The sequence below is a fragment of the Salinibaculum sp. SYNS191 genome (genome assembly GCF_037338445.1).
Taxonomy (GTDB): domain Archaea; phylum Halobacteriota; class Halobacteria; order Halobacteriales; family Haloarculaceae; genus Salinibaculum; species Salinibaculum marinum.
This window is the reverse complement of the sequence record NZ_CP147838.1, coordinates 875,091-931,120: the sequence shown is the minus strand read 5'-3', so window position 1 is coordinate 931,120 and position 56,030 is coordinate 875,091. Positions and strand designations below refer to the sequence as shown.

General features: G+C 62.8%; 54 protein-coding genes and 2 tRNA genes (1 of these 56 only partly in view). 31 read left to right on the top strand and 25 right to left on the bottom strand.

Translation table 11 applies throughout. The features are described from left to right. The first annotated feature begins 108 nt into the window (after window positions 1–108). Window positions 109–675, top strand: coding sequence for a DUF420 domain-containing protein (locus tag WDJ57_RS05030; RefSeq protein WP_338904453.1), 567 nt, complete (start codon window positions 109–111; stop codon window positions 673–675). Between the two features lie 34 nt (window positions 676–709). Continuing rightward, a complete protein-coding gene (locus tag WDJ57_RS05025) occupies window positions 710–1,804 on the top strand; it encodes a sensor histidine kinase (protein ID WP_338904451.1) in 1,095 nt (364 codons plus the stop codon). Here WDJ57_RS05025 and purF read toward each other — a convergent pair whose 3' ends face one another. The 3 genes from purF to WDJ57_RS05010 are packed head-to-tail and all read right to left on the bottom strand — an operon-like array spanning window position 1,805 to window position 3,604. Further along, window positions 1,805–3,244, bottom strand: a complete 1,440-nt coding sequence (gene purF, locus WDJ57_RS05020; protein ID WP_338904450.1) for an amidophosphoribosyltransferase — start codon at window positions 3,242–3,244, stop codon at window positions 1,805–1,807. It abuts the gene before it with no gap. 1 nt (window position 3,245) lies between these two features. Further along, window positions 3,246–3,413: a 50S ribosomal protein L37e gene (locus WDJ57_RS05015; protein WP_338904448.1), complete on the bottom strand. Its 168-nt coding sequence runs from the start codon at window positions 3,411–3,413 to the stop codon at window positions 3,246–3,248. Beyond that, on the bottom strand, window positions 3,410–3,604 hold the full coding sequence (locus WDJ57_RS05010; protein ID WP_338904447.1) for an LSM domain-containing protein: 195 nt from the start codon (window positions 3,602–3,604) through the stop codon (window positions 3,410–3,412). Before WDJ57_RS05010 ends, WDJ57_RS05015 begins: the two co-directional genes overlap by 4 nt. 334 nt (window positions 3,605–3,938) lie before the next feature. On the opposite strand from WDJ57_RS05010, the gene WDJ57_RS05005 reads away from it, so the two are divergent. Then, the gene (locus tag WDJ57_RS05005) at window positions 3,939–4,373 is read left to right on the top strand and encodes a COX15/CtaA family protein (RefSeq protein WP_338904445.1); all 435 of its coding nucleotides are present in this window, start codon (window positions 3,939–3,941) and stop codon (window positions 4,371–4,373) included. Window positions 4,374–4,385: 12 nt separating this feature from the next. Here the strand turns inward: WDJ57_RS05005 and WDJ57_RS05000 are convergent, their stop codons facing one another. Beyond that, the gene (locus tag WDJ57_RS05000; RefSeq protein WP_338904443.1) at window positions 4,386–4,772 is read right to left on the bottom strand and encodes a winged helix-turn-helix domain-containing protein; all 387 of its coding nucleotides are present in this window, start codon (window positions 4,770–4,772) and stop codon (window positions 4,386–4,388) included. A gap of 75 nt (window positions 4,773–4,847) precedes the next feature. Beyond that, window positions 4,848–5,903, bottom strand: a complete 1,056-nt coding sequence (locus WDJ57_RS04995; protein WP_338904441.1) for a M20/M25/M40 family metallo-hydrolase — start codon at window positions 5,901–5,903, stop codon at window positions 4,848–4,850. Window positions 5,904–6,002: 99 nt separating this feature from the next. Here WDJ57_RS04995 and WDJ57_RS04990 point away from each other — a divergent pair, with 99 nt between their 5' ends. The 5 genes from WDJ57_RS04990 (at window position 6,003) to WDJ57_RS04970 (ending at window position 11,527) form a co-directional block, all read left to right on the top strand. Continuing rightward, on the top strand, window positions 6,003–6,245 hold the full coding sequence (locus WDJ57_RS04990; protein WP_338904439.1) for a hypothetical protein: 243 nt from the start codon (window positions 6,003–6,005) through the stop codon (window positions 6,243–6,245). 49 nt (window positions 6,246–6,294) lie between these two features. Then, window positions 6,295–7,242, top strand: coding sequence for a zinc-dependent metalloprotease (locus tag WDJ57_RS04985; RefSeq protein ID WP_338904437.1), 948 nt, complete (start codon window positions 6,295–6,297; stop codon window positions 7,240–7,242). Next, window positions 7,242–7,928 (top strand): MBL fold metallo-hydrolase, encoded by a 687-nt coding sequence (locus WDJ57_RS04980; RefSeq protein ID WP_338904435.1) that lies wholly within the window; start codon window positions 7,242–7,244, stop codon window positions 7,926–7,928. The genes WDJ57_RS04985 and WDJ57_RS04980 overlap by 1 nt, the downstream gene beginning before the upstream one ends. Window positions 7,929–7,977: 49 nt before the next feature. Next, window positions 7,978–10,107 carry a ribosome rescue protein RqcH gene (gene rqcH / locus WDJ57_RS04975; RefSeq protein ID WP_338904434.1) on the top strand — a complete coding sequence of 710 codons (2,130 nt, stop codon included), beginning with the start codon at window positions 7,978–7,980 and terminating at the stop codon, window positions 10,105–10,107. 82 nt (window positions 10,108–10,189) lie between these two features. Continuing rightward, the gene (locus WDJ57_RS04970; protein ID WP_338904433.1) at window positions 10,190–11,527 is read left to right on the top strand and encodes a hypothetical protein; all 1,338 of its coding nucleotides are present in this window, start codon (window positions 10,190–10,192) and stop codon (window positions 11,525–11,527) included. 183 nt (window positions 11,528–11,710) lie between these two features. Here the strand turns inward: WDJ57_RS04970 and WDJ57_RS04965 are convergent, their stop codons facing one another. Beyond that, the gene (locus WDJ57_RS04965; protein ID WP_338904432.1) at window positions 11,711–12,868 is read right to left on the bottom strand and encodes an acyl-CoA dehydrogenase family protein; all 1,158 of its coding nucleotides are present in this window, start codon (window positions 12,866–12,868) and stop codon (window positions 11,711–11,713) included. 121 nt (window positions 12,869–12,989) lie between these two features. Here WDJ57_RS04965 and WDJ57_RS04960 point away from each other — a divergent pair, with 121 nt between their 5' ends. The 4 genes from WDJ57_RS04960 (at window position 12,990) to WDJ57_RS04945 (ending at window position 16,247) form a co-directional block, all read left to right on the top strand. Then, window positions 12,990–14,957: a 3-hydroxyacyl-CoA dehydrogenase/enoyl-CoA hydratase family protein gene (locus WDJ57_RS04960; protein WP_338904431.1), complete on the top strand. Its 1,968-nt coding sequence runs from the start codon at window positions 12,990–12,992 to the stop codon at window positions 14,955–14,957. Window positions 14,958–15,056: 99 nt separating this feature from the next. Next, entirely contained in the window at window positions 15,057–15,656 is a 600-nt protein-coding gene (locus tag WDJ57_RS04955; protein WP_338904429.1) for a class I SAM-dependent methyltransferase, read from the top strand. A gap of 148 nt (window positions 15,657–15,804) precedes the next feature. Next, window positions 15,805–15,879: transfer RNA gene (locus WDJ57_RS04950), tRNA-Glu, on the top strand. Between the two features lie 98 nt (window positions 15,880–15,977). Next, window positions 15,978–16,247 (top strand): hypothetical protein, encoded by a 270-nt coding sequence (locus tag WDJ57_RS04945; protein WP_338904426.1) that lies wholly within the window; start codon window positions 15,978–15,980, stop codon window positions 16,245–16,247. A 102-nt stretch (window positions 16,248–16,349) separates the two neighbouring features. Here the strand turns inward: WDJ57_RS04945 and WDJ57_RS04940 are convergent, their stop codons facing one another. Next, complete coding sequence (locus tag WDJ57_RS04940) at window positions 16,350–16,637, bottom strand: YgaP family membrane protein (protein ID WP_338906252.1); 288 nt, start codon at window positions 16,635–16,637, stop codon at window positions 16,350–16,352. A gap of 152 nt (window positions 16,638–16,789) precedes the next feature. Between WDJ57_RS04940 and purL the strand changes: the two genes are divergently transcribed. Continuing rightward, window positions 16,790–18,934, top strand: coding sequence for a phosphoribosylformylglycinamidine synthase subunit PurL (gene purL / locus WDJ57_RS04935; RefSeq protein WP_338904424.1), 2,145 nt, complete (start codon window positions 16,790–16,792; stop codon window positions 18,932–18,934). 60 nt (window positions 18,935–18,994) lie between these two features. On the opposite strand, the gene WDJ57_RS04930 is transcribed toward purL, so the two are convergent. After that, on the bottom strand, window positions 18,995–19,291 hold the full coding sequence (locus tag WDJ57_RS04930; protein WP_338904423.1) for an MTH865 family protein: 297 nt from the start codon (window positions 19,289–19,291) through the stop codon (window positions 18,995–18,997). A 149-nt stretch (window positions 19,292–19,440) separates the two neighbouring features. Between WDJ57_RS04930 and WDJ57_RS04925 the strand changes: the two genes are divergently transcribed. Further along, a complete protein-coding gene (locus WDJ57_RS04925) occupies window positions 19,441–20,538 on the top strand; it encodes a DUF7115 domain-containing protein (protein WP_338904422.1) in 1,098 nt (365 codons plus the stop codon). A gap of 5 nt (window positions 20,539–20,543) precedes the next feature. Here the strand turns inward: WDJ57_RS04925 and WDJ57_RS04920 are convergent, their stop codons facing one another. Next, the gene (locus WDJ57_RS04920; protein WP_338904421.1) at window positions 20,544–20,897 is read right to left on the bottom strand and encodes a DUF5830 family protein; all 354 of its coding nucleotides are present in this window, start codon (window positions 20,895–20,897) and stop codon (window positions 20,544–20,546) included. Between the two features lie 59 nt (window positions 20,898–20,956). Here WDJ57_RS04920 and WDJ57_RS04915 point away from each other — a divergent pair, with 59 nt between their 5' ends. After that, window positions 20,957–21,613, top strand: coding sequence for a TVP38/TMEM64 family protein (locus WDJ57_RS04915; protein WP_338904420.1), 657 nt, complete (start codon window positions 20,957–20,959; stop codon window positions 21,611–21,613). Here WDJ57_RS04915 and WDJ57_RS04910 read toward each other — a convergent pair. From WDJ57_RS04910 to WDJ57_RS04895, 4 genes are read right to left on the bottom strand one after another with little or no spacing between them, the layout of a single operon-like run. After that, window positions 21,610–23,379 carry a PAS domain S-box protein gene (locus WDJ57_RS04910; protein ID WP_338904419.1) on the bottom strand — a complete coding sequence of 590 codons (1,770 nt, stop codon included), beginning with the start codon at window positions 23,377–23,379 and terminating at the stop codon, window positions 21,610–21,612. The two genes, WDJ57_RS04915 and WDJ57_RS04910, sit on opposite strands and share 4 nt — an antisense overlap. Window positions 23,380–23,432: 53 nt before the next feature. Continuing rightward, entirely contained in the window at window positions 23,433–23,552 is a 120-nt protein-coding gene (locus tag WDJ57_RS04905; RefSeq protein WP_338904417.1) for an HVO_2523 family zinc finger protein, read from the bottom strand. Next, entirely contained in the window at window positions 23,549–24,217 is a 669-nt protein-coding gene (locus tag WDJ57_RS04900; RefSeq protein ID WP_338904415.1) for a rhomboid family intramembrane serine protease, read from the bottom strand. The genes WDJ57_RS04905 and WDJ57_RS04900 overlap by 4 nt, the downstream gene beginning before the upstream one ends. Window positions 24,218–24,224: 7 nt before the next feature. Then, window positions 24,225–27,416 carry an adenosylcobalamin-dependent ribonucleoside-diphosphate reductase gene (locus WDJ57_RS04895; protein WP_338904413.1) on the bottom strand — a complete coding sequence of 1,064 codons (3,192 nt, stop codon included), beginning with the start codon at window positions 27,414–27,416 and terminating at the stop codon, window positions 24,225–24,227. Between the two features lie 371 nt (window positions 27,417–27,787). Between WDJ57_RS04895 and WDJ57_RS04890 the strand changes: the two genes are divergently transcribed. Further along, complete coding sequence (locus tag WDJ57_RS04890; protein WP_338904412.1) at window positions 27,788–27,985, top strand: hypothetical protein; 198 nt, start codon at window positions 27,788–27,790, stop codon at window positions 27,983–27,985. An 8-nt stretch (window positions 27,986–27,993) separates the two neighbouring features. Here the strand turns inward: WDJ57_RS04890 and trpG are convergent, their stop codons facing one another. From trpG to trpD, 4 genes are all read right to left on the bottom strand, one after another. Continuing rightward, window positions 27,994–28,584, bottom strand: a complete 591-nt coding sequence (gene trpG, locus WDJ57_RS04885) for an anthranilate synthase component II (protein ID WP_338906251.1) — start codon at window positions 28,582–28,584, stop codon at window positions 27,994–27,996. A gap of 77 nt (window positions 28,585–28,661) precedes the next feature. Then, on the bottom strand, window positions 28,662–30,353 hold the full coding sequence (trpE, locus tag WDJ57_RS04880) for an anthranilate synthase component I (protein WP_338904411.1): 1,692 nt from the start codon (window positions 30,351–30,353) through the stop codon (window positions 28,662–28,664). Continuing rightward, complete coding sequence (locus WDJ57_RS04875; protein WP_338904409.1) at window positions 30,350–30,991, bottom strand: phosphoribosylanthranilate isomerase; 642 nt, start codon at window positions 30,989–30,991, stop codon at window positions 30,350–30,352. The genes trpE and WDJ57_RS04875 overlap by 4 nt, the downstream gene beginning before the upstream one ends. Further along, the gene (trpD, locus tag WDJ57_RS04870) at window positions 30,988–31,989 is read right to left on the bottom strand and encodes an anthranilate phosphoribosyltransferase (RefSeq protein ID WP_338904407.1); all 1,002 of its coding nucleotides are present in this window, start codon (window positions 31,987–31,989) and stop codon (window positions 30,988–30,990) included. Before trpD ends, WDJ57_RS04875 begins: the two co-directional genes overlap by 4 nt. 160 nt (window positions 31,990–32,149) lie before the next feature. Between trpD and WDJ57_RS04865 the strand changes: the two genes are divergently transcribed. The 10 genes from WDJ57_RS04865 to WDJ57_RS04820 all read left to right on the top strand — a co-directional run bounded on the left by WDJ57_RS04865 (window position 32,150) and on the right by WDJ57_RS04820 (window position 38,591). Continuing rightward, a tRNA-Val gene (locus WDJ57_RS04865) sits at window positions 32,150–32,224 on the top strand. Window positions 32,225–32,410: 186 nt separating this feature from the next. Next, the gene (locus tag WDJ57_RS04860; protein WP_338904405.1) at window positions 32,411–32,749 is read left to right on the top strand and encodes a hypothetical protein; all 339 of its coding nucleotides are present in this window, start codon (window positions 32,411–32,413) and stop codon (window positions 32,747–32,749) included. Next, window positions 32,749–33,696: a hypothetical protein gene (locus WDJ57_RS04855; RefSeq protein ID WP_338904403.1), complete on the top strand. Its 948-nt coding sequence runs from the start codon at window positions 32,749–32,751 to the stop codon at window positions 33,694–33,696. Before WDJ57_RS04860 ends, WDJ57_RS04855 begins: the two co-directional genes overlap by 1 nt. Continuing rightward, window positions 33,693–34,181: a hypothetical protein gene (locus WDJ57_RS04850; RefSeq protein ID WP_338904402.1), complete on the top strand. Its 489-nt coding sequence runs from the start codon at window positions 33,693–33,695 to the stop codon at window positions 34,179–34,181. Before WDJ57_RS04855 ends, WDJ57_RS04850 begins: the two co-directional genes overlap by 4 nt. Window positions 34,182–34,187: 6 nt before the next feature. Beyond that, on the top strand, window positions 34,188–34,658 hold the full coding sequence (locus WDJ57_RS04845; RefSeq protein WP_338904401.1) for a hypothetical protein: 471 nt from the start codon (window positions 34,188–34,190) through the stop codon (window positions 34,656–34,658). A gap of 553 nt (window positions 34,659–35,211) precedes the next feature. Beyond that, complete coding sequence (locus tag WDJ57_RS04840; protein WP_338904399.1) at window positions 35,212–35,340, top strand: hypothetical protein; 129 nt, start codon at window positions 35,212–35,214, stop codon at window positions 35,338–35,340. Beyond that, window positions 35,340–35,582 (top strand): hypothetical protein, encoded by a 243-nt coding sequence (locus WDJ57_RS04835; protein ID WP_338904397.1) that lies wholly within the window; start codon window positions 35,340–35,342, stop codon window positions 35,580–35,582. The genes WDJ57_RS04840 and WDJ57_RS04835 overlap by 1 nt, the downstream gene beginning before the upstream one ends. Then, on the top strand, window positions 35,579–36,487 hold the full coding sequence (locus tag WDJ57_RS04830) for a DUF6884 domain-containing protein (RefSeq protein WP_338904395.1): 909 nt from the start codon (window positions 35,579–35,581) through the stop codon (window positions 36,485–36,487). The genes WDJ57_RS04835 and WDJ57_RS04830 overlap by 4 nt, the downstream gene beginning before the upstream one ends. Beyond that, window positions 36,484–36,786, top strand: a complete 303-nt coding sequence (locus WDJ57_RS04825; protein WP_338904394.1) for a hypothetical protein — start codon at window positions 36,484–36,486, stop codon at window positions 36,784–36,786. Before WDJ57_RS04830 ends, WDJ57_RS04825 begins: the two co-directional genes overlap by 4 nt. Beyond that, complete coding sequence (locus tag WDJ57_RS04820) at window positions 36,783–38,591, top strand: winged helix-turn-helix domain-containing protein (RefSeq protein WP_338904392.1); 1,809 nt, start codon at window positions 36,783–36,785, stop codon at window positions 38,589–38,591. Before WDJ57_RS04825 ends, WDJ57_RS04820 begins: the two co-directional genes overlap by 4 nt. A 620-nt stretch (window positions 38,592–39,211) precedes the next feature. Here WDJ57_RS04820 and WDJ57_RS04815 read toward each other — a convergent pair. Beyond that, a complete protein-coding gene (locus WDJ57_RS04815) occupies window positions 39,212–39,373 on the bottom strand; it encodes a hypothetical protein (RefSeq protein ID WP_338904390.1) in 162 nt (53 codons plus the stop codon). Window positions 39,374–39,608: 235 nt separating this feature from the next. On the opposite strand from WDJ57_RS04815, the gene WDJ57_RS04810 reads away from it, so the two are divergent. Both WDJ57_RS04810 and WDJ57_RS04805 read left to right on the top strand, forming a co-directional pair. Then, window positions 39,609–42,152: a hypothetical protein gene (locus WDJ57_RS04810; RefSeq protein ID WP_338904388.1), complete on the top strand. Its 2,544-nt coding sequence runs from the start codon at window positions 39,609–39,611 to the stop codon at window positions 42,150–42,152. Window positions 42,153–42,462: 310 nt separating this feature from the next. Continuing rightward, complete coding sequence (locus WDJ57_RS04805) at window positions 42,463–44,424, top strand: hypothetical protein (RefSeq protein ID WP_338904387.1); 1,962 nt, start codon at window positions 42,463–42,465, stop codon at window positions 44,422–44,424. A gap of 24 nt (window positions 44,425–44,448) precedes the next feature. Here the strand turns inward: WDJ57_RS04805 and WDJ57_RS04800 are convergent, their stop codons facing one another. Beyond that, on the bottom strand, window positions 44,449–45,225 hold the full coding sequence (locus tag WDJ57_RS04800) for a hypothetical protein (RefSeq protein ID WP_338904385.1): 777 nt from the start codon (window positions 45,223–45,225) through the stop codon (window positions 44,449–44,451). A gap of 14 nt (window positions 45,226–45,239) precedes the next feature. Continuing rightward, complete coding sequence (locus tag WDJ57_RS04795; protein ID WP_338904384.1) at window positions 45,240–46,109, bottom strand: hypothetical protein; 870 nt, start codon at window positions 46,107–46,109, stop codon at window positions 45,240–45,242. Between the two features lie 166 nt (window positions 46,110–46,275). Between WDJ57_RS04795 and WDJ57_RS04790 the strand changes: the two genes are divergently transcribed. Next, the gene (locus WDJ57_RS04790; protein WP_338904382.1) at window positions 46,276–47,679 is read left to right on the top strand and encodes a hypothetical protein; all 1,404 of its coding nucleotides are present in this window, start codon (window positions 46,276–46,278) and stop codon (window positions 47,677–47,679) included. Next, window positions 47,660–49,078, top strand: a complete 1,419-nt coding sequence (locus WDJ57_RS04785) for an argonaute/piwi family protein (protein WP_338904381.1) — start codon at window positions 47,660–47,662, stop codon at window positions 49,076–49,078. The genes WDJ57_RS04790 and WDJ57_RS04785 overlap by 20 nt, the downstream gene beginning before the upstream one ends. Before the next feature lie 410 nt (window positions 49,079–49,488). Here the strand turns inward: WDJ57_RS04785 and WDJ57_RS04780 are convergent, their stop codons facing one another. The 3 genes from WDJ57_RS04780 to WDJ57_RS04770 are packed head-to-tail and all read right to left on the bottom strand — an operon-like array spanning window position 49,489 to window position 52,672. Then, window positions 49,489–50,025 (bottom strand): hypothetical protein, encoded by a 537-nt coding sequence (locus WDJ57_RS04780; protein WP_338904380.1) that lies wholly within the window; start codon window positions 50,023–50,025, stop codon window positions 49,489–49,491. Next, complete coding sequence (locus WDJ57_RS04775) at window positions 49,980–50,729, bottom strand: hypothetical protein (RefSeq protein ID WP_338904379.1); 750 nt, start codon at window positions 50,727–50,729, stop codon at window positions 49,980–49,982. Before WDJ57_RS04775 ends, WDJ57_RS04780 begins: the two co-directional genes overlap by 46 nt. Next, window positions 50,666–52,672, bottom strand: coding sequence for a PQQ-binding-like beta-propeller repeat protein (locus WDJ57_RS04770; RefSeq protein ID WP_338904377.1), 2,007 nt, complete (start codon window positions 52,670–52,672; stop codon window positions 50,666–50,668). The genes WDJ57_RS04775 and WDJ57_RS04770 overlap by 64 nt, the downstream gene beginning before the upstream one ends. A gap of 420 nt (window positions 52,673–53,092) precedes the next feature. Between WDJ57_RS04770 and WDJ57_RS04765 the strand changes: the two genes are divergently transcribed. Beyond that, a complete protein-coding gene (locus tag WDJ57_RS04765; RefSeq protein WP_338904375.1) occupies window positions 53,093–54,949 on the top strand; it encodes a DUF7282 domain-containing protein in 1,857 nt (618 codons plus the stop codon). A gap of 241 nt (window positions 54,950–55,190) precedes the next feature. Here the strand turns inward: WDJ57_RS04765 and WDJ57_RS04760 are convergent, their stop codons facing one another. Both WDJ57_RS04760 and WDJ57_RS04755 read right to left on the bottom strand, forming a co-directional pair. Continuing rightward, a complete protein-coding gene (locus tag WDJ57_RS04760) occupies window positions 55,191–55,457 on the bottom strand; it encodes a hypothetical protein (RefSeq protein WP_338904373.1) in 267 nt (88 codons plus the stop codon). Window positions 55,458–55,757: 300 nt separating this feature from the next. Further along, on the bottom strand, window positions 55,758–56,030 hold the 3' end of the coding sequence (locus WDJ57_RS04755) for a hypothetical protein (RefSeq protein ID WP_338904371.1). 318 nt of this gene lie beyond the right edge of the window; 273 of the gene's 591 nt are visible here — the last part of the coding sequence; the start codon falls outside the window, past its right edge — the gene reads right to left on this strand; it ends in the stop codon at window positions 55,758–55,760.

The following is a 56,030-nucleotide window of genomic DNA, read 5'->3' as shown; positions in this document are numbered from 1 at the left end:
CGCTTGGCCCACTTCCGTTTTCGCTGCCGCTCCCTTCGTGGACTGCCCGGTCGTTCCTGGTAACCGTCAAACGCAATCCCCTTGTCCGCTCCGTCCCTTCTCTCGCCCATGCAACTGCAGGCCCGCGACCGTGTGCGTGAACTGACAGTCGTTCTGTCGGTCGTCTCACTGGCGCTCGTGTTCGGGACCGCCGGCGGGTTCGTCCCCGAGACGCTCCTCCCCCGGGTCGGGCCGCTCGTCGCCGCGATTCCCCACCTCAACGCCGCCCTGAGCGCAACCGCCCTCGTGACCATCGCCGTCGGCGTCCGCGCTATCAAGGGCGGCGACATCTCCCGACATCGCGGGGCGATGGTCGCCACGACCGTCGTCTTCCTCGCCTTCCTGGTGCTCTATCTCTACCGCATCGCCCTGGAAGGCCCCAGCGACTTCCCGGGGCCGTCGACCATCTACCAGTTCGTCTACCTCCCGCTGCTGGCGATTCACATCCTGCTGGCGGTCGTCTCCATCCCGCTCGTCTACTACGTGTTGCTCGTCGCGGTGACCCGTCCCGTCGCCGCCATCCGGGAGTCGCCCCACTCCCGCGTCGGTCGCGTGGCGGCGACGCTGTGGGCCGTCTCCTTCGCGCTCGGCATCGTCGTGTACCTCATGCTGTACGTCGTCCCCTGGTCCCCGTAGGCTTTTCAGTACCCCCGGTGTAGCCGGGAGCCATATGTCCGGTGAGTCGGCGACACGCGCCCGGTGGCGGTACCTTGTCAGCGCACTGGGCGCGCTCCTGGCCGCGGTCGGCATCGGGACGGTGCTGCTCGACGGCCGGCTCACGGGGACTGAACTCCTCCAGGTCTCCTCGCTGGTCGTCCTCTGTGGCCTGCTCGTCGTCGCCGGGGGCCGCATCGCCGTCGACATCGACGACCCGGCCGACGCCGTCCGCGTGCTGGCCTGGATGAGCGCCGGTGTGCTCGCGCTGGGCGCGCTCGGGGCCTGGGCGCGCGTCGTCGTCCCGACCGTCGGGACCGCGTTCCAGACGGCACTCCTGTTCCTCTCGGTGCTCGCCGCGGGCGCGCTGTTCGGTGCCGTCGTCGGCGACTACGACGTCCGGAGCCGCCGGCTAGTCGAGCGCGCGAGCCGCGAGGCGGCCCGCCGGGAGTTCGTCGACGACCAGCGGGCGGCGCTGTCGACGCTCAACGACATCCTCCGCCACCAGATTCTCAACGACCTCAACGCCATCAGCGGCCGCGCGGAACTGCTCGAGGACGGGAAGATAGACCGGGACGTGGCCGTCGACTCCATCGTCGCCCACTGCGAGCACATGGACCAGACCGTCGACCGCCTGGAGACCGTCCTCGACGCGCTGACGTGGGTCACCGCGAGTGACCCCAGGCCCGTCGGCGCGGCAATCGACCGCGCCGCCGCGACACTGCACGAGCGCCATCCCGACGTCGCCGTCACCGTCGAGGGCGACACCGACGCGGCCGTCACCGCCGACGAACTGCTCTCTCTCGCTATCGCCGAGGTACTCGACAACGCCGTCGTTCACGGAACCCCACCCGTGACAGTCTCCGTCGACGCCCGCGTGGAAAGCGTCGTCGTCGCCGTCGCTGACACCGGTGGGGACGTCCCGCTCCGGTCCGACACCCTGTTCGAGCCCAACACCCGCGGGCCGGACAGCGACGGGGACGGCCTCGGGCTCTTCCTCGCGGACCTGATTCTCGACCGCTACGGCGGGGCCGTCCGGCTGGCTGGCGATGCGGGGACGACGTTCGAAATCGAGGTGCCGAGTGGGGACGGAGACGCAGACGTCGCGTAATCAGTCGTCGGCGCTGGCCGGGGAGCCGATGGTCGGCCGGGTGACGTCCCGGTCGCGTTCCTCCCCCTCGATGTCGTAGGGGTACTTCCCGGTGACACACCCGAGGCAGAGGTCGGTGTCGTCTTTCCCCAGCGCCTCGGTGATGGCCCCGATGGAGAGGTACGACAGCGAGTCGGCGCCGACGTGGTCCCGGATGTCCTCGACGCTGCGGTCGGACGCGATGAGTTCCTCCCGGGTCGCCATGTCGATGCCCAGATAACAGGGGGCGACGATGGGCGGCGCGCCGATGCGGACGTGGACCTCCTCCGCCCCGGCGTCCCGCAGCAACTCGATGAGTTGCGTCGAGGTGGTGCCGCGGACGATGGAGTCGTCGATGAGGGTGACGCTGCGACCCTCGATAGTTGACTTGATTGGGTTGAGCTTCAGCCGCACCGCGCGCTCGCGTTCGTCCTGCGTCGGCATGATGAACGTCCGGCCGACGTACCGGTTCTTCATCAGGCCCTCCGCGAACTCGACGTCAGCCCCGTCCTCGGCGGCGGCCTCGGCGTAGCCCGAGGCGAAGGAGCGCCCGGAGTCCGGGACCGGCATCACGACGTCGGTCTCGACGCCCGATTCGTTCCAGAGCGCCTCGCCGAGGTTGCGACGGACTTCGTAGACGAGTTCGTCGTTGATGACCGAGTCCGGGCGGGCGAAGTAGACGTGCTCGAAGAAGCAGTGAGCGGTGTTCTCGCGCTCGACCAGCTGGTAGGTGTCGTAGCCGGACCCGTCGGGCTTGAGGACGACCAGTTCGCCCGGCTTCACGTCGCGGATGAGTTCGCCGTCGAGCGTGTCGATGGCGGCGGACTCCGAGGCGATGACGTAGCCGTCCTCGAGTTCGCCGATGCAGAGCGGCCGGTTGCCCTGCGGGTCGCGCACGCCCAGCACCGTCTCGTCGTGCATGATGGTCAGCGAGTACGAGCCGTGGATGCGGGACATGGTGGACTTGACGGCACGCACCAGGTCCTCCTCCAGGAGGTTCCGCGCCAGGTCGTGGGCGATGACCTCCGTATCGCCGTTGGAGGTGAAGGCGTGACCGAGGTCGGCCAGTTCCTGGCGAACCTCGTCGGTGTTGACGAGGTTGCCGTTGTGCGACAGGCCAAGGGACCCGGACTTGAACGAGACGGAGAACGGTTGGGCACAGCAGGCACCCAGTCCGCCCTGGGTGGGGTAGCGGACGTGGCCGATGCCGTTGGGGCCGTTCAACTGGTCTAAGTCCTCCTGGTCGAAGACGTCGCCGACCATGCCGGTCCCGACGTGGTCGTGTTGCTGGAAGCCGTCGTGGGTGACGATGCCGGCGGCCTCCTGGCCGCGGTGCTGGAGGGCGTAGAGGGAATAGTAGAGCGGGCGGGCGGCGCCACGGTCGGAAAGAGAGATTCCGACGACGCCGCACTTCTCGTGCATGTTACTCTTTACTTTGCCACTCGTAGCCGCGGCGCTTTGCCGACTTCCCGAATCCGCACGACGAACAGACCTTCTTCTTCTTGTGATACGACTTCTCGCCACAGCGGCGACACTTGACGTGTGTCGTGGTGTTCTTCTTGCCCTGGCTCGGGGTTCCTGCACCAGTCATGGGTTGATGGAGACGACGTTATCGCCGCGTATAATCGTTGTGTCTTCGCCCTCTTCGACGACCAGATTCATGTGCTGGTCGTACCCCGCGAGGACGCCCTCGTATATCTCCCCGCCCTTCAGATGGACCGTGACGGCCTCTCCGACGGATGCCTCCAGCACGTCCAGCGGTCTGTTCCCGTGGTCGCTCATACCCCTACGGGGCGGTGTCGGGAGCATAAACGTACCGGCTCACCCTGACCCCGACGCCCCGTCTCTCCACACCTGGTCCCCGTTTCGTTCCCACCTACTGTCGGGGACCGCTCGATTCCTTTCGACAGTCGTACCAGGCTCTGAGGCGGCAGATTTCGAGGTTCGCACCAGAATCACTTTGTCCCGCGCCGGGCAAGCCGGACCCGGGTGAGCACACATCTCGACCCCAGACGCAACCGGGACTGCGGCCCGGACGACGCGACTCGACGGCGTTCGCTCGGCGGTATCGTTCCACCACCTCTCCGGCCTGACGGCGGCGGTCACGTACGTCGTCATGGTGCTGGGGGCGTACACCAGCGCCATCGGTGCGGGGCTGTCCTGCCCGGACTGGCCGACCTGCTACGGGACGTGGGTCCCATTCCTCCACTCCGGCGTCGTCGCCGACGCGCCCTACACCGCCGTACAGATATTCGCCGAGTGGGTCCACCGCGGGCTCGCCTTCGCGCTCGGCTTCCTCATTCTGGGAACGGTCATCGCCGCCTGGCGCTGGCAGCGCGACCGGCGGCTCGTCGTCGGCGCGGCCACGCTCGCCGTCGCTTTGCTCCCGCTACAGGTGTACCTCGGCCGACTGACGGTGACGGAACTACTCCAGCCGGTCGTCGTGACCGGCCACCTCAGCGTCGCCCTGCTCATCCTGCTGGCGCTCTCGACCGCGACGGTGGGAAGCTGGTTCGGCGAGCGAACTGACGCCGCTGTCGGTGGTGAGTGATTTCTGCGAGGGCTACCTGCCGTAGGCGTCCAGCAGGTCCCACTCCTCGCGCATCAGTTCGCGGACGCCGTGAGTGAGGATTCCCTCGCCCAGTGAGGTGGCTCGATAGTAGGAGTGCAGGCCATCGCTGTCGGGTTCGCTACGCTTGCGGTTCTCGACGAGCCCGACGTCGACGAGCGTGTCGAGGTAATAGTGAAGGGTGTTCGATTCGACGTCGAGTGCCTGTTTCAGTTCACTGGCACTCCGAGCCCCTTCGTCGACGAGGTGGTCGAGAACCCGGAACCGCGTCTCGTTCCCGATTGCTCGTTGCATGTCCAGATACTCCGAAAGCGACAGGATGCTGTGCTCGGGCAGGATGCCCTCGCCGTCGCCGGTCCCTGGTCCGCTCCGCTCTACCATGTCGTTTGTTTTGCTGCCAGGGGGAAAAACGTTCCATGACTCAGTAAGCGCTGAATAAGGGCGGTTATTAAGAGCTCAGATGTCGACCGAGAACTCCTGGTCGTGCGCCGAGAGCGCGAACTCGGCGAGCAGGTCCGCCGTCGCGTCCAGGTCCTCCAGGTCCAGCACCTCGACGGGGGTGTGCATGTAGCGGTTGGGGACGCCGAGGTTCAGCGACGGAATCCCGCCCCGCGAGGTGAAGAAGGCGTCGGCGTCGGTCCCGGTGCGGCTCCCGGTGGCCTGCAACTGCACGTCGATGTCGGCCTCGGCGGCGGCCTCGCGGACTGCCGAGACGACCTTCGGGTGGTTCGCGCTCCCGCGGGCGACGACCGGTCCCGCGCCGAGTTCGAGCCCGGTCTCCTTGCCGCTTGGCGTCCCCGGCGCGTCCGTCGCGTGGGTCACGTCCGTGGCGACGACGGCGTCCGGGGCGAGGTCGAACCCGACCATCTTCGCGCCCTGGAGGCCGAGTTCCTCCTGGACCGTCGAGACGGCGTAGACGGTCGCCTCGGGGCCGCGCTCGGCCGCGCGGCGGAGTCCCTCGGCGGCCGCCCAGATACCGATGCGGTTGTCCAGTCCCCGGGCGGCGACGCGTTCGCCCGCCAGGTCGGAGATGGTCTGGTCGAAGGTGATCGGGTCGCCGACCTCGACGAGTTCCTCGGCTGCCTCGCCGTCCTCGACACCGATGTCGACGTGTTGCTCCTCGATGTCGTCGACCTTGTCCTCCTCGGGGTCCCGGAGGTGGATGGCCGTCTGTCCGACCACACCGGGTACGGGACCGTCGTCCGTGTGAATCCGGACGTGCTGTCCCTTCGAGATCGTCCGGTCGGAGCCGCCGATGGGTGTCATCCGAATCATCCCGCTGTCCTCGACGTCCCGGACCATGAACCCGATCTCGTCGCCGTGGCCCGCCAGCGCCACTTCGGTGTCGCCGCCCTCCACGATGGCGACGGCGTTGCCGTAGTCGTCGGTCCGTACCTCGTCGGCGAACTCGGAGACGTACGCTACCCAGGTTCGCTGTCCGGCCGTCTCGAAGCCGGAGGGGGTCGCAGTCGAGAGCAGGTCGTCCAGGAACGCGCGACGGTTCTCGTCCATACTCGCCCTTGGGAGGCCGCCGGCCTGAAACCACCGGTCGCCGTTCGGGTTTGCGCTCGCGCCCAAACCGCTAAGGGTCGGCTCACCGAACGTATCACTATGGGAGAATTCACACTCCTGAAACTCCAGCTCGACGATGCATCGTTCAGCGCGAACGCGCCCTTCAGCAGCGGCGAGACAGAGGAAGCGGTCGAAATCGACGAGGAAACGGACGAGAGCGGGGGTGGCGTCGTCCCCTTCTTCGTCGGACTGTTCTTCCTCGTCGTCCTCGCCGCCGCCGCCCGGAAGTTCCTCGGCGAGTCGGAGGAACCGCTCGAACCACTGGAATCGCAAGAGGACTAGCGGGTCCCCGAGGGGAAGACATTTGCCGCGGGCTCCCCTGGAGACGGTAATGAGTCTCTATCGAAGCGTTCGCGCCGTCACGGGTGCCAGCGGCGACGGGCCCGTCGACTGGGACGCCGTCGCCGACGCCGCGAAGGCGGCGACAGAGCCCGGCGACCTCGACCTGGACGGCGCCGAGCGGGCGGCCTACGCTACCGACGTCCGCGACGCTCGCGACCGCATCCGGGCGGTGGCCGCGCTCGATTTCCACCTGCCGGACACCGTCGAGATACAGAACCGCCACCACTGGATGGACAGGAACGTCGCCACCTTCGAGCGGGTGATGGCACCCGTCGAGTCACAGGCCCAGTACATCCCCGGCGTCGCCCGGGTGCTCAACACCGGGTCGATGGCCGTCGCGCTCTCCTTTCTCGCGAACAACGTCCTCGGCCAGTACGACCCGCTGTTGCTCGCCGACGGCGACGACCACGCGCTGTACTTCGTCCGGCCGAACATCACGCGCGTCGCGGACTCTCTCGACGTGGACTATCCGCGCTTTCGCCGCTGGATAGCCTTCCACGAAGTCGCCCACGCCGCCGAGTTCGGCGCTGCCCCCTGGTTGCCGGAGTACCTCGAATCCTCGATGGAGGAGGCCATCGAACACCTCGCGGAGGGTTCCATCGACCGGGAACGCCTCGGCCGCCTCGACACGGCGATGACGGCCGTCGAGGGGTACGCGGAACTCGTGATGGACCGGGCGTTCGACGGCGAGTTCGCGGACCTCCGCGCGAAACTCGACGAGCGGCGACAGGGTCGCGGCCCGCTCCAGCGGCTCATCCGCCGCGTCCTGGGCCTGAGTATGAAACGCCGCCAGTACGAACGCGGCAAGGACTTCTTCGACACTGTCGTCGACGCGAGCGACATCGAGACCGCCGGACGGGTCTGGGAGTCGCCGGAGACGCTGCCGACCGACGAGGAACTCGACAATCCCCGGGCGTGGCTGGCCCGGGTTGCCTGATGGTCAGGGAACTCGCCGACGGCGTCTGGCTGCTGGAACTCGGCCTCGTCCCGCCGCTGGCCTCGAACGCCTACCTCGTCGAGTATCGTGATGCTCTCACCCTGGTCGACGCCGGCCTGTTCGTCAATCACCCCTCCATCGGGAGCGAACTCGCCGCCGCCGGCTACGACGCGAGCGACATCGACCGCGTGCTCGTCACTCACTACGACATCGACCACGTCGGCGGCCTGCGCTCGCTGACCGGCTTCGACGGGCCGGTCCACGTCGGCGCGGCCGACCTGGCACTCGCCGACGGCTCCGCGACGCCGCCGCTGACCCACAAGGGGCTGTTCCACCGCGCCGTCAGGCCCGTCTGGGACCTCGACGGCTTCGACGTGGTCCCGGTCGCGGACGGCGACCGCATCGGCGGGTTCACCGCCCACCACACGCCCGGGCACAACCCCGGACACACCGTCTACGTCCACGACGACCTGGGGCTGGCGTTGCTGGGCGACCTGGTCTGGGAGGACGGCGGCACCCTGACCACGCCGGAGTGGTACGACTCCTACGACATGGCACAGCTCCGGGCGAGCGTCCGGGCGCTGGTCGACCGGCTCCCCGCGTTCGAGGTGGCCGCGATGGGCCACGGCGACCCGATACTCACCGGCGGGCACGCGGCGCTCGCCGACCTCGCGACGCGGTGCTGACTGCTGGCCCGAACGACACCTCTTTCCATCCGCTTCCAGAACGACGGGTATGGAACCAAAGCGGGAACTGACGAGCGTCGACCTCGCGGCGCTCGCCGGCGAACTCGGTGCCTACGAGGGCGCTGGCGTCGACAAGGCCTACCTCTACGAGGACGGCCTGCTGCGGCTGAAACTCCGCCACTACGAGCGGGGTCGCGTCGAGGTGCTGATAGACGTCGGTGACACGAAACACGTCCGCGTCGCCGACGCCGACAACGTCCCGCCCGCCCCCGAGCGCCCGCCGAACTTCGCGATGATGCTGCGCAACCGGCTGGCGGGCGCGGAACTGGCCGGCGTCGAGCAGTTCGAGTTCGACCGCATCATGCAGTTTCACTTCGAGCGCGAGGACGACAGCACCACCGTCGTCGCGGAACTGTTCGGCGACGGCAACGTCGCGGTCCTCGACGGCACCGGCGACGTGGTCGACTGTCTCGACACCGTCCGGCTGAAGTCCCGGACCGTCGCGCCGGGCGCGCAGTACGAGTTCCCCGACGCGCGCTTCAACCCGCTGTCGGTCGACTACGACGGCTTCGCCGCCCGGATGCACCAGTCCGACACCGACGTCGTGCGGACGCTGGCGACGCAGTTCAACTTCGGCGGCCTCTGGGGCGAGGAACTGTGCACCCGTGCCGGCGTCGAGAAGACCCAGGCCATCGCCGACACCGACGAGGACGACGTCCGGCTTCTCTACGAGACGGTCGGCGACCTCGCGACCGCACTCAAGAGCGGGGACCTGGACCCGCGCGTCTACCACGAGCGGGAGGACGGCGAGAAGGGCCCGCGCGTCGACGTGACGCCGGTGCCGATGGAGGAACACGCCGACCTCTACCCGGAGCCGTTCGACCGCTTCACCGCCGCGCTGGACGACTACTTCACCAACTTCGAGGCGGACCACGCCGACCAGGGCCAGGAGTCGACCGGGCGCAACCGGCCCGACTTCGAGGCCCAGATAGAGAAACAGAAGCGCATCATCCAGCAACAGCAGGGCGCAATCGAGGACTTCGAGGACCAGGCCGAGGCCGAACGCGAGAAGGCCGAGGCGCTGTACGCTCACTACGACCTGGTCGACGACGTGCTGTCGACGGTGCGGGCGGCCCGCGAGGAGGGGCGTGCCTGGGAGGCCATCGAGGAGCGCTTCGCAGAGGGGGCCGAGCAGGGCATCGCCGCGGCGGAAGCGGTCCGGTCGCTGGACGGCAGCGAGGGAACGGTGACGATGGACGTGGGCGAGCACACGGTGACGCTGGTCGTCGCCGACGGCGTCGAGAAGAACGCCGACCGCCTCTACACCGAGGCCAAGCGCATCGAGGACAAGAAGGAGGGCGCAGAGCAGGCCATCGCCGAGACGCGCGCCGAACTGGAAGCCGTCGAGCAGCGCCGCGAGGAGTGGGAGGCCGGCGACGCGGACGAGGCGGACGCCGAGGAGGAATCGGACGAGGAGACCGAGGACGTCGACTGGCTCGGCCGGGCGTCCATTCCGGTCCGCAGCGACGAGCAGTGGTACGAGCGCTTTCGCTGGTTCCACACCAGCGACGGCTTCCTGGTCATCGGCGGCCGCGACGCCGAGGACAACGAGGCCATCGTCAAGAAGTACCTCGACCGGGGCGACCTGTTCTTCCACGCGCAGGCCCACGGCGGCCCCGCGACGGTGCTGAAGGCGACGGGACCGAGCGAACCCGCCGACGAGGACATCGAGATTCCCGACCGCTCGAAGCGGGAGGCCGCCCAGTTCGCCGTCTCCTACTCCTCGGTCTGGAAGGACGGCAAGTTCGCCGGCGACGTCTACATGGTCGGCCCGGACCAGGTCTCGAAGACGCCCGAGAGCGGCGAGTACCTGGAGAAGGGCGGGTTCGCCATCCGCGGCGACCGCACGTACTTCGAGGACACGCCGGTCGGCGTCGCCGTCGGCATCACCTGCGAACCCGAGACGCGGGTCATCGGCGGCCCAGCGGACCCCATCGTCGACCGCGCGGAGACGGCAATCGAGGTGGAACCAGGGAAGTTCGCACAGAACGACATCGCCAAGCGCCTCTACCGGGAGTTCCGCGACCGCTTCGCCGACGACTCCTTCGTCCGGAAGGTCGCCAGCCCGGACCGCATCCAGGAGTTCCTGCCGCCCGGTGGCAGTCGGATGGTGGAGTAGCTGTCGACCGGGCCACCAATAGTCGTATGGTACTCCGTCTCGAACACCCGGCCTGAAAGTGCTCTCGCGCCGTCGTCTCATCGTGGTCGGACTTCTCGCGCTCGCCGGAACCTATCTGGTAGCTGGCGGGCTGGGGCTCCCGACGGCCACCCCCGCAGACGGCGAGGTGCTGAACCGGTCTGTGCTCGTCCAGCCAGACCCCGGCGGGAGCTACCTCTGGCCGTACACCTCGCGCGAGCGGTCCCCGGAGGGACGGACGCTGGCGACGAACCTCGTCGTCCACGGTGACGACGAGCGCGTCCGGCGCGTGCTGACCGAGCGGTCGGCGCTGGACTGGGAACTGGCCGAGGAGACAAACGAGACGGCCGCGAACGCCTCGGTAGCGAACGCCAGCGCCGAGAACGCGAGCGCGCCGGCGGAGGCGACTGCTGACGCCCGGCAGGTGCGCGTCCAGCCGGTGGAGTTCGACCAGAGCCTCCTCTCGTGGAACGACGCCCACGGCTCGACGCGGTACTCCTACATCGACGCCCGGCCAGTCGGGGGCGAGGCACGGTGGGTCGACGAGACGTTCCAGGTCCACGCGGGCAACTACTTCGGCGGCCGGTACCACATCCGGGCGTACACGCTCCCCGAGACGTCCTGGACGGCCATCCAGGTCCACCGGGAGTACTGGGACTGGTTCCGACTGCGCCACACCGTCACCGACATCCGCGACTCACGGACCAGACTGGAGAAGGAGTTCATCGGCCAGCCCTACGTCCGCAGCGTCAGCCGCGAGTACTACGGCGTCGAGCGCGGCTGGAACGACGGCTGGCTCTCGACCGTCCGCATGGTCCCCGGACTCGCCGCGTTGCTCGTCGGCGGTCTGCTCTCCCTCGAGACCCGCCGGTCACTCGTCGACGAGAGCCGGCGCTTCCTGCGCTGGAGCGGCCGCAACGTCCGCGGTATCGTGCTCGCGACGGCGCTCGCGGCGGTCTATCTCGGCGTCCGCAGCGTCGCCGTCGTCATGGAACTGGCCGTCGCCGACGTGGACCCGCGGGTCTTCCTCGCGGTGCTGTACCCCGCCATCGCCGTCGGCCTGCCGGCGCTGGCCTTTGGCCTCGGCCAGCCGTTCGGTGCGACCTCACGGTTCGAGCGCATCCAGCGGGTCTCCCGGTGGCTCGGCCCTCGGCTGGACCCCTTGCCGGCCTTCGGCTTCGTCGTCGCCGGGCTCGGCGGCGCGTTCGTCCTGGACTTCGGTGGGCTGGGGGTCCGCTCGATTCCCATCCAGTTGGCTCTGCACCGCGTGGGACTGACCGTCGCGCTCGGCCTCGTCGCGGCCGGCGCGACGCGCATCGACGACCGTGGCGCCGGGCTCATCGTCGTCGGCGTCGTCGGCTGGCTCCTGGGGCTCGTGATGCCACTCCTGGGTTACGTCTGAAAAGCGGTGGGCGTCGGAAACGGCAGTCCGGTGTGAGTCCCCAGCGGCCGGGCATCAGGTCCCAAACTAGACTACCCGGCAACTCTACGTTGAGCGCGCGGATGCCTGTCCGTGTTGCCGTCGTCTTGAGGGGGTTTATGTACTCGCCGGGTCAACGGAGGAAATCCGGCAGCCGCCCCTCGGTTACACCATGCCCTTGCCGAGCAGTTCGCGGGCGATGATGTTCTTCTGTATCTCGGTGGTTCCCTCGTAAATCTGGGTTATCTTCGAGTCGCGATAGAGTCGCTCGACGTCGAAGTCGTCGACGTAGCCCGCGCCGCCGTGAATCTGGACGGCCTCGTCGGCCACGTCCGTCGCGACCCGGGAGGCGTACTCCTTGGCCATGGAGGCCAGCATCGTCAGCTGGTCCTCCGCGTTGTCGACGCTCCAGGCCGACTTGTAGGTGAGCTGTCGGGCGGCCTCCGTCCGGGTGTGCATGTCAGCGAGCTTGTGCTGGATGGCCTGAAAGTCGCCGATTTGCTGCCCGAACTGCTCGCGCTCCTGGGCGTAGTCCAGCGCGCGGTCGGCCGCGCCCTTCGCGATGCCGACGCCCTGTGCGGCGACGGCGGTGCGGGTCTCGTCGAAGAACTGCATGAGCTGGAGGAAGCCGCCGCCGCGCGTGCCGACGAGGTTCTCCTCCGGGACGCGCACGTCGTCGAAGATGAGTTCCGCGGTGTCCGACGCGCGGATACCGAGCTTACCGGTTATCTTCTCGGCCGTGAAGCCGTCGCGGTCGGACTCGACGATAATCTGCGAGAAGCCGTTGTACCGACCCTCAGCGTCGGGGTCGGTCTGGGTCATCACGACGAAGTAGTCGCCGACCGAGCCGTTGGTTATCCACATCTTGTTGCCGTTGATGACCCACTCGTCGCCGTCCTTCTCCGCGCGGGTCGAGACCGACGACACGTCCGAGCCCACGTCGGGTTCGCTGATGGCCGCGCCCATGACGGCCTCGCCGCGGGTTATCGGCTCCAGGTACTCCTCTTTCTGTTCCTCCGTCCCGAAGCCCATGATGGCCTCGCCGCCGAAGGCGGCGGAGGTGACACACAGTCCGATGCCGGGGTCGACGGCGAACAGTTCCTCGATGATGAGTGCGATTTCCAGCGTCGAGTAGCCCGCACCGCCGTACTCGACGGGGATGTTCGCCCCGGTCAGTCCCATCTTGGCCGCCTCCTCCATCACGTCGTGGGGGTACTTCTCCTCGCGGTCGTACTCGCCGGCGACCGGTGCCACCTCGTTCTCGGCGAAGCGCCGAACCTCGTCGCGGATTTGCTTCTGTTCGTCGGTCAGTCCGAAGTCCATAGTTCTAGAAACTCACAAATGCATTTAGAGTTTTTCCCGACTGGATAAACTCCATTTGCGTTGTTCCCCGTAGAAAGAAACGTTGAAACCCCGCGCGCGTGACCAAAACAAACGTTGACTTATGGAACTTGATGATATCCAGACCATCACGGTGCTTGGCGCGGGCACCATGGGACATGGTATCGCAGAGGTTGCCGCACTCGCCGGGTACGACGTTCGTCTTCGGGACATCGAGGAGGAAATCGTCCAGGACGGGTACGACCAGATAGAGTGGAGCCTGGACAAACTCGCCGAGAAGGACATCATCGGCGAGGACGAACGGGACGCGGCCATCGAGAGCGTCGAGCCCGTCGTCGACCTGGAGGAGGCTGTCGACGACGCGGACGTCGTCATCGAGGCCATCATCGAGCAGATGGACATCAAGAAGGACGTCTACCAGGAACTCGATGCGGCCGCGCCCGAGCGGACCATCTTCGCCTCGAACACGTCGAGTCTCTCCATCACAGAGCTGTCGGAGGTCACGGACCGCCCCGAGCAGTTCTGTGGCATGCACTTCTTCAACCCGCCCGTGCAGATGGACCTCGTCGAGGTCATCAACGGCGCGCACACCGCCGAGGAGACGACGGACCTCGTCGCGGACCTGGCGGAGTCCTTCGGCAAGACGCCGGTCCACGTCCACAAGGACGAACCGGGCTTCGTCGTCAACCGCATCCTCGTGCCGCTGATGAACGAGGCCTGCTGGATGGTCGCAGAGGACTTCGCCACCATCGCGGAAGTCGACTCCACCACGAAGTACGACATCAACCTCCCGATGGGTGCCTTCGAACTGGGCGACCAGGTCGGGAACGACGTCATCCTGCACGTCCTCGACTACATGCACGAGGTGCTGGGTGACGCCTACGAGCCCTCGCCGCTGCTCCAGCAGAAGGTTGACGACGAGGAGTACGGCAAGAAGACCGGCAAGGGCTTCTACGACTACGAGGACGGCGGCGTCGACGTGCCGATGGACGCGGGCCGCGAGGACGTGAAGAACCGGCTGCTCGCCGTCATGGCGAACGAGGCCGGCAAACTCGTCGAGAAGGACGTCGCGCCCGTCGACTCCATCGACCAGGCGGTCAAACTCGGCGGCGGCTTCCCGGACGGCCCGGCGAAGATGGCTGACGACGCCGGCCTGGACTCCCTCGTCGAGGCGCTCGAAGCGGCCCACGAGGAGACGGGCCACGAACGCTACGCGGTCAGCGACGGCCTGCGGGCGGCGGCCGAGGACGGCGGCTTCTACGGCGGCGACGACGACGGTGACGAGGTCGACTTCGACACCATCCTCGTCGAGTACCCCGCCGAGAACGTCGGGCAGATCGTCCTCGACCGGCCACACCAGATGAACACGGTCAGCCCCGAACTCATCGAGGAGTTCGACGCCGCGCTCGACCTGTTCGAGGCGGACGACGACGTGCGTGCCGTCCTCATCACCGGTGCCGGCGACCGCGCCTTCTGTGCCGGTGCCGACGCCGTCGGCATGGCCGGCAGCGCGAACCCCATCGACGCCGTCGACCTGATGCGGACCGGCCAGGAGACCTGGGGCCGCCTGGAGGACCTCTCGATGCCCGTCGTCGCCGGTATCGACGGGTACGCCCTCGGTGGCGGGATGGAACTCGCGACCTGTGCGGACATGCGCGTCGCCAGCGAGCGCTCGACGTTCGGCCAGCCCGAACACAACCTCGGCATCATGCCCGGCTGGGGCGGCACCCAGCGGCTCAAGCACCTCATCGGCGAGAGCCGCGCGAAGGAGGTCATCTTCACCTGCGACCACTACGACGCCGAGACGATGGCGGAGTACGGCTTCGTCAACGAGGTCGTCGACAACGACGAGTTCGAGGACGCCGCGCTCGAACTCGCCGAGGACCTCGCCGCCGGCCCGCCGCTGGCCCAGGAGTACACGAAGAAGGCATTCAGCGCCGGCCGTGACGACACCGACGCCGGACTCGAAGTCGAGGCGCAGGCGATGGGCCACCTCATCGGCTCGGAGGACTTCCTCGAAGGCGTCTCCAAGATGCAAAGCGACGACGACCCCGAGTTCGAAGGCAAGTAAAGCGACTCCGCGTCGCGCTACGCACTCCATTTTTGCGCGCCGTTGCGGTCTGGTCCTGCACCCGAGGTGTTATTACCCCACCTCGTCGGAGTGTCTGGCATGGACCGATTCCAGAACACTGGTCAGCCGGACTGGGACTGGTGGGGCCGCGTCTGGCCGACGCCCGGTGCGACCCTCCGCCGTCTCGGTGTCGCGCCCGGCGACACCCTCGCCGAAGTGCCCTGTGGCAACGGCTACTTCGCGCTCCCCGCGGCCCAAATCACGGACCCGGGGACCGTGTACGCACTCGACGTCGACGAGTCGCTGCTGGCGGAACTGGCCACCCTCGCCGAGCAACAGGGCATCGAGAACGTCTCGCCCATCCAGGGCGACGCCCGGGACCTGACCGAGCACCTCCCGGAGCCCGTCGACACCGTTCTCGTCGCGAACACGTTCCACGGAATCGAGGACACGGCCGGATTCGTCCGGGAGGCCTTCGGCGCGCTCCGGCCCGGCGGCCAGTTCGTCGTCGTCAACTGGCAGGACCGCCCGCGCGAGGAGACGACGGTCACGGGCGAACCGCGCGGTCCGCCGACCGAACTGCGGCTGTCGCCCGGCGCGACGGAGTCGGCCGTCCTGGACGCCGCCGCGTTCTCCCTGGCGGAACTGGTCGAGTTGCCCCCGTACCACTACGCGCTCCGGTTTCGCCGGGAGTCCTGACCCCCGTCGGCCTCGATACGACAGCGCGGACCGCACCCCGGCCACGCCTCTCCTGTCGCTCCGATGACGCGGAATCGCGTGACAGCGGTTCGCAACGCGGACTCGGAAAGGCAGGCTTTATTACTGGCAGGGCCACACCTCAGAATACGCTCGGTTGGTGTAGTCCGGCCAATCATTTTGGCCTTTCGAGCCGAAGACCAGGGTTCAAATCCCTGACCGAGCATCCTTCCGTTCACAGACCCCGAGCGACGCCTTTCTCGACCGTCGTCCCGCTGGACAGTGTCGAAACAGACAAGAGGGCGGTCACGGGACGTAGCTTTCGTGAGCGCCGAAGACGAGGGTGTCGTGGACGTGTCGGCCGCGAAGGGACGCATTCGCGAGCGGGGAGCGCAAATCAGCCGAACGGAGCGCGAGCGGGCGTTACGGCGTCTCCGCGACAGGACGGACCTGAGCGACCGCGAGGAGCGCGTCGTCCGCGACCTCGCCGCCCGTCTCGCCGAGCGACTGCTCGTGGTTCCGCAGTCGGGGCTCGACCGCCTCGTCGACGATGAAAGGGCACGGCTCGCGCTGGAGCTATTCGACGAGGAGTGAGCGACGCCGGCGCGCGCACCGTCTGCCGCGACTGTCGTGAAAAGGACTTCGTACAGACTCTTCGGGCCGTCACGCCCGGCCGCCTCCGACGTGACGACGGCCCTACGTCGGCCGCTCCCCGCCGGCCTCCGTTTCTGCGTCGGAGCCGGCGGACTCGGACTGGCCGCGGTACGTGTTGATGCCGAGCATGCTGTTGAGCGGGCATATCTGCGTCGTCGCCGTGACGATGAGGACGGCCCCGACCAGCAGGGCGGCCCAGAGGATAGCGGCCCCGAACAGCCCCGACGCGATGGTCACGTAGCCGCCGAAGGCGGCCGCCACCAGCACGACGAGCAGCGGGCCGAGGACGAAGCGGGCGATGCGGTCGTAGCCACCGACGTTTCTCTCCATTGAGTACACCGCCTAGAGGGAGGGCGGGTGCGGACATAAACCTCATATGCAGTCTGGTCGCCGGATTCGTGCCGGTTGCGACCAGTACGCGCCGGTCCGCGGGCGTCTGCGCATGGAAAGGGATTTAGCCGGCCTGCGGCAACGAGGCGGTAATGACCCTGGCCGATTCGGACCGCGACCTCGTGGTCGCGGAACTCGACCGCGAGCCGACGCCTGCCGAGGCGGCGCTCTTCGAGAACCTCTGGAGCGAGCACTGCGCCTATCGCTCCTCGCGCCCGCTGCTGTCGGCGTTCGACAGCGAGGGCGACCAGGTGGTCGTCGGCCCCGGCGACGACGCCGCCGTCGTCGCCCTGCCGACGGACGACGACGCGGACGACGTCTACATCACGATGGGTATCGAGAGCCACAATCACCCCTCCTACGTCGACCCCTTCGACGGCGCGGCGACGGGCGTCGGCGGCATCGTCCGCGACACGCTGTCGATGGGTGCCTACCCCATCGCGCTCGCGGACAGCCTCTACTTCGGCGACTTCGACCGCGAGCATTCCCGCTACCTCTTCGAGGGCGTCGTCGAGGGCATCAGCCACTACGGCAACTGCATCGGCGTCCCCACCGTCGCCGGCAGCGTCGCCTTCCACGACGACTACGAGGGCAACCCGCTCGTCAACGTCTCCTGCATCGGCCTCATCGACGACCCCGACCGCCTCGTCACCGCGGAAGCACAGGAACCCGGGAACAAACTCGTCCTCGTCGGCAACGCCACCGGCCGGGACGGCCTCGGCGGGGCCTCCTTCGCCAGCGAGGACCTCTCGGAGGACGCGGAGACGGAGGACCGCCCGGCCGTCCAGGTCGGCGACCCCTACACCGAGAAACTGCTCATCGAGGCCAACGAGGCGCTCGTCGACGAGGGACTGGTCGAGTCCGCGCGTGACCTCGGCGCGGCCGGCCTCGGCGGTGCGACCTCCGAGATGGTCGCCAAGGGCGGCCTGGGCGCACGCATCGACCTGGAGAAGGTCCACCAGCGCGAGCCCAACATGAACGCCCTGGAGATTCTCCTCGCCGAGTCCCAGGAGCGGATGGCCTACGAGGTGCGACCGGAGAACGTCGAGCGCGTCGAGGAAATCGCCGAGCGCTACGACCTCGGTTGCTCGGTCATCGGCGAGATTACCGAGGGAAACTACGTCTGCGAGTTCGAGGGCGAGACCGTCGTCGACGTGGACGCCTACTTCCTCGGCGAGGGCGCGCCGATGAACGACCTGCCCGCCGAGGAGCCGAGCCAACCGGAGCGTGACCTGCCCGACGTCGACCTCGCGGAGGCAGTCGAGACGGTCGTCGGCCACCCCAACACCGCCTCGAAGCGGTGGGTCTACCGCCAGTACGACCACGAGGTGCAGGTGCGGACCGCGCGCCGGCCCGGCGACGACGCCGCGATTCTGGCTGTCAGGGAAGCCGGCACGGGGCTGGCCTACTCCGCCGGCGCGGACCCCAACTGGACGGAGGCAGCACCGTACGAGGGCGCGCGCGCCGTCGCGCTGGAGAACGCGACCAACGTCGCCGCGAAGGGAGCGACGCCGCTTGCGGCCGTCGACTGTCTCAACGGTGGGAACCCGGAGAAGCCGGACGTCTACGGCGGCTTCACGGGCATCGTCGACGGCCTCGCCGACATGTGCGAGACGCTGTCGACGCCGGTCGTCGGCGGGAACGTCTCGCTGTACAACGACTCCCCGTCGGGCCCGATTCCGCCGACGCCGACGCTCGCGCTCGTCGGCACGAAGGAGGGCTACGACGCGCCGCCGCTCGACCTGGCCGGCGAGGGGACGCTACTCGTCGTCGGCGACCTGCCGCTTTCCGGCGAGGCCGACGCCCGCCTGGGCGGGTCGCAGTACCTCGCCAGCCACGGCGGCAGCGACGCCTTCCCGGAACTGCCCGACGACCCCGCCGGGCTCGTCGAGACGCTGGCCGAGGTCGCGGACTTCGACTCGACGCTGGCCACCCACGACGCGAGCCACGGCGGCCTCGCGGTGACGCTCGCGGAGATGGTCCACGACGACGCGGGTGCCGACGTCGAACTCGACAGCGCGGCCCTCCTGTTCCACGAGCAGGCCGGCCGCGCCGTCGTCGAGACGACCGACCCCGAGGCCGTGCGCGCGGCGTTCGACGGCGTCGCGCCGGTCGCCGAAATCGGGTCGGCCGACGACTCGGGGACGCTCTCGCTGTCGGTCGGTGACGAGGACGTCGAACTCGACGCCGCAGCGATTCGGGACCTCCGGTCGGTCATCGAGCGCGAGCTAGAGTGAGAGCTGCCGGGGACGCTTGCGAGTGGCCGGACCGCTGAACGAGACTTCTTCCGTCGCCGGCTACAGTTCGCCTTCGGCTCTGAGGCCGTCGATGATGTCGTCGACCAGGCGCTCCACGGAGTCGTACGGATAGCGCTGGTACTTGCCGTAGGTCAGGCCGAGTTCGATGGCCTCGATGGTCACGCCGTCGGCCTCGAACGTCGTCTCCGGGCCGTCGGGGAGAAGCGGGATGAGGTCGAACGGGTCGGTCAGCGGGAACGCCGCTTCCCCGAAGACGGCCTCGAACTGCGTCCGGAGTTCCCGTTCGGCCTCCGTGCGCTCCGGGTCATCTCCCGGTTCGCTCTCTGTCGTGGTCATACGCCCACTACCGGCCGCGGGATAATATACTGGCGTTTCGAGTTACGACGTTTGATAGCTGGAGAACTACGATGTCGGTCGTCTGACGTTCTCTCCGGCGGTGCCCGGCCAGCCCACGGTTTTATAGTTTCACAGGGGAACAACCGGGCATGGAGATTCCGCACCTCGTCAGAGAGCATCTCGGGGACGAGGCCATCGAGGCGAGCGTCAGCCTCGGCGACGAGGACGTCGTCTGCGTGACGCCGTCGCGAGCGCTCGTCTACCGCGGGGAGGGCCTGCTCAGTGACGAGTCCGTCAGCACCTACTCGCTTGACCTCGAACGCTTCGACATCTCCGAGGGGCGTCGCAAGACGAAGTTCCTCTTCGAGTATGTCGACGGGACGGACACGTTCACCGTCCCGGCCAGCCGCGCCGACTCGCTTTTGACGCTGCTGTTGCAGGCCGTCCTCCGCATCGACGGCGTCATCGGCCCGGACGAGTCCCTCACCGGCGTCTACCAGTTCAGCGAACTCACGCTCGTCGTCGCGGAGTCGCGGCTCGTCAAGCACATCGGCTCGACGGTCTGGGACCCCGACTTCGAGGTGTACGACTACGACGACGTGACCGGCCTCGACTTCGAGGAGGGCAGCGTCGCCACGCAAATCGTCCTCACGGTGGGGGGCCGTCCACAGCGCATCAAGGCACCGAACGACCAGGCACCGGAGGTCGAGCAGACGCTCGTCCAGACGCTGTGTACCTACCACGACGTGTCCTCGCTCGACGAACTTCAGCAGACGCTCGCACCCGAGGAGGAGCCGACGGCCGACGACGGCGAGACCGATTCCCCCTCGTCGGCGTCGGGCGACTTCGGGCTGGAGGAGGGCATCTCCCCGCTCGTCGGTGACGACGCGGGCGCGTCCGGGGAACCGGGCGACGCCGCGGATTCGCAGACAGAGGCGACCCGGTCCTCGGCGGCCGGCGACCGCCAGCGCGCACCGTCGACCACCTCTGACCGCTCCCATGAGGCGACGCGGGAACCCGAGACCCCGGCGACGGACGAGACCTCCCCGGAGCCAACCCGGTCGTCGGCAGCCAGCACGGACCCGTCGATAGACCCGGCCGACATCGAGGCCATCCAGGAGCAACTCGCGGCACTGACGAAGGTGGTCAGACGCCAGAACGAACTCCTCGAAAAGCACGACGCGAGCATCGAGACCCACGACGAGCGCATCGAACAGCTCATCGACGAACTGCGCCGCGGGCGGTAGCTCTGCTACTCCCGGCCGGTGACCTTCCTGATACACGAGGAGCCGAAGGGCCCGTGCTCGCCGGCGTCGAACTGGACGAAGTGGCCCGTCGAGATACTGGCCCCGCAGCGCCGGCAGGTGAACTCCCCCTCGCGCTGGACGACCTCGCTCCGGAAACTGACGTAGGCACCGCCGGTCGGCCGGACGATGCCATCCTCGCGCTCGATGACGCCGCGGAGTTCCGCCGTGTCGAGGATTTCCCGTGTCACGTGCGGGTCGGTCGTGACGGTCTCGATGCGGTCGATGGCGTCGCTCAGCGACAGTTGCTCGTCTTCGAGGTGTTCGAGCAGTTCCACGCCGAGTTCGACCGTCTCGTCCACACCAGGGCTTCGGCGACGACCACAAAGGGTTTGCCGGCTCCATACGGGTTGTCTGTTAGATGGAGCGCGCAACGCGTCGCCAGTTGCTCGGGATGGCGGGCCTCGGGGGTCTCGCCGCCGGTGCAGCCGCGCTGTTCTCCCCCGGTGCCGTCGTCGCACAACTGGAGCACCTGGCCACGCACCCGCTGCAGTTCGCGCTCGCGCTCGCCGTCGTCTACCTCGTCCGCCCGTTCCTGCTGTGGCCGGTCAGCTCTGTGGCAATCGTGCTGGGCTACGTCTACGGCCCCGTCGTCGCGCTCCCGCTCGCGCTCGCCGGGGCCGCGCTGACGGGGCTGCCGCCGTTCGCCGTCGCCCGCTACGCCAGCAGCGACGTCGGGCTGTTCGGCTCTATCGGTCAGTCCGGCCGCCGCGTCGCCGACTCCATCGGCGAGACCCGCGGCGTGCTCGCGGCGCGGCTCTCCCCGGTCCCCGGCGACCCCATCTCCTACGCCGCCGGCCTCTCTGAGGTGTCGGTCGGGGCCTTCCTGCTCGGCACCGTCGTCGGCGAGATACCGTGGGCGCTGGTGACGGTGCTGGCCGGCGACTCGATGCGGACGCTCTCGGTGACCGGCTTCTCGCTCAGCCCCGCTGCTGTCGTGCTCATCGCCAGTCTCGGCGTCATCGTGCTCGCGGGGCCGCTGTACACGCGCCTCCGCGGGGACCCGCTGGTCGACTAGATGCGGACCTCGAAGCGAGCGCCGCCGGCCTCGCTCTCGCAGGCCTCGACGTCCCAGCCGTGCGCCCGCGCGATGCGCTCAACGATGGAGAGGCCGAACCCCGTCCCGTCTGCGATGGTCGTGTAGCCGTGCTCGAAAATCTGGTCGCGGTGGCCCTCCTCGATGCCCGGGCCGTCGTCGGCGACGAAGAAGCCCCGGTCGTCGTCGAGCCGTCCGACGGTAATCGTCACCTCGTCGCCGCCGTGGGTGACGGCGTTGCGAAGCAGGTTCTCCAGCAGTTCCTGGAGCCGGTCGGGGTCGGCCTGCAGCGAGAGCGTGACCCAGCTGTCCAGCGTCGCCGCGGGCGCGTCCACGGAGGCCCAGGCCCGGCGCACAACCGGCTCCAGGTCGGTCGTCTCCAGCGCCCCGACGGTGTCGCCCTGGCGGGCCAGCGTGAGCAGGTCCTCGATGAGCACGTCCATCCGTTCGGCCGCGTCCTCGATTGCCGCGACGTGTTCCACGTCGCCGGTCTCCCGTGCCAGCGTCGCCCGGCCGAGAATCACGTCCAGCGGGCCGCGGAGGTCGTGGGAGACGACGCTGGCGAACTCTTCGAGGCGCTTCTCGCGTTCCTTGCGCGCCTCGATGTCCCGCAGGATGCCCGCGGTCCCGCGGAACTCGCCGTCCGCCGTCGGGAGGAGGGCGATGTGCAACTCGCAGGGGATGGCGTCGCCGTCGACGGTCTCGACGGTGACCTCGAACTTCGCGGCCCGCCGCTCGGAACTCTCTATGAGGTCGCGGATGTGGCGCTCGCCGGTCTCGACGTCGTCCTCGTCGAGCAGGACCGAGACGTGCTCGCCCTCTATGTCCGACGGGGCGTGTCCGGCGAGGTCCTCGATTGCGTCGTTGATGAACGCGAAACAGCCCTCGTCGTCGACGACGTAGACCGGGTCGCTGACCGCCTCGATGATGGTCTCGTAGCGCTCCAGTTCCTGTTCGTGCCGGCGCTTCTCGGTGATGTCCGTGATGAACCCCTCCAGTGCGACGAGGTCGCCGTCCTCGAAGACGCCGCTGCCCCGCTCCCAGCACCACCGCACGTCCCCCTCGGCCGTCCTGATTCGGTACGTCACCTCGAAGGGGTCGCCGCGGTCGACGGCGTCCTGCACCTCCGTCCACATCCCGTCGCGGTCCTTTGGGTGCAGTATCTCCTCGCCCCACTCGACCGCGCCGCTCTCCAGTTCCTCGGCAGTGTAGCCGGTCAGCGCCTCGCACCCCTGGCTGACGTACTCCATCGGCCACCCGCGCTCGTTGCGACACCGGTAGACCATCCCCGGGAGGTTCCCGATGAGCGTCGCCAGCATCCGGTCGGTCTCCGCCGCCGGGGCTGCCGGCCGCTCCGCGCTGACCTCTGCCTCGATGCGGTCGGCCAGGACGTCGTAGTCGCCGTTCACCCGCTCTTTTCGGAGGTACTCGCTCACGCCGCGGGAGATGGCCTCGCTGGCGACTGCCTCCGACCCTTCGCCGGTGAACAGCACGAACGGCAGGTCGGGGTACTCCTCGCGAACCCGCTCCAGCAGGGTCACTCCGTCCGTTCCCGGGATGTCGTACTCGCTGACGACGCAGTCCACGTCGGCCGTCGCGAGGGCGTCGAGGGCCTCGTCCGCGCCGGTCGCGGTCTCGACCGAGAACCGTTCGCGCTCGTCTTCCAGCGACGCCGCGACCGCTGTCGCACGGTCCGGACCGGCGTCTACGTACAGTATGCGAACCTCCGCGCCCGCCCCCATTATCATCAGTCGAACTATTCTCGCACTCGGTTAAAAATAATCGGGCGGTTCCAGCCCGCTCAGTAGAACGTGTCGGCGCAGTCGAAGACGACGCCGTGGTTCGGACAGACGTACTTGCAGTGACGGTGGACCATCGGCGTCTCGCACTGTGGACACGGCCGCCCGCCCGGTTCGCTCATGTCCCCAGCGAGGGGTCGGGACTACTTTTGCGTTCCGCCAGGAGGACCGCGACCCCACCGGCGACGCCCGCCAGCAGACCGCCGACGTGTCCGAGCGGCGCGGTCCCGCTGGCGAACACGACGCCGGGGACGAAGTCGTTCGCCAGCACCGTCGCCACGATGACGAGGCCCGACCCGGTGAACACGCCGTCGACGACCGTCACCGTCGCCGGAGCCCAGATTGCCCTGCCGCCCATCCGGACGACGTACAGCGCCACGAGCCCAAGCGCCGCGCCGCTGGCCCCGAGCGTCCCGAGTCCCGGCGCGCCGCCGAGGTAGGCCGCGAGCTGGGCGAGCGTGCTCGCGTAGCCGGCGAACACGTAGAAGGCGAGGAACCTGTGGTCGGGCAGCACGGTCTCGACGAGGCCGCCGTAGACGACGATGACCACGAGCGTCGTCAGCAGATGCGACGGGTTCCGGTGGGCGAAGGGGGCCATCACCCAGCCGGGCGTCGGGTCGAGGTTCGCGAGGAAAAAGTACTGCCAGCCCTCGACGCCGTAGGCTAGCCAGACGAGCAGTTCGAAACCGAAGACAGCGAGCAACAGCGAGACGACTCCGAGCGTCACACGCTTGCTTGCCAGCCACCGGAACCCGGCGCGAAGCGGGGTGTCCTCGGTGGCCGTCATTCCCTCCTCAGCACTCCGACCAGCCGCAGGCCTCGCAGGTCTTGCAGCCCTCGGAGTAGTACAGCGACAGCGAGCCACACTCCGGACACTCGGGGTTCTCGCCGGCGTCGATGAGTGCCTGCTGGTCGCCCTCCGTCGTCGCCGATTGACCCTGGGCCGCCGCGGGGCCGCCGTCGGTCTCGGGGCCGGCCGCGCCGAGTTCGGCCTGCTGGTCGCCCTCACTCGCGGCTCCGCCGCTCGTCTTGCCCGAGGACTCCCTGCGGTCGTCCTCGCCCTCGTCGACTTCGTCTGCCGTCTCCTCCAGCGTCTGCTGTTGCGGGTAGGCCCGCTCGACGTCGCCTTCGAGGTAGCGCCGCATCGCGGTGCCGATGGCGTCCGGGATGGACTGAATCTGCTCGCCCTTGTCCCAGGCGACCTTCGGCGACCGGATGCCCTGCAGTTCCTCGGCGATCTCGTTCGGGTCCACGCCGGCGCGCAGCGCCGTCGAGATGGTCTTGGCCAGCGCCTCGGTAAAGGAGGCCGTGAAGCCGCCGGAGTTGCCGATGTTGGCGAACAGTTCGAACGGCCGGTCGGCCTCGGGGTCCTCGTTGATGTTGACGTACAGTTTCCCGTAGCCGGTGTCGATGCGCTGGGTCACGCCGTGGAGCACGTCGGGGCGGGTCTGCTTGGTGGCGAACTCCGGCCGGTCGCCGTCGACCGTGCCGAGAATCTCGGAGACCTGCTGGTCGAGTACCGCCTGGACCTCCTCGCTCTCGACGAAGGCCTCGATGCCGCCGAAGACCTCCTCGATTTGCTCGACCAGCGCCTCCGCGGCCTCGCTCTCGTCGGCGAACTCGGTGTTGTCCGCCCGCGTCGTCAGCACCTGCTTCGAGCGGGTGCCGTCGCGGTAGTAGGTGACGCCCTTGCCGCCGTGGTCGTAGACCCACTCGAAGACCTCCTTCGCGTCCTCGGTGGTGGAGTCGTTGGGCGCGTTGACCGTCTTCGAGATGGCGGAGTCGACGCCCTCCTGGCAGGCGGTCTGGACGCCGGCGTGTTCCTTCGCCGAGAGGTCGCCGGTCGTGACGAACAGCTCGCCGATGGCGTCGGGCACCGTCGTCAGGCCCTCCACGCCGTTGAACTGGTTGTTCGCCATCTGCTCCTGGGCCTCCTCCTTGACGGCATCGACGTCGATGCCGTTGTCCTCCAGGGTGCGCAGGAAGTAGTCGTCGAACTCGACGAGCATCTCGTCGCCCTGCACGTCGTCGGAGACGTTCTTGTAGTAGGCGACGTTGTAGATGGGCTCACAGCCGCCGGTGGTGTTGCCGACCATCGACGTCGTGCCCGTGGGAGCGATGGTGGTCGTGTTGTGGTTGCGGATGGCGAAGCCGTCGGCCCAGTTGTCGGCGTCGCGCCCGGTCTGTTTCTCGAACCAGTCGCGGTACGCCGTCGGGTCGGCGTACTTCGAGTTGGTCCACTCGTCGAAGCTGCCGCGCTCCTCGGCGAGTTCGTGGCTCGTCCACTTCGAGTGGTGGTTGATGTGGGTCATGACCTGGCGGGCCGTCTCGTTGGCCTCGTCGGAGCCGTACTCCATGCCCAGCTGGATGTACAACTGTGCCAGACCCATGATGCCCAGGCCGATTTTCCGCATCTCGCGGACCTTCCGCTCGATTTCCGGTACCGGGAAGTCGGACATCGTGACGACGTTCTCCAGGAACCGTGTGCCGAGTTCGATGCGGCGGTCGAACTCCTCCCAGTCGATGGCCTCCTCGAGGAAGGCGGTGATGGCGTCCTCCAGCGAACCGAAGTCGTCGGCGTTGTTCGCCGACCAGACCCGCCAGTCCGGCGCGCCCTCGGCGGCCAGCGTCGAGAGATTGATGTGGCCGAGGTTGCAGGCCTCGTACTCTTCGAGCGGCTGCTCGCCGCAGGGGTTGGTCGCGAGGATGCGGTGGTCGGGGTGTTCCTCGACGTCGAAGGAGTGCTGTTTGTTGACGCGCTCGAGGTAGATGACGCCCGGTTCGCCGTTCTCGTGGGCGCCCTGGACGATGCGCTCCCAGACGAGGTTGGCGGGCACCGAGAGCACCTCGCCGGCCTCGACGTGTTCGCCGAGGTCGAACATTTCGTAGAGCTCCTCCGTCTGCGGGGTGGCGACGTGGGGTTCGCCGGTGCGGGGGTTCGTGAAGGTAAAGTCCTCGTCGTTCTTGACCGCCTCCATGAAGTCGTCGGTGATGCCGACGGAGATGTTGAAATTCGAGAGGTGGCCCTCGACGGCGTTGCGGAGGTGCTTGGGAACCTTCCCTTCGTCGTCGATGAGTTCGCGGGCCTCCTCCAGGGCCTCGGCGAAGGAGTTGTGGGTGTAGTCGTCGGGGTCGTTCAGGCGCAGGGTGTGTGCCAGCGAGACGTCCTTGTTCTTGGCGTGGATGAACTGGATGACGTCCGGGTGGGAGACGCGCATGACGCCCATCTGTGCGCCGCGGCGCGCGCCGCCCTGGGCGATGGTCTCGCACATCTGGTCGTACGTGCGCATGAACGTGATGGGCCCGGAGGCGATGCCGCCGGTGGAGCCGACGGGGTCGCCGTACGGGCGGAGCCGCCAGAAGGCATAGCCCATGCCGCCGCCGCTCTGGAAGACCTGTGCGGCCTCCTTCGCTGTCTGGTGGATGTCGTCGATGTCGTCGTCGGGGGAGTCGACGAAGCAGGCAGACAGTTGCTGGAGTTCGTCGCCGGCGTTCATCAGCGTCGGCGAGTTCGGCATGAAGGAGAGCCGCTCCATCGCGTCCTGGAACTCCGCGGCCGTCTGCTCGACGTGCTCGCGGACGTCTGCCGGGAGTTCGGGCACTATCGTCTCGTAGGCGAACTTGTTGACGTTGTACTCGGTGAGCGCCGTCGAGACGTCGTCGTCGGCGGAGACGCCCTTCCCGAAGACCTCCTCGGCGAGTTCGTCCCGGCGGGGGTGGTCGGGCTTGAGCTGGTCTGGCGTCACCGAGACGTCGACGTTCTCGGTCCGCGCCTCGAAGACCGCCTCGGCGAGGGCGATGTTCTTCGCGACGCGCTCGAACAGCTCCTCCTGTTGCTCGACGAGGTCGCCGTTCGCGTCCTTGCGGAGGTAGCGAGCGGGAAGGATGTTGTGATACGCGTTACCCGTCAGTCGGTCTTCGAGGGTGTCCCCCTCGGTGCGTTTGATGGGCAGGGTGAGGTCGTCGGCGTCGCGCTCGCTGCTCATGCGCGCTCACCTCTGACCGGTACTCGTGTGGCGATACACCGCCGCTGGCGTGGCCCCATTCCTCTCATTTGTAACGAAAGTCGTGTTCGGCTCGGCCCCAGATAACGGTTTGGGTATCCGGATTTCGGTCGTGCGATACAGATGTCACTGTCCTGTTTATTTCGCCGCGAGACAGCTGACTCGCGGTGTATTTCCTACGGAGCAAAAGCAGGGCGCGGACCCTCTTAATGCTCGGTAGACCGGAGTGAAAGTGAAATGGGTCGGGCATGATTCACGAGATGGCGGGCGAAATCCCAGTCGAAATCGAAGGGGGTTTCGACTGGAGATAGCGGGCCAGGAGGCTTATGCCTTCTCCGGCTGTCACGTTCACTATGCCTGTGTCCCCTGCTCTGACAGTTCTCCAGCTCGGCGAACTCGCATCGCCGCCGGCGTTGCTGGTCGGGCTCCTCCTGCTCGCGCTGGTCATCGTGGTCGGGCGGGTCGTGCTCGCCATCGCCTGGCGGCTGGTCCTCATCGCGCTCGTCGTCGTGACGCTACTGTGGGTTCTCGGCGTGCTGGGGCTGGCCTGAGAGGCCCGCTACACGCCCGACAGGAAGTTCCTGATGACGTCGTGGCCCACCGCCGTGAGAACCGACTCGGGGTGGAACTGCACGCACTCGATGGGGTATTCCCGGTGGCGAATGCCCATCACGAGGTCCTCGCCGTCGACTTCGGTGGTCGCGGTGACGTCGAACTCCTCGGGCACCGCCGTCGCGATGAGCGAGTGATAGCGCCCGGCCTGGAAGCCCTGGTCGAGTCCCGCGTAGACGCCCGCGCCGTCGTGGTCCATCGGGAACGCCTTGCCGTGGATGGGTTCGGGGGCGCGTCCGACGGTACCGCCGTAGGCGTGGACGGCCGCCTCCAGACCCAGGCAGACCCCCAGCGTCGGCACCTCGGGGCTGACTTCCCGCAGCACGTCGGTCGTGACGCCCACGTCGCGCTCGTTCTCCGGATGGCCGGGTCCCGGCGAGATGACGATGGCGTCGGGGTCGACCGCGCGGACTTCCTCCAGCGACGCGGTGTTGCGCACCACCTCGGTCTCGGCGTACTCGCTGACGTACTCCACGAGGTTGTAGGTGAAGGAGTCGAAGTTGTCGATAAAGAGCACGCGCGGCCGGTCGGCGGGCATCGACGGCTCGTCGCCGGACTGGGTGACGCTGTCGGGCTGGTCGGTCCCGACCGACGCCTCGTTGCCGTCGCTGCTGCTCATCGGGACACCTCCTCGGCCCGGGCGGTCCCTGGTGGCTCGCCCTCGATTCGCTCCAGCGCCGTCAGCACGCCGTCCATCTTCTTCTCGGTCTCCTCGTACTCCGCGGTCGGGTCGCTGTCGGCGACGATGCCTGCGCCTGCCTGGACGGTGATTCGCTGGCGTTCGGTCGGCGACTGGCGTTCGTCGTCCGATAGCTGCTCCACTGCTCGCGGGTCGCTTTGCTCCCCGCTCGCTCGTTCTGAGGAGCGTAGCTCCTCAATGGTCGCCGAGCGGATGACGATGGCGAAGTCGGCGTCGTCCTGCCAGGAGACGTAGCCGACGCCGCCGCCGTAGGGTCCCCGGGGCGACAGTTCCAGGTCGTCGATTATCTCCATCGCGCGAATCTTCGGGGCACCCGAGAGCGTCCCGGCCGGGAACGCGGCGCGCACGGCGTCGAAGGCATCGTACTCCGTGGCCAGCGTCCCGGTCACCGTGGACTCGATGTGCTGGACGTGGCTGTACTTCAGCACGTTCATGAACTCCTCAACGCGGACGCTGCCGGCCTCTGCGACCCGGCGCACGTCGTTGCGCGCCAGGTCGACCAGCATCGTGTGCTCGGCGCGTTCTTTCCCGTCGGCCAGCATCTCGCCGGCCAGGCGGCGGTCCTCGACGGGGCTGGACCCGCGCGGGCACGTGCCGGCGATGGGGTTCGAGACGACGTGGCGGTTGTTCACCGACACCAGCGTCTCCGGGCTGGCACCGACGATGGTCAGGTCGTCGTACCCGAGCAGGTACATGTACGGCGAGGGGTTGACCGCCCGCAGCGCCTCGTAGAAACCCAGCGGGTCGACCTCGCCGTACAGTTCCCGTGTCCGCGAGATGACGCCCTGGTAGATGTCGCCGCTGTAGACGGACTCCTTCGCGCGCTCGACTGCCTCCTCGTAGTCCTCCTGCGGGCCGGCGACCTCGCGTTCGCGCCGGAAGCCGCCGGTGTCGGGCGTCCGGGCACTGTCGAGCAGGTCGGCGACGCGCTCGGCCTCCTCCTGTAGTGCGTCGTAGCGCTCGCCGGCGTCTTCGCCGGGCCTGACGACCGGCGTGAACACCAGCGAGAGGCTGTCCTCCGCGTGGTCGAACGCCAGCGTCTTCGTCGTCAGGACGAACTGCGCGTCGGGGTAGCGGGAGTCGGGTGCCTCCAGACCCACCTCCTCCAGCCAGAGGTCGTAGACCGCGTCGTAGGAGAGAAAGCCCACGAGTCCGCCTTCGAGGTGCTGACGTTCGCTGTCGGGGAACCCGCGCAGCGCCACGTCGGGCAGCGTCGCCCGCAGGCTGTCTAGCGTGTCCCCGCCGTTGGGTTCGACCAGCCCCTCGTAGCGGTCGTTCAGAATCTCGACCTCTGTGGTCTCGCCGCCGTCGTCGACCGTGACGACCGCTTCGGGGTCGTAGCCGACGAAGGAGAAGCGGGCGTGACGGTCGTCGCCGCTGGGTGCGAACGCGCCGTCGGGGTCGCTGGAGGCGACCTTCTCCGCGCTCTCCAGCAGGAAGGCGTACTCGCCGGCGTCGGCGTCGCCGGTCCGCCCGGTCACCGCGGCGTAGGCCGCCAGCGGTTCCACGTCGGCGTCCAGTTCCACCGCCGTTCGGACGACCGCCGGGCGGTCGCCCTCGGCCAGGTCGACGAACTCGTCGCGGCCGTGGTCGAGCGTCGGCGTCATGCGGCCTCCCCCGCTCCCGCGGCCCGCGCCCGCGCGACGAACTGTTCCATCGCGTCGTGGTCTTTCACGCCGCCCTCGCGCTCGACGCCGCTGGCGGTGTCGACGGCGTAGGGGCCGACCGTCTCGACGGCATCGGCGACGTTGTCCGGGGTCAGTCCCCCGGCGAGGACGACCGGCACGTCGACTGAGTCGACGACCTCACGGGTTCGCTCCCAGTCGTGGGTCTCGCCGGTCCCGCCGCCGCCCGCGTCGTCCACGGAGTCGACGAGGACGGCGTCCGCGTGGTCGGCGTACTCGACTGCCTCGTCCGGGCCGACGGCGGCGACGACCGTCACGCGGGCCCGGGAGCGCAATCCACCCACGTATTCGGGCGGCAGCGTCCCGTGGACCTGGATGGTGTCGGCCCGGACCTCGCGCTGGAGCGCCATCGCCGCCTGCACCGACTTGGGCATCGTCACGAGCACGCTGGAGACGAAGGGCGGCAGGCCCGCCACCAGTTCCGCCGCCCGGTCGACGGTGACCTCCCGCGGCGTGTCGACCGGCACGTCGACGATGAATCCCACCGCGTCCGCGCCGGCGTCGACGGCCGCGTCACGGTCCGCCTCGTTCGTGACGCCACAGAGCTTCACCCGCGTCATGCGCCGATGTTCCTGAGCTGGTCCAGTTTCGCCTCGGCAGCGCCCGAGTCGATGGCTTCCGCGGCCCGTGCGACGCCGTCTTCCAGCGAGTCCGCCGCGCCCGCGATGTAGATTGCCGCGCCAGCGTTCGCGAGGATGATGTCCCGCTTCGCGCCGGTCTCCTCGCCGGTGACGATGGCGCGCATGTCCGCCGCGTTCTCGTCGGGCTGTCCGCCCGCGACGGCGGCGATGTCGGCCTGCGCCAGTCCGAGGTCGGCCGGCGTGAACGTGTATTCGGTAATCTCGTCGCCGTCGACCTCCGCCACGGCCGTCTCGCCGTGGATGGCGATTTCGTCCAGGCCGGAGCCGTGGACGACCATCGCGCGCTCGACGTCCATCTGCGCCAGCGCGCGGGCGAGCACGGGAACGAGGTCCGGGTCGTAGACGCCGACGACCTGCGCGTTCGCGCCGGCGGGGTTGGTCAGGGGGCCGAGGACGTTGAAGATGGTCCGCATTCCCAGTTCCTTCCGCGGGCCGATGACGGCCTTCATCGCCGGGTGGAAGACGGGCGCGAGCATGAAGCCGATGCCCGCGTCCTCGATGTGTGACTCCACGGAGGCGGGTTCCGCGTCGACGGTCACGCCGATTTCCTCTAGCACGTCGGCGCTGCCAGACGACGAGGACACCGAGTAGTTGCCGTGTTTGGCGACGGGCACGCCGGCGCCCGCGGCGACGATGGCGCTGGTCGTCGAGACGTTGATGGTGTCGTAGTCGTCGCCGCCGGTCCCGCAGGTGTCCACGAGTGTCTCCCGTTCGGGTGCGATGGTCCGGGCGGCGTCGCGCATCCCCTCCGCGAAGCCGGCGATCTCGGTCTCGGTCTCCCCTTTCGACCGGAGCGCGGCCAGTAACGCGCCGATCTGTGCCTCCGTGGCGTCCTCGAAGACGGCGGTGGCCGCGGCGCGTGCCTCTCCCTGTGTCAGGTCCTCCCCCTCCGTGACGCGTTCGATGTAGTCTTCCATTCTGAATCACCAATGTACGATTGTGCGTTACAATGAACACAATCGTACACCAACTTAACGCTGTCGCCTCCCGCTGCAATCCGCGTGACGCGAGCGGGATGGGAATTCGAAACCTTCAATTATCCCTGCGGATAACCGAAGGATGCAATCGCACCAGCGAGGGTTCGTGGTCTAGGCTGGTTATGACACCTCCTTGACATGGAGGAGGCCGGCAGTTCAAATCTGCCCGAACCCATCCTACCTTAAGGGATTCCGGCAACAACATCCGGAAGTCACTTCTCAAATCGCGGGGGTGAGCCGCTGTGTCTAAGCAACAGCGGCAGTTCGACCCCGATTCCTTACCGAACCCCCGCTGTTTGTACTGTGGTGAGTCGTTCGATCCAGACGACCAACCGCAGTGTCCAGCGCGCGCTGAGGGGGTGTGCCGCCCATGATCGTCGGCGGCCCGCTCCCCGCGTGTCACGAGACGATCGACAACCACGACGACTGGCGCGCGGCGAAAGATACCGATCTTGACCAGCGTGGTCCCTGCCGCTACTGCTTCCCCGAGTGCGAGACTACTGGGGATATCGACGCGCCGCTGTCGCAGTTGGTGACCGCAGACTCCCGCTCGGGCCGCGTGGTTCACATCGACGCCGACCACGGCGACCCGACCTACGACCCACCCATCAGACAGTCGTCGCTGGCCGCCCAGCTCGCCGCTGAGGACTTCGGACCGGAAGATATCGGGCTCGACCCGGTCGCGGGAGGTGACGTCTGATGCCGAGTGAGTGGCCCGTTGAGCGAGATGATCACGCGTACAAGCCACTCCCAGAGAGCTGGCTCGACCACCCAGCCGCGGAGGACCCTTCGAAGCGAGGGCCGCGCTGTCTGGCCGTCAGCTGTGAGATCAAGGAGGGGCGCATCATCCGCGTCCGCTACGGTCACCTCGTCAGCGCGAACGTCGTCGAGACGGTTGGACCCGCGGTCGCGAATCCAGATGGGGAGGGCTACGTGCCGAAGGGGCTGGTCGACGGCACGGGCTGGCCCCGGTCGTACGTGCCATCGCCGGGTGTCGACCTGGACGAGTTGCGGACCTGCGAGCGCCGACATCTCGTCGACCTCTGGCGCGATCGGTTGGACTTCGCCTTCGAGTACGAGCGCGAGGTCCTCGACGAGGATCCGGAAGCACGTCTGGTCGCTGATGGCGGACTACCAGTTGATGAGACTGCTCGATGCGAGGATTGCGGCGTCTCCAACCGCGAAGAAGCCTTGCGAGCGATTCAGGTGTGCGATGGTGGTCGGGAGTTGTTGTGCTCTTCGTGCTTCGAGGACGCGCTTGCTGACGGTCGCGTGTCCCGAGACGACGAGCGGCTGAAGACCGATGGCGGCCAGGTTGCACTCTCACGCAACCCCGACGTGCGGGAAGTGGCACAGTTGGAGCATGACGAGTACAAGCCCACGTGTCCCGATTGCGGACGCTATGTCGGGCACTCGAAGAGCGGCGGCAAACCGCTTCCGGGAATCGTTCCAGAATGTTTCGGATGGGAGTGTCAGGACTGCAATCTGACCTTCCCGTCCAACTGTGCAGGCCGGAACGCTCCCGGGTTCAACGACAGCATGGCCGGTCTGAAAGTCAAGTTTCGCGACGGGAAGGCTCGATGGGTTCCAGTTCCAGAGCGGTATATCGGACCTGACGTTGACGACCACGGAGGTGACCAGGCGTGAGTCGCTCGCGAGATCCCCTCGCAGAGCCGAAAGCCATCGGCGAGGACGTCGAGGCACTCGTCATAGACGCCGTCGACGGCCTACAGGCCGCGGGCAACGCCGAGGCGTTCTACGACGCCGTCGCGACGGACGTGATCGGCCCGCGGACCGCCCCAACTGTGTCCTTTGGCGGCATCCCGCTGGTCGACGCCGACACGCTAGTCGAGATCAAGGCCTGCAAGCGCCACGTCAGCAACGGCGCGCGCGGAAACCGGCCTGGGCGGTGGCTGATTCCCGTCGACCAGCTCGACGCAATGGTCTCCGAGAGCGGCGTGTTCCTGCTGGCTGTCTACGAGGAGCACGAGGACGCGAAGCGCCTCGTCGAGATGGTGATCGTCCCAGCGACCCTCCTGGAAGAACACCTGCGCGATAGCTGGTACGAGGTCGACCGCCACGAGCAGGAAGTGGCGCAATTGCCCTGGCCCGAACTCGTCGGTCGGGGGTGACCGGCGATGGCAGGTGAGGGCCAGACCCGGGCAACCCGCAGTCACACGCACGAGCGAAGCGCGGAACTTCGCGAGAAGATCGGCGAAGACCCCGCTCGCTTCCTCGACCGGCCGCTGTTCGACAGTGGCTCGCAGTATAACACGGAGCCGGGCTGGTTCATCCAGAAGCGCATCGAGGGCATCGACTCCAAGCGCGTCATCAACTTCTGGCTCCAGATCGAGCACCAACTCGACCGCGGGCCGCGCGAGAAGATCGTCGAGATGCTGGAGCGCCGGGCGTCGCGCCTGGACGAAATCGGCGAGCGCCCCGACCGCCTGGAAGAGCGCGACGGTCGGGACCGGCCGCCCGGTGAGTGGTACATCGTTCGCGATGGCGAAGCGAAACCCTGGGACGAGGTCGACCGGAACGCGGCCGGCGCTGGCGTGTCTGGAACTTCTCGGGCTCTCGCGACCGACGGAGGTGAGGGCGATGTCTGAGATATCTATCGATTACCGACGGGCCCTACGTAACGCGTGTTCATGCACGGGTAGGAATACCGCCCCTCCTGAGTTTCCGCCAGACCCATCGTCGTCGTCATCCCCACCTTCATCTCCGTCGTGGGTAAGTAGTTGGAAAACCGCAACAACAGCCGTTACGGTACCACTGAAAGCCGCTACAACTTCTGGAGTTATTGCTACCTCCATAGTCCTGGCCGGATCTTCTTCCGGCATAAGCGTAGGGGGTGCCTCAAACCAGACCACTCAAACTGCCGAATTTGCGGGGTATAGTCTGAGGCGAACCACCGCAAACAACCACGGAAACGCGATACTCGGGAGTAGAGAGTCTCATAGAACCACATCTGCTATCTTAGCGCTACTTAGCGCACGACGACGGAGGTGGTTCAATTGACTGGTTGTATCACGCGGAACCCTGGCGAGTGTACCACCTGCGGAGCGGAGCCGAATCCAGCAGGAAACGACTGTTGGGAGTGCCCCAATTGTGGGCTGACTGGCTGCGGTATCAGCGGGTGCGAGCACGGAGGTGAGTCACGTGAGTAGTCTCCCCGACTCGTTGTCGGAACTCTCGCGGGTCTGCATCGAGTGTGGCGACCGCGTCGACGAGCAGTATCTCGACAGCGAGGGCCGCTGTGTGGGCTGTCGCTACGGAGGTGAGCGCTGATGGTCGAGCGGACCTACGAGGGCCAGCCGCTCGACGGTACCTACCAGCACATCACCGAGCGCCCGGTGCAGTCGCCCGACGACCAGGAGGACGACGCCGACGACGTCGAGGCTGGTGAGACGGTCTACGCCACGGATCCCGAGCCAGACGGTGAGCAGACCGTCGAGAACGTGCCGATGCCGGGTGATCGGCCCGATGTCGAGGGCCAGAGCACGTTCGAGGACTGGAGGTGGTCCGCGTGACGCGCGAGGACAAGCTCTGCCCACGCCCTCGCGAGCACGCCCTTCCTGGCGGTGACCTCGCCGTCTCGAGTCACTGGGTCTGGGGCGTCCGCGGCGCAACGACGGTTGCGGCGGCGGACAAGCCCTTGTACCGATTGCTGCTGGACATCCTCGCCGACGAGCATGTTCCCGATCTCATGTCGGCGCATCTCGCCTCCGAGTGCGACGATCTGGTCGATGTTCGCCAGACGGTGGTCGACATCGATCGCGGTGTCGTGGGTGCTGACGGCCACGGCTATGGGATGTCGTTTTGCTTCAGAGTCCGGGACGCAATCGACGAATACCGTGACCGCGACCCACTCACGCTGGGCGCAGTCGGCTGCTCCGGCTCGAAGTACGAGGACGACCAGCCGATCCCCGCGAAAGCGCGGTACAAGGGTGCCTACTGGACGAACAAGCGCAGGTACGGAGAGACGTGCGCCGACGAGTGGCGCATCATCTCTGCCGAGCACGCGGTCCTCGACCCGGCGACGCCGATCGAGCATTACGAGAAGACGCCCAGCGACCTGCGAGGGATTCCCGTTGACTCGGACCAGCGCCTTCCGTCCGGAGACGACGTGACGACGCTCCTCGACAGGTGGGCGCTGGACGTCCACGAGGGGCTGTCAACGTGGTTGTCGAACGTTGCTAGTGGTGTCGATCCCCGAGACGTAGAGTTAGAAGTGCTCCTCGGTCGGGACTACCGCAAGCCGCTGGAGGACCGTCATGTCTTCGACGCACTCCTTATACCCGGCGAGCTGTCGGTGTCGTTCCCATTCCAAGATGTTGCGCAAGCCCAGGGTGGGATGTTCGAGCAGATCGACTGGATGGGCGACGAGGTCGATGCTGCGACCGAGGCTGTCACTGACGGAGGTGAGTCGCCATGACGGCGAAGTACAGCACCGGCTCGGACGACGACCACGTCCGGCGCTGGGACCGTGACCGGCTCTACACGCTGGCGCAGTGGTCGAGCAAGCCCTTCGTCGGCCACCGTCACCGTCACGAGACCGTTGACCACCGCATCGTCATCGCCTACACGCACGGGGTTGGCGTCGACGTCCGTCACGAGGTCCGCTCGAAGGACTCCGCGAAGTTTCCCGACGAGTGGGCCACTGTCGAGAGTATCGAGGTGCGTGACTACGGCGCCCAGCACACCAGGAAGCCGGAGATGAGGTGGTTAGAGTGAGCCTCGACCAGCCAGACGCCGACGTCGCCTATCGGACGGCGGCTCGCCACGACTACCGGCGCCAGGAGGCTGTCGACACCACGACGGAGACCATGCCTGCGCCGGCTCGCCACGGCGCGAACGGTACCTTCACCCTCGAAGATCTCGAGCGGGACGCCGATGAACTTCGCCGGAAGTGGGGCCTTGACGATGATCGGCCGCTGCCCAACGGGAGTGCCTACCAGCACGCACGCGCTGCCTGGCTGGCGACGGACGATATCGTCGAGTACGACGACAAGGAGTATCGCGTGCTCTCCCGGGACTTCGAGCATCCCCACGACGACGAGGACGGTCGCTTCGCCGTCACGCTCGTGAGTTCGCCGTGGCGAGCTGGTCGCGAGATCGGTGGCGAGTACCGCGCGTTCTACAAGTACGACCTCACGTTGCGGCCAGTCGACGACGACGGCGCGATCCGCTGGGGATCGACACCGGATCGCTCGTTCTCGGTCAAGATCCGCCCGCAGCGGGAGGACCTCATCCAGAAGGACGGTTCCTCGTTCGATATCCCGTACAGCGAAGGATCATTCCTGACTGTCCAGGCGACGTGGCTGGAGGATATCACCGAAGCCATCGCTCTCGCGACGAAGTTCCTGGGCGGAGCGCTGGGCTACCAGTTGAAAGTTGACGATATCTGCCAGGACTCGGCACGCTTCACCAAGGCCGAAGTGCATCAGCGCATCGAGCGCGTGAAAGAGCAACACGTCGTCCAGACGATCCGCCAGTCTGCGGATCTGCTGGCTGCCCACGAGGCCGACCTGGATACGCGCGGGAAGTACGAGGACGGCAAGTGGATGGAGTGCTGGCTGCAGACCGACGCCTGGGAGAAGCTCGGGTTCCCGGCGCTGGACGCCCAGCTCTCCATCAAGGTCTACTATCCCGACCACCCCGAGAAGTTGGAGTATCCGATGGATCAGCCGAAGGTCGAGGTCGCGCTGGAGGGCAAAGAACGCGTCTACGACGAGGAGCAGAACCAGCGTGTCCGCCGTGCGATTCCGATGAACCGCTGGAACGAGGTGATGGCTGTCCTGGAGGAGGTCCTGCTGACGCACCTCTCGTGGGCCGACGTTCGCGAGGACCATCTCGTCGCCGACGACTACAGTGACGGCCCCGACGCGCCACCGATTGCCTTTCAGAAGCCCGAGGGTCGCCGCGAGTGGCTGCAGCGCCATTACGAGAGTCTCGTGCCGCCGTTGTACCGGCAGGCGACGAGTCACCGAACGGACCTGGTGTACGACATCCTCGCGGCGCTTCGTGACGCGCCCGATGATGCTGCCGGGATGACTTACGACCAGCTGGTCGAGCAGACAGGCGCGGCGTATCGGACCGTGCGCAAGCACGTGCGCCGGCTGTGTGAGGCTGGCCCGGCTCGCGGCCCTGGAATCCTCGAACGCGAGCGCGGCGCCGTGACGCTGGTTAGCTGGTCGAGTCGCTTCCTTGAGGAACTCGGCCAGGACGTCCTCGACGAGATCAACCCTGGCGACCAGCCCGAAGATCGTCGCGACCGTGCCGAGGAGCGTCGCGAACGTCGCGAGCAGCGGCAGGCCGACCAGGAGGACGTCGACCGCGCCGAGTCGGTCGCTGCTGGTGAGGACGAGTCCACTGGTGGCGACGCCGGCGACGGCTCCTCGACGTGGCGCTACTTCGGAGACGTCGACCTCCGTCCCGACCAGCTCGCTCGCGCGCTCGACCAGGAGTATCTCGACCACGACGAAGTCCGCGTTCGCGTCGACAACAGTCCGCTGTTCGCGACCGGGCCGCCAGGGTAGCCCGCCGTCTCCGGCCGGTTCGCCGGGTCGGTAGCTCCTGCCATCGCACTCGCTTCTTCTTTTCAGTCCGTTCCTGTAGTCAACATATACTATCTAGATACCTTCAATAACTATTCTTATACAATTCGCTTTCACTCGGGTGTTAACGGAGCGCCAGTAGATTATTTCACCACAACTGGCGCGAAACGGCCGGCAGTCCAACCCTCGATTCCGCCGGCTCGACGTCGTTCTCGGCCGGTGCCGGCCGGTCTGGGTGGCACAGCGGTCGGCCGGTCCCCCTTAGCGTTAGTGCCCCTGAGGGGGCACGGGTAAAACGGACCGGCCCAGACCGGGCCGGCCCTTCCCGCACCGCTACCGCAGCCTGGACTGTCGGAGGAGTCCCGGAGACCAGTCAATACCGGGAGTACGGGGGTAACGGCTGTTGGGAATACTCCGACACGAGAACAGGCCAGATCTTCTTAGGCACCTTTCTGAGTTGAACGCCCCTGTGCGAAACTCCTGTACTTGATATCAGTCACCCACTGACCAGTTGCTCTCCCAAGTGACCGGGAGTTCCGCAGTGTTGAGGACGTCTGCGATCTCGGCTGGCGTGACGCTGCCCTGTTGTTCAGCCAGCTGCATCAGTTCCGCCACCTTTCCGGTCGGAACCGCGCCAGTGCCCCGGACATCCGGACGTAATACTTCGCGGCACTGTCGATGGCCTTGCTTTTCGTATTCTCGCCGCTGGCTTCGAGGAGCGCTTCAAGACGACGCTCCCTCTCATCGTTCATCCTGAGCCGCATATTTTTACACACACCCCCCAGTTTCCTGTTTTTTTGGCCTTGTTGAAACCCTCAAGTAGTGATAAGTTTCAGCGCCCGTGCTGAATAGAGTGCGCATATCTTGCACGGAGTCAACTAAAATCACTTATATATATACCGCTGTCTCACTGTCTTCGGGAAGATTCACATTCAAATAATGGACTTCTGACCTGTCCCTGAGAAACTATTATACCGCCAGCGTTGGCACGCTTCTGTGATGGCTGTTGTGGGCATGACCGATGCCACCGCGAAGATTGCACGCTATCTAGCAATTACAATTAACCGCCTCATCGCTGGGCGATACAGTCGCAGGGAAGGTATCAGCATCGGAATCGTGATCGCCCTCCTCGTCGGATTGCCCTGGTACTTTGTGGTTCCCATCATTGATCCAGTTCTTTCTCCGCTCCCGACGGTAAGCTTCACCACGGACAGCCTGACCGCGCTGTGGGGTATCCACGCCACCGTAATCACGCTGATTCTGGTTGCCCTCTCGTTTGCGTGGCAGTCTGTCCGCAATTTGCCGACCACTCCCGAAGTCGTCGAAGACCTCGCAAACAAACTCCGCTCGATCGAGACCATCACGTTTCTCTTCGCCGCGAACCTTCTCGTGGGCTTGGGTGTCATCCTCTCGACGGGTCAGTACGTCATGACAGATGTGGGACTGTCAGTGGGAGCATTGCTTCTTGTCAGCGTCGTCGTCACTATCCACCGTTTCTGGGTAGTATTCTCACTCTTGCTCCACAACACGCTGGACGAGACGGTGATGAAATTCGCGGCGGCTGCACGGACAGGGAAGTACGGAAAGGCGAGCGGGAGCTACGACGCATATCTCGAACACTTCTTCGATGCTGCGAAAGCAGATATCGAGCAGAACCGCCCCCGACGACTCGAAGATACACTCGGGAATGTGACCTCGTTGATGATTGAGTTGGATGAGGAGGACCACGAAGTCGAGATTGATCAGCAACTACTTGGTTTCGTCAGGGATCGATACCTTGGTCTACACCGCCGCAGTTTAGAAAAACCGAACGAAGAATTAGAAGACAAGGTTATCACGTCGTATGGAGCTATCTTCTACGGGGTGTCGATTACCGACGAGACGAAGATTGCCTGCTGGTCACTGGAGACGATGCCACAATTTCTCACGCAGAAGCTTGCCGAATACCCTGAGAGCGGGGGTATCGAACAAATATTGTCTCGGTTCGAAGAGTTCCAGCACAAGGTTTTGGCCTCATTCGACGGGGCAAGTTCATTAGGAGAACTGGAGACCAGTGTAACAGTACTCGACGCTTGGTTCGCAACACAGACATCTCTGTGGCGTCGTTCAATTGAGGGCGAAAGCCGCACGGCGCTGGCGTATCTGCACCACCTCCTTGACGACATCTTCCAGTTTAGACGATACGAACACGCACCGCCAGTACCAAGAGGAGAAGAAGATGCAACAGACGATGTCGTTGGAGACGTGAATCGGCAGAAACAGCAACGAGCGGATCAGTATCGCGTAGCTATTAATCGGCTACGGTTTGCGGCGTATGGCTGGGTACTCAAACTGTTCCGTGCGGACGAACTCCAAGCAACGTTTCTGGAACACGTGCTCAGTGAGTATGCCGAGAGCAAACTTGATGACATTGAGAGACCTTCAGAGATCTATTTCGGGATGAGGGACGAGGGGGGTAGACTGAGTTACTGGGAGCGATGGAATCTCAATCATGCACTCGATGACAACTACGGTAGTGCGACCACAGGGATGTCTGTCAACACGTGGTTGCTGGACTTCTACTGCACCATGCTTGTCTGGACGCTTGACTTCGATACGATGACCGCCGTCCGAGATCGTTCTCCCGAGAGCAGTGTCATCCTCGAATCTGAGGCGGACCAGCACACAGTAGACAAGATTACCGACAGGATCGCCTCGTACCGCACCAACTACCCACTCAAGAAGTTCCACGACGAATATCCACCAATCGACCAGCGGTGCAACGTTCTGATCCGCCACTTCAAAGACATCAAGACCGCACTCGACGAGCAAAAGCAACAGTGGGTACGTAAACAACCACTTGACGAAGGGCGGACGGATGGACTTGCTGAGAAGGTCAATTCACAACTGGAATCAAGCGGACTTCGGACAGTGCTCGCAGAGACGGGAGAAATCAAACAAGGAGAAGTGTTCGGTCCCGATGTTGGTGGCGATTTTAGTGGTGCTGTAGTGATGCCGCGTCGGATATTCGTTGACGATGGAGTGTCGACCTTCTTCGGTGACCGATTTACACAGCTGCTGCAACGGTACCGAAACTTCGTCGTGGAACATCTGAATTTCGAAGAGCGCACAATCAACAAATTTGCTGAACTGCCCGACGTGCTCGCAGACATCGCTGCCAATCACGAAGTTAGAGCGTTCGTCGTTGAGCAAGTTGACGGTAAAACTGTGTTGCGCGATGATGACCGAAGTGAAAGAGAACACACCGATTCCCTCGGAAGCTACCTCAGCTTCTGTGATGTCCCTGTTGTCACTGAGTCAATGTCCGAGACAGCCGCAATTGCCGTCTTCGATGCTGAGTTCGAGTACGCCGAAGACGCAGACGATCATCCGATTTCTGTGTCGGTGACGCCTGGCGAGGATGTGGAGGGGTGGAATGCTGAGGACTTGGCCGACGGCGCTGACATTCGAGACAAGGTTCATGTCCAGTTTACCTATCGTGCCCACATCGACAGTACGGACAACAACGGCATCGTTATCGATGTCCCGCGGGACACTTCATGATCGGTTATATTCTGCGACGACGCAGGAAAGGGGACCGGCGACAAGAGAACAAAGTCATCTCTCGTGTTGAGGTAAAAGATGGCGTTATCGGCATGAGATGACGCGATGTGCGAATACCTTGGAATCCCATACACCGGCCACGACTGGACTACCGCAAGGAATCCCAGATAGTAGACGGGACCTGACTCAAACTACTGTACATCATCGGCTCAAATCCAGAAGCGCACGACGAACTGTTAACTAGTCTCGACAATGCGGCAGCTCCACCCCTTGCGGAACTGTTTAAACAACCCACATCGTCTTGTCAAATATGCCAAATGATTTTCTTGGGAGTATAGAGTTCTTGTCAGAATCAGAGGACCGAACTCCCGAGGAATTCATCGACTTAGCCCACGACCCTGATATCCTCTATTACCATATCCAGGAGTCCAAGCAGAAACTCAACCGAGGAGTCAAGGTAGATACTGACGAGAAAGACGATGAGGTCCTCGTCCACTCGAAAATCGAGATTTTCCAGTCTGTGATGCAGTACGTGGAAGCGTTCAGTATCTACTATCTCGCCTACATCAAGGGACGCGAGGACTTAGTGAAGTACCTCATATCCACCTACCCGAGAGAGGTGAAGACGTTCTACACCAAACTCAACGATGGAGAAGTTGCGGAGTACCTGGATGACCACGATATCGAGGCCGATTACCGGGACCTCCTAGAATCACTGTTTGGCTACCGATTCATCACAGAGGACGCAGACGAGGAGCAGTTGGAACAGATAGATCTCGACGAGCTATCTGCAGACTCGATTGAAGACCTCGTTGAGCAGTCAGCTGAGATGCTGGATGAACAGATACAGGATATCGGGAACTTCTATCTTGAGTTCGGGAACGCGTATAACGCAGTCAAACACGGGAATCGGATAATCCCCCAAACAGACAACGAGTTCCAGATCTCAAGAGAAGGGGAAGAGGATGTAGATGTCGCGGTTGACCTCGACTTCGCACTCTTCCTTTGCAAGCATGAGGAAAAGGCCTACCTGACCGGGATCCCGGTTGACCACCTCCTTGAACACTCGCTGGACATAGCTGAACGAGTTCACGACCTCTTCACGTATCTCCGGCGAATAGCAAAGGCAGCGATAGAGGAGGAACGTGAGTTCAGCGTTCCGTTCTACGGTCCTTCCGACGGTGAGGAATCACCGCAGAGATGGGTAAAAATCTGGAATGAGCATAGTGTGCTAATTCTTCCGCGGACAGAGGCGATTGCGGAGCTACTGGCGGAATCCTCATATGAACGTACCGTCGCCAGTCGGCTCAGTTTGGACGGAAAGACCCTCCAGATAATCACTGAAAACGACGCTTCCATCTCTCCAGAGTATCCAGTGATGGTAACGCTGGCACAGCAGGGGGTTCAGGGACTGACACCTAAGCCGCTCTTTGGTCTCAACATCACGTTCACTCTAAATGAGATCGATATCCAGCAGTACTACGAACTTCTTGAAATGGAGGATCTCCAGCAAGGGGTGGGTGTCGATAGCACAGTGATTCACGATAAGGAGCGAGGGGAAGAATTCGAAGTCGGTTCACCAACCTCGTTCAACATCCCCTCTATCTATGACCCGTTTGAACGGGAACTCATCGAGCAGCTGTACTATCTGCAGCTGATCACAGACACGAAAATCCCGGTACCCCTCGAAATGTCAGAGTCTCACGCGGAAGTTATTCGGGAAGCAATTGAGGCGGATATCGAACGGGATGATGCAATAGAAGCTGTTGAAAGTCTCCGCGAAATCGGGGAGGATGCAGTGGTCACTGGTGTCTACGTTGACCGTGTTACCCGAGCAGCGGACAGGTTTGAGTCCGAGCTGATAGGGAGTATCTGGGGTGCCTTCGATTTCGCTTTCGAGTTCGAGACCGACGAGATAGCTGAAGATTTCGAACAGGAATGGGGTAAAGAAGGAGACGAGATAACCGTTGGCCTCGAAGGGTATTCAGGGTCCTTCGACGAGCTAGTTGAGGAGTTACAGGAAGATGTAGAAGATGTCGAATACTTCATTGACGCTCTATCAATCAGAGACGACAGAGCCCAGCCACCGGACATCCTCGTCAATTACTCTATCGGAGAGTCCGGATTCTGGTATACCGATCACTCCCTTCGTCTCCAGGTCATTGATGAAGATGCTGGACACGGCCCTATCGAGTGCGAGCTTTGTGGCGAAGTGACAATGGATGTAAAGACTCATCTCACCGAGGACTGTGAAGCAGACCCGTTCGCTTAAACCCTGTCGAGCCTCCCAGGAGGACTAGTCGTCCAGGTCCAATCCCGCAGTAGGCTTCTCTTCGCCCGCGAAAATATCCAGCAAGTACAGCACGCTGAACCCGAGATTCTCGTGGAGCCAGTCCAGGTTTGAGTAGATGTCTGTGAAGTCGCCAGTCACGAAGTGGCTGATACCGATCTCCTCCTTTAGGAACATGGCATCACAGATCAAAGCGATATCAGCGTCGTTCTTCATGTGGACAGGCCACTCCTTCAACCTTCGCTCCACATCAGGGTATTCTCGGTCTCGAATAGGTTCCAGATAGACTCGGGCCTCGATCTGGTCCTTGTGCTTAATCGACCGCTCCATCAGGACGTCCTTCAGCTTCCGAGCAGCCTCACGAGCAGTCCGCCGAGTGAGTTCTCCCTCCTTCTCGAAGTACCACTCAAAGTACTTCTGGAGCCGTGGACGGACCTCCTTCTCCTCGGACTCCTTCATCTCGAACCGGTCGACGTACTCGTCCATCACCGTCTCAATATCGAGCTCGTCGTCACTGTAGGTCTGCAGTTTCTTCCCGAACTGCCTCAGCTTCAACCGAAGCTTCGCCCGTTTCTCCCCGTACAGGCCTTCGTCCCGGTCTAACCGGACGTCGGCGGAACGCCGACTGTTGTCCTCGGTACTGGAGCAGTACTCGTAGACGGCGTTCTTCCCGGTGTATATCGTGTTGTCGGTGTCGAACAATCGTTTGGCGTTTGGGTACCACCGGTCGTTGAGGAAGGTGAGTCCGAGCAGGCAGTTGGTGTCTACGAAATACCGAGTCATGGAGGGAAGGGTGGTTAGGGGGTGGGTGAAAGACCGAGGAGGGCGATTGCGACACCGTCAGCGGCTTCGGACACTACATGGTTCTCTTCCAGGTCTGTGTGTAGGCGGGAGCGTTCTCGCTCGATCAGTTCGAGTTCTTTCCGGATGTCCTCTTGGCGGCCTTCGAGATCCTGCGTGTCCAGTTCCTCAGCGATCTCTTCGGGGGCCAACCCCGTGTTTTCGCGTTGGGCAAGGTCAATACAGAAGATGGTCCAGAATAATTCAGAGATCTTCAGGGCTTTCTGCGGCCGGTACTCTTCGGCATCGAGTTCGGCACTTACAACCGAGTACCAGAGATCAAGATCTTCCTCCAGCCATGGGTAGTCGTCGACCGGGAAGGTGTCGATGATATGGAAGACTGTGTCGATGACTGCTTCCCTGCTGGGATCTACTTCGGGATAATCTGGTTTGTCGTCGGTAGCGTCACTGAGCTGTTTGTCCAGTCGTCGGTAGTGGCGCTGGACATCGTAAGGCGCCTCTTCGTACATGTCATCAGTCAGCCCCTCCGTATTTTGTTCGTACAGACGGTTGAGTACTCGAGAAAGTGCGAGACGCGCCTTCGTTTCTTCCTCCCTTCGAAGGCTGACCTGGGCAGCGGAAAGGCTGCAACGGACTTCTCGGCCATCGTCACTCGACTCTACTGTGACCGGGGATCCACCGGTCTTCGCCATCGTTCCGAACTTGTACCAGAAGTGCTGGACATCCGTGTTCAATCCGATGTCATCGAGTTCCTTGTCAGCGAAGTATAACAGTTTGTAGAAGGTTTTGGGGCGTAACGGGTTCGAGTAAAATCTCTCGTCCAAGAGAAGGGCCGTTACCTCCCCTATGCTCAGTGTAGAGGTCATGCTTATTCGAGGCTAACAACACCCAATCTAATTATTGTATTGAAAATAGTGAATCTGAATCTTGGACTCCCTAAACCGTGGCCAGAAATCAAATTCGCGGCCTGAATACGGGACTGTTCACTGCGACGAAATGATTTAGGGACTCCATTGTGAGGTTCGGCATAACGTGGCACTCACCAACCTCTTAGGCGAACGCGAGGCCCTCGCTAAGAACTCGGAAATCTACGGGGAAAAGGTCCAAGAGTACATGGAGGCGATGGGATTCTACATCACGGAAACATCGCCCACCCATGGCGGGCTTGTCGACCAGAAATACGAACTCCCAGAGATCAGGGGTGACCGGGAGGTCTGGGTCGAGCTGAAGTGGACGGACCAGCGCCGTCACGGGAAGAAATTCCTTGAGGAGATGGGGAAGTACTTCCTCCACTACATGGACCGGCCTCCTGAGAAACGGTTTGACGTAGCTATCTTCGGACGAAACCTCGAGAACTTCAATGAGTGGCGGAAGATCTTCGACGTCACCAAGCAGACCGACGATGCAATCCAAGAATTCTACGACCGGGTCTGCGAGAACGACAAACTCTCGGACGACCACCGAAGGAAGATCAAGAGCTATCCAATGGACGATTTCGAGGAGTTCCTGAGTGACACCCACGTCTACCAGGCCGACTACGACTCGCTCCTGATGAAGATTGCGGAGTTCGAGAAAGACGACCGGTTCAAACCAGACTTCTTCCAGCGCGAAGCCGAACCCATTACCGACCGGTCAGAGCTGACCACCAACCTCATCGAGATAACAGAGCACCCTGAAACTCTGTACATCGGAGATCAAGTGGAGGGAGCGACACAGCAGGTCGCATTCAAGCTCAGGCCCTTCACGGTGCCAACGTGGTTCAAGTCGAACAAAGTCTACAGCCTGTTGCCGCCTGAGAAAATGCCGAAAGCGGTCAAACAGTTCATCGCCCCGGACACGGTCGAGGAGACCGGGTTCCGGTCGTGGGTAGAAGCCGACCAGGGGAACGCCGATATCGGGAAACGACTGATCCGTGCCGTTGTCCTCTCCAAGGGTGAAGATCGGGGCTGTATCGCGATAAACTACCGGAGCAACTACCACCTCTACTTCCCACACGAAGACCCCGAAGCGGAGGTCCGGGAAGAAGAGGGGCGACAGGTCACTAGGTACTTCGGTGACGGAGAGTCCCCGTTCTTCCGGCACCACTCAATCCGTATCGGCATCCTCGAATACTCGGGGCAGTACTTCCTGACCCTGAAACCAGCTATCCTGTTCACCTCTAATGGGAAAAAGAACCGAATCACCGGGGAACAAGCCAAACCGTTGCACGACAGGTTCAGCCCCAGCCGACACGGGAACAACCGGAAAACACGGAGCCGGATCAACCACTGGTGGAAAATCCTGGACTACGGCAACCCCAAACAGGACGAACTGGACATCGGGACAGAACCCGTGATGCTGGAAGTCAACAAAAGACCACCCAGAGACACCGACGAACGGGACGACACCATGCAGAACAAGTGGCAGAAGAGTTCCAATGAGCGAATTCACCGCTGAAGTCCTCGACGAACCCAGCCTGATGTTCGCCAACGGAGAGGAAGCCATCGACCCTCGAGTCGGGCTAATGGAGTTCGGCCCAAGAACACCATCCGGTAAATCCGAACACCAAGTCATCAACATCGGATACATCGGGTCTGGCCGATCTCTCGGCGCTATCGAGAAACTTTTCAAGGACATGGAGCTGGCGATCACCGCCGACGAAGACGAGTCGAAGCGGTGGAAACCACCGTTCCCTGGCCTTGGCGAACGATCGTCGCTGAACTTCACGTTCAACACACAGAAGCGGTGGCGGCAGACAATTACTCGCGGCGAGATCCGGGACCTGAAACAGATCCGCAGCCGGAAGGACCGGTTGGAAGAAGCAGTCGAGATCATCAAGATCAACCTCGAAGTCCTGTACGCCAAGGAGACGCCACCTGACGTCGTGTTCATCGCGATTCCCGAAGCGATGTGGGACGCCTGCACTCCATCCCACCAGGACTATGCCCAGATGCAGTCAGAGACCAGTGACTTCCACAACCGGATCAAGCTGCTCGGGATGGAAGTCGGATTGCCGACACAGCTGATGCAGCCGAAGACCCTCCGCGGTGAGGACGTTCAGGACAAATCCGAGATCGCATGGAACATCGCGGTCGGAACACTGTACAAGGCGCAACGCGGCCATCCCTGGAAACTAACCGAGCTGGAGGACGGGACATGCTTCGCCGGGATCTCCTTCTACAAAGAGCGAGGCGGAGACCAATCCCGAACGCGGACAGCAATGGCCCAAGTTTTCTTGGAGACAGGCGAGAACTTCATCCTTCGAGGCGACCCCGTCGAAGGAGAGAAACACGGACCAGGCAACAACCACCTCGCAGAGGACGACGCCGAGAAACTGGTCAAGAAGATTCTCAGGCACTACCGTAGCCACAAGGGCACGGAGCCCCGGCGATTGGTGCTTCACAAGCGGTCGGAGTTCTGGGAAGAGGAGCGAGAGGGCTTCATCAAAGGTGCTGGGAACATCGAGTTGATGGATTTCATCACAGTCCGAGAACGGCACCCAGTCCGAGCCTTGAGTTCCGGTATTTATCCAGCGCTTCGGGGCACAATGATCTCCGCACCCAATAACGAGGAGCATTACCTGTACACGAAGGGGTACATCCCAGCCTTGTCGACGTATCCGGCGTCAAATATCCCGGAGCCGATCGTGGTCAAGCCGGATCCGGAGGTCAGTGATTCGTCGCCGCAGAAACTGTGCCGGGAAATGCTGGCATTCACGAAACTGGACTGGAACACTTCGGACTTCTGCACGAAGCTCCCGGTCACGATTGGGATCTCGGATGCCGTGGGGAACATCCTGGCTGAGGCCGAGGCCCAAAACACGAGTCTGGATATCCATTACTACCACTACATGTAGCAAATCGGGCGAGTTACCCTACCCAATGAGATTGCCCGACTTTGTACGTGGCAGGAATACCCTCCCCAGCAGGAGCCAGCAAGTTCTCCGGTTTCTGGTTGTCAGACAGTGGTATGCATCGTCGACGCGCGGAAACCGCTTCAGCTCTTAGATAGCTAAGGCCGTTCAGCGTGGATATGTTTACTTTCGGCTATTTCTTATTGTCACTGGCTCAGAATAGAACGATACAAGAATGGCAAGTCTCCCGAATCCTCTGATATCAGATATTTCGGGTTGGCTCTGTTGAAACCCTCAGCAGTTGATACAAACGGCGTACTGAATATAGAGGGTTCATCAAGGACTGTTCAATAATGCCAATAAATAGTATATTCTACAACGCCACTCTTTTCAAACAGTAGTGCCAGTTTGTCTCACTTAGACTCGTCTCGAATCATCCGGGAAGCTAGATATGCAAGACCGGCTGTAACTGCTCCTCCCGCAGCGATTTCCTCTATTGAGAAACCAAAGAATAAGCCACCACCAGTAGCTTCGGCTTCGATTGTATTGATTCGAAGTTCGGTGTCCACAAGTAGATCACGAAGCTCATCCTTTGTGGGTTGGATAGCACCTGTTTCGTACTCGTCCTTTATTGAACTCCCTATGCTACCCTCAAAATCCGCCACTGTCTGTAACGCAGCCTCGTAATCTTCTTGATCCATCTGTTCGTCAAGTTCACTCAGCATATCCAGCAGGTCTTGTCTCCGTCTCTCAGGCTCATCTACGAATGCGTTATCTGGAACCCGCTCAATTCGATCTTGAACTGAACGGATTATCGGATTAAATGATATATTGTCATTCCCCTGCTTGATTTCCACTTCCCTCGTATTTTCGGGAAATGGGATGGTAAATATGAATTCCCCAGTTACAGTAGAACCTGAGGGAGTACCAGCACCCTGAAATGTATCCACTGCTTCGTCTCGATAAGTCGTCGTTTCAATATTAGCTCCCCTTCCGTCTCTGGTGGTAATTGAAACGTTCCCATCGTCGCCAGCCGATGGTGCAGGTCTCCCTCTCTCTGAATCAGTGCGGTGACCTCAGTCTCACCGCTTTCTGTCGTGATGGCTCTTCCCGACAGAATTGGCTCAACGACATCGTCAATGCTTTCAGGAGGAATTGGTTCAAATTCGTTGTCGATCAACTTTTGATACGTGAACGTATCTATCCACTCCGCGTTCGGGGTTTCTCCTACAGTGTGCGCGTAGCTCATAATCGATTCTACAGGGCTTGGAAAGTTGACTACCGAAAGTGATCCATCGGACAAATCATACCCATTTGAGACAAGCCCCGGATCATCATCTCCCCGATCTCTAGTTCGGACGTGTGCATTGTCGACCTCATCAGTTGAAATGGTACAGTCGTCAAAATCATCTGCAACACGCCGCATAGCAAGCTCATCTTCAAAAACACCGGAGTCAAAGCTTTCACTGCAGGAACCATCATTCCCTAAAAAGTGATGCCCGATTTCATGAGCGGCCGTCTCGGCACCGACAGGCAACATCGCAGCTGAGGCCTGTGGTTGGGTCGGCCAACTCGATGGGTGGATGCCTATTACGTTATCTTTCGAATGAAAACTGAAATAGTCGTCTTGTCCGGGGAGAGAATCCGGCACCACTGCAAGTGTAACATCAAGCTCAATTGGAGTATACATTTCAGCGCATCACGTGCCTCTTTCAGATCTTTCCTGTAATCATTCGAATCGGCTGTTGCTCGCATCACATCAGGATGGACGAAATCATTGATCCCGGCGACAGGAAAGTTACTCTCGATAAATTCAATATACTCTGTAACCAGTCGCTCGAACCTGTCCCGTGGTGTTTCGTCTCTGGATCCAGGGACAATACGCCCGTCATTATTTCCGTATCTCGTACCATTCTCGGCATCTTTGAGTTCGATAAATCCGATATTTATCGCCCCCGTTTCACGCGTGGCAAAGTCATCGTCGGCAACGAGGCGTGCAGAGGCTACCGGGTCGTCAGGTCTGGCGGTCAACTGAATCTCCGTAACATCAGGTCGCAGAATTGTTTCTTCTGTTGCAAATACGCAGTCTTTGTTATGGAAAACTTCAATCTCTTGACCCCCCCGCATAAGCAGTTCAACTTCAGATTTGGTCAATTCAAACGAGATTGATACTGGCTCACCAGATTCCCTTACTTGCGTCGCTTCAAACGTCAGCGTGTCCGTTTCAATGGTCTCAATTTCGCCCTCTAACTCGAACAGTACGGCTGTTTCTTTCCCTACGATGAGGTCGGGGATTTTCGGAACATCCGCTTCGATATCAGAACCCACCAATCGGGTGTTCTCTGTTGCCTGAACCAGACGTACATTCTCAAAACTTATCTCGACTGTTTGGTCGCCAGGATCGGGTTCTGGCTTACTTGGTTCCAACTCATTGCCAGCCCACGTGTGATGATGGCCGAGGGTTCCCAAATTCACTCGTGACCCTTCGCTCGATCCTTCAACCCCAGCATGCAGTGCATACATGTTGCCGTCACCTCTCCCGACGAAGACAGTGCCATCCACCACCGTTGATGACGTCCAACCGCCCCTCTCAGTTTTGGTTGACCACACCTCAGTCCCATCCGTGGCGTCCAGCGCATACATATTGTCAATACTCCCGATAAAGACGGTACCCCCCGCCACTGTGGGCGACGAGGTGACAGACGCACCAGTTCCGAATGACCACACCTCACTTCCGTCGGCCACATCTAATGCATATACGTTGCCGTCATCACTCCCAATAAAGACGGTTCCTCCTGCCACTGTGGGCGACGAGGTGACAGACGCACCAGTTCCAAATGACCACACCTCACTTCCGTCGGCCACATCTAATGCATATACGTTGCCGTCATCACTCCCAATAAAGACGGTACCCTCTGCCACTGTGGGCGACGAGGTGACGTACCCATATCTGCCAGCTTTGAATGACCATACCTTCGTGCCATCGTTTGCGTTCAATGCATACACGTTCGTATCGACGCTGCCGATGAAAACGGTGTCATCCACCACTGTCGCCGATGATGTGACCCTATCATCTGTTTTGAACGACCACATCTCGCTGCCATCGTCGCTATTCAGGGCATACACGTTGCCGTCGTTACTCCCGAAAAAGACGGTGCCATCCGTCACTGTCGGCGACGACTCAATACCCCCGCGAGTCATTACTGACCACAGCTCACTTCCGTCAGTCACATCCAAAGCGTGAACTTTGGCACCAGCAGTCCCAACGAAAACAGTGCCACCGACCACCGTTGGTGCTGACCCAATACCGAACCCAGGTTGAAATGACCACACCTCACTTCCGTCGGCAGCATTTAATGCATACAGAGTACCATCACTGCTCCCAGGGCTGGGATCGTCACTCCCGATAAAGACGGTGCTATCTACCACTGTTGGCGATGCGGTGAAACGTTCACTACCATCCGTATCAAAGAGCCACATCACCTCACCACCCGACGCATTTTGAGCACTGGCCGATCGAATCATTCCAGGCGCTCCCATCAGCATGAACCCCCCGGTCTTCAGGAGATCTCGCCGTCCCAGTGGAAACTTGCTCATCAGATCATCACTCCCCTCGCTGCAATCGCCGAGAGTCGATATCCGTTGCCGCTGATCGGCCAAAGCCCCTACCCGAAATTTCCATACACTTACAAAAATGATTAATGACTTATAATTTTCTCTGAACCGTGTGCAGTATTTGCGCTGTGTATCAATCAGTTCCTTCGTAAACCACTCTATATCTGTCAGTAACAGCGTGACCGATACAGAGGTTGAGTGGGGCAGGGAATCGGCGTGAGTTCCATGACCAGCCGGTCGCTCCAGACCAGTGCTCACTCTAAGCGAAAGTTACGCCAGTGCCTCATACGTTGCGTCGTTACGATCGATTCAAGTAATTTCGAATCTAACAAGTGGCTTTTTGTCACTCAAAAACCACAAGATTGGGAAGTCTTTTTGAGATTGGATGTATAGATAATATACATGAAATTTAAACGTATGTTAATTACAGTTATTATTATATTTTCCCTGTTTGTTGTAGGGATTGCAACTGGACTATATATTTTGGAGCCCACTTCTGTTCCAGATGGTAATATTACTGCGACAGCCTCAGGTTCGGGTACAGACCAGTCAGCCACAGACTCTTTATCGTCAACGGCAACAGACACTTCATCGTCGAAAGAAACAGCGTCGGGAACGGATTCAGAACTGACACCATCTAATGACCAAACGACTGATTCTGATAGTGATGGCCTTTCAGACGACAGGGAAGCAGAATTAGGAACTGATCCCGAGATCGCAGACAGTGATGGAGATGGCCTTAACGACGGTTCAGAACTGAATGAATACGGAACGAATCCAACGAGTGCTGATTCTGATAGCGATGGACTTTCAGACGGAAGAGAAGTAGAATTAGGAACAAATCCCGGGCTCATAGACAGTGACGGAGATGGCCTAGAAGACAGTGCAGAATTGAATGAATACGGAACGGTTCCAACAAGTGCTGATTCTGACAGTGACGGACTTAATGATGGATCAGAAGTTACCAAGTACGAGACTAACCCCACAAACCCTGACACGGATGGGGATGGTCTCAAGGATGGAGAAGAAATCAATCGGTGGAAGTCTGATCCATTACTGAGTCATTCTGACAGTGATGGAATCAGTGATGCAGACGAAGCATTAATCCACTCCACTGACCCGACGGATGAGGATACCGATGGAGATGGCCTGAGTGATGACATAGAGATTAATGGGTCAACTTTTCCTCTGTCTCCAGATTCAGATGGAGACGGACTGAGTGATCTGGAATTCAAAAAGTATGGAACAAATGCTACTAATCCTGATACTGATGGGGATGGCCTCACAGACGGGGCTGAACTCAATTCTGAAGCACTATCTGAGTCGAGTCCACTACGGATGGACGTCTTTGTCGAAGTTGATTATATGCAGTCATATAAGCCACGTGAGGAGGCTATGAATCTGGTCGCAGAAGCATACGAAGAGGCGCCCATTGACAATCCTGATGGCTCAACCGGTATTTCACTGCATATCGTTCTTGATGAGTCGATCGAAACTGAACCAACAACTGAGCAAGAACAGAAGAACGCAATAGCCAACAAACATTTTGATTATGAGGGTTACGGATATCATTATGCTATAGCAGTACGTGAAGCACGTTCCGATGGTGATGATGTGGGTGGTTTTGCCGGCGGTGATTCATTTGTATTCCAGACGAGCGTTAATGGTGAGGAGAGGTATTCTCATGAGAGAACCGCGAACATATTCATGCACGAACTTGGTCATTCGGTAGGACTAGATCCAGACCTGTACAAAGGGATAGATTCCAAAGAGGTTCCGTTTTCGGAATATGAGAGCGTCATGAACTACAACGCTCCTGTGGGGGCATTCCAGTACAGTAACGGAGAACCCTTTGACGATTGGGAATATATTGTCCGCAACCAAGATGCGACCGAATCTGTGGCGGGTATTAGACTCAGTAATCAATCCGTCGCACAAAACGGCACCCAGATAGTCAATATCGACCGCGTAGTAACATCGGAAGGTGGCTTTGTGACCATCCGCGCTGGTTATGCAGGAGGCGACGAGATCGGGACCAGCGAGTACCTGGTTGCGGGTACACACTACGACGTGCGTATTGAACTGGATGACAACATCGACGACGAAATGACTCTCGCCGCGATTACCCACTTGGACACGAACAACAACAGGGAATACGATTTCAATAGCAGTGTCGTTGATGCGCCGTACACTAACGACTCGGGCGTTGTGGTAGACACTGCGACGGTTAGCGTGGATACCGACATCAGCACCGACTGACCGTCCTTTTCCTAACCCGTTCACCGTCGCTGACTATGCCGTTATATACCAAATCGGTCGCAAAAAATAACCAGCCAATAGGTCGCGATAGACTAAACTTCGTGAATGAGTAGACACTATCCCAGTCATCTCGGTCACATCTTGCCGTATTTGGTTACCGGAGAGTCGGTGCTGAATTTGCGCTCTGTATTCAGCACGTCCGCTGAAACCTGTCACGTTCGAAGGATCTCAACAAGGCCATCTACTTCTGAGTGCCGACGGACCACTCCGTCTCAAACTGCAGAGGAAGTTCATCAGTGTCGAGGACATCAGCGATCTCCGCCGGCGTGACGCTGCCCTGCTCCTCGGCTAGCTCAATCAGATCCTTAATCTTCCCAGTCGGCACTGCATCGGTCCCACCCGCCATCCTGGTGTAGTAGGTGGCCGCCGTATCGAGCGCTTTACTCTTCGTATTCTCACCGGTCGCCTCGAGGAGTGCCTCGTACCGACGCTCGCGCTCGTCGTTCATCCGGAGTCGCATCTGTATTGTTGCACACACCCCCCAGCATCCTAGTTTTTTCGAGTGGCTGACTACAGATCTATATATAAAGGAGCCATCTCAACAACAGCATTCGCCTCGTCAACGTTCGAGAATTGCATCCGAATGAATCGAGATTGCACACACTCCGTTATCGATGTGTGTGCAATTTTGGAGAAGCGTTTCTTTGGACGCGCAACCGCCACCTAAGCAGCTGCTGTCATACGGTTCATCTCCTAACTAAAGAGGTATGATTGTGCGATTGGCTGAGATTCAATCGCGGAAGTAAGATTAGTCAGAGGAAACTGTTAGTGTTCCGGAGAGGTCATCATCAGTTGAACCACCTGTTGTGTCTATGAAGAGGGAGACTCCAATGCGTCCACCTGGTTTTAATCGAATGTCACCTGGTTGGCCATCGTCTCCATAATCTTTGAAAACTAATTCTCCGTCTCCTCCGGGGAACCAGTCAGAGCGTTTTGGGATGTTCGAAGAGGAGTCCACGGCATCTGCTGATCTGGACGATCCCATGATAAAAATCTCAGAGCCACCAGGATCACTCGTGAA

What these genes read in the sequence shown, in the direction of transcription:
- WDJ57_RS05030 (WP_338904453.1), top strand. Translation starts at nt 109, where the DNA reads ATGCAACTGCAGGCCCGCGACCGTGTGCGTGAACTGACAGTCGTTCTG.
- WDJ57_RS05025 (WP_338904451.1), top strand. Translation starts at nt 710, where the DNA reads ATGTCCGGTGAGTCGGCGACACGCGCCCGGTGGCGGTACCTTGTCAGC.
- purF (WP_338904450.1), bottom strand. Translation starts at nt 3,244, where the DNA reads ATGCACGAGAAGTGCGGCGTCGTCGGAATCTCTCTTTCCGACCGTGGC.
- WDJ57_RS05015 (WP_338904448.1), bottom strand. Translation starts at nt 3,413, where the DNA reads ATGACTGGTGCAGGAACCCCGAGCCAGGGCAAGAAGAACACCACGACA.
- WDJ57_RS05010 (WP_338904447.1), bottom strand. Translation starts at nt 3,604, where the DNA reads ATGAGCGACCACGGGAACAGACCGCTGGACGTGCTGGAGGCATCCGTC.
- WDJ57_RS05005 (WP_338904445.1), top strand. Translation starts at nt 3,939, where the DNA reads ATGGTGCTGGGGGCGTACACCAGCGCCATCGGTGCGGGGCTGTCCTGC.
- WDJ57_RS05000 (WP_338904443.1), bottom strand. Translation starts at nt 4,772, where the DNA reads ATGGTAGAGCGGAGCGGACCAGGGACCGGCGACGGCGAGGGCATCCTG.
- WDJ57_RS04995 (WP_338904441.1), bottom strand. Translation starts at nt 5,903, where the DNA reads ATGGACGAGAACCGTCGCGCGTTCCTGGACGACCTGCTCTCGACTGCG.
- WDJ57_RS04990 (WP_338904439.1), top strand. Translation starts at nt 6,003, where the DNA reads ATGGGAGAATTCACACTCCTGAAACTCCAGCTCGACGATGCATCGTTC.
- WDJ57_RS04985 (WP_338904437.1), top strand. Translation starts at nt 6,295, where the DNA reads ATGAGTCTCTATCGAAGCGTTCGCGCCGTCACGGGTGCCAGCGGCGAC.
- WDJ57_RS04980 (WP_338904435.1), top strand. Translation starts at nt 7,242, where the DNA reads ATGGTCAGGGAACTCGCCGACGGCGTCTGGCTGCTGGAACTCGGCCTC.
- rqcH (WP_338904434.1), top strand. Translation starts at nt 7,978, where the DNA reads ATGGAACCAAAGCGGGAACTGACGAGCGTCGACCTCGCGGCGCTCGCC.
- WDJ57_RS04965 (WP_338904432.1), bottom strand. Translation starts at nt 12,868, where the DNA reads ATGGACTTCGGACTGACCGACGAACAGAAGCAAATCCGCGACGAGGTT.
- WDJ57_RS04960 (WP_338904431.1), top strand. Translation starts at nt 12,990, where the DNA reads ATGGAACTTGATGATATCCAGACCATCACGGTGCTTGGCGCGGGCACC.
- WDJ57_RS04955 (WP_338904429.1), top strand. Translation starts at nt 15,057, where the DNA reads ATGGACCGATTCCAGAACACTGGTCAGCCGGACTGGGACTGGTGGGGC.
- WDJ57_RS04940 (WP_338906252.1), bottom strand. Translation starts at nt 16,637, where the DNA reads ATGGAGAGAAACGTCGGTGGCTACGACCGCATCGCCCGCTTCGTCCTC.
- purL (WP_338904424.1), top strand. Translation starts at nt 16,790, where the DNA reads ATGACCCTGGCCGATTCGGACCGCGACCTCGTGGTCGCGGAACTCGAC.
- WDJ57_RS04930 (WP_338904423.1), bottom strand. Translation starts at nt 19,291, where the DNA reads ATGACCACGACAGAGAGCGAACCGGGAGATGACCCGGAGCGCACGGAG.
- WDJ57_RS04925 (WP_338904422.1), top strand. Translation starts at nt 19,441, where the DNA reads ATGGAGATTCCGCACCTCGTCAGAGAGCATCTCGGGGACGAGGCCATC.
- WDJ57_RS04915 (WP_338904420.1), top strand. Translation starts at nt 20,957, where the DNA reads ATGGAGCGCGCAACGCGTCGCCAGTTGCTCGGGATGGCGGGCCTCGGG.
- WDJ57_RS04910 (WP_338904419.1), bottom strand. Translation starts at nt 23,379, where the DNA reads ATGATAATGGGGGCGGGCGCGGAGGTTCGCATACTGTACGTAGACGCC.
- WDJ57_RS04905 (WP_338904417.1), bottom strand. Translation starts at nt 23,552, where the DNA reads ATGAGCGAACCGGGCGGGCGGCCGTGTCCACAGTGCGAGACGCCGATG.
- WDJ57_RS04900 (WP_338904415.1), bottom strand. Translation starts at nt 24,217, where the DNA reads ATGACGGCCACCGAGGACACCCCGCTTCGCGCCGGGTTCCGGTGGCTG.
- WDJ57_RS04895 (WP_338904413.1), bottom strand. Translation starts at nt 27,416, where the DNA reads ATGAGCAGCGAGCGCGACGCCGACGACCTCACCCTGCCCATCAAACGC.
- WDJ57_RS04890 (WP_338904412.1), top strand. Translation starts at nt 27,788, where the DNA reads ATGCCTGTGTCCCCTGCTCTGACAGTTCTCCAGCTCGGCGAACTCGCA.
- trpG (WP_338906251.1), bottom strand. Translation starts at nt 28,584, where the DNA reads ATGCCCGCCGACCGGCCGCGCGTGCTCTTTATCGACAACTTCGACTCC.
- trpE (WP_338904411.1), bottom strand. Translation starts at nt 30,353, where the DNA reads ATGACGCCGACGCTCGACCACGGCCGCGACGAGTTCGTCGACCTGGCC.
- WDJ57_RS04875 (WP_338904409.1), bottom strand. Translation starts at nt 30,991, where the DNA reads ATGACGCGGGTGAAGCTCTGTGGCGTCACGAACGAGGCGGACCGTGAC.
- trpD (WP_338904407.1), bottom strand. Translation starts at nt 31,989, where the DNA reads ATGGAAGACTACATCGAACGCGTCACGGAGGGGGAGGACCTGACACAG.
- WDJ57_RS04855 (WP_338904403.1), top strand. Translation starts at nt 32,749, where the DNA reads ATGCCGAGTGAGTGGCCCGTTGAGCGAGATGATCACGCGTACAAGCCA.
- WDJ57_RS04845 (WP_338904401.1), top strand. Translation starts at nt 34,188, where the DNA reads ATGGCAGGTGAGGGCCAGACCCGGGCAACCCGCAGTCACACGCACGAG.
- WDJ57_RS04835 (WP_338904397.1), top strand. Translation starts at nt 35,340, where the DNA reads ATGGTCGAGCGGACCTACGAGGGCCAGCCGCTCGACGGTACCTACCAG.
- WDJ57_RS04825 (WP_338904394.1), top strand. Translation starts at nt 36,484, where the DNA reads ATGACGGCGAAGTACAGCACCGGCTCGGACGACGACCACGTCCGGCGC.
- WDJ57_RS04815 (WP_338904390.1), bottom strand. Translation starts at nt 39,373, where the DNA reads ATGCGGCTCAGGATGAACGATGAGAGGGAGCGTCGTCTTGAAGCGCTC.
- WDJ57_RS04810 (WP_338904388.1), top strand. Translation starts at nt 39,609, where the DNA reads ATGGCTGTTGTGGGCATGACCGATGCCACCGCGAAGATTGCACGCTAT.
- WDJ57_RS04805 (WP_338904387.1), top strand. Translation starts at nt 42,463, where the DNA reads ATGCCAAATGATTTTCTTGGGAGTATAGAGTTCTTGTCAGAATCAGAG.
- WDJ57_RS04800 (WP_338904385.1), bottom strand. Translation starts at nt 45,225, where the DNA reads ATGACTCGGTATTTCGTAGACACCAACTGCCTGCTCGGACTCACCTTC.
- WDJ57_RS04795 (WP_338904384.1), bottom strand. Translation starts at nt 46,109, where the DNA reads ATGACCTCTACACTGAGCATAGGGGAGGTAACGGCCCTTCTCTTGGAC.
- WDJ57_RS04785 (WP_338904381.1), top strand. Translation starts at nt 47,660, where the DNA reads ATGAGCGAATTCACCGCTGAAGTCCTCGACGAACCCAGCCTGATGTTC.
- WDJ57_RS04770 (WP_338904377.1), bottom strand. Translation starts at nt 52,672, where the DNA reads ATGAGCAAGTTTCCACTGGGACGGCGAGATCTCCTGAAGACCGGGGGG.
- WDJ57_RS04765 (WP_338904375.1), top strand. Translation starts at nt 53,093, where the DNA reads ATGAAATTTAAACGTATGTTAATTACAGTTATTATTATATTTTCCCTG.
- WDJ57_RS04760 (WP_338904373.1), bottom strand. Translation starts at nt 55,457, where the DNA reads ATGAACGACGAGCGCGAGCGTCGGTACGAGGCACTCCTCGAGGCGACC.